General features: G+C 57.9%; 63 protein-coding genes, 1 tRNA gene and 2 pseudogenes (1 of these 66 only partly in view). 45 read left to right on the top strand and 21 right to left on the bottom strand.

The window, feature by feature from the left end:
* The 31 genes from ACIOWA_RS03830 to ACIOWA_RS03680 form a co-directional block, all read left to right on the top strand.
* Positions 1 to 187: the 3' portion of a TraR/DksA C4-type zinc finger protein gene (locus ACIOWA_RS03830; RefSeq protein WP_401158311.1), read on the top strand. 41 nt of this gene lie to the left of the window's left edge; the window shows 187 of its 228 coding nt (coding positions 42-228); the start codon falls outside the window, past its left edge; it ends in the stop codon at positions 185 to 187.
* Positions 180 to 2,399, top strand: coding sequence for a VapE domain-containing protein (locus ACIOWA_RS03825; RefSeq protein WP_401158309.1), 2,220 nt, complete (start codon positions 180 to 182; stop codon positions 2,397 to 2,399). The genes ACIOWA_RS03830 and ACIOWA_RS03825 overlap by 8 nt, the downstream gene beginning before the upstream one ends.
* Positions 2,392 to 2,751, top strand: coding sequence for a hypothetical protein (locus ACIOWA_RS03820; RefSeq protein WP_315448085.1), 360 nt, complete (start codon positions 2,392 to 2,394; stop codon positions 2,749 to 2,751). The genes ACIOWA_RS03825 and ACIOWA_RS03820 overlap by 8 nt, the downstream gene beginning before the upstream one ends.
* A gap of 528 nt (positions 2,752 to 3,279) precedes the next feature.
* Positions 3,280 to 3,624 (top strand): phage holin family protein, encoded by a 345-nt coding sequence (locus ACIOWA_RS03815; protein ID WP_401158307.1) that lies wholly within the window; start codon positions 3,280 to 3,282, stop codon positions 3,622 to 3,624.
* 146 nt (positions 3,625 to 3,770) lie between these two features.
* Complete coding sequence (locus ACIOWA_RS03810; RefSeq protein WP_401158305.1) at positions 3,771 to 4,373, top strand: terminase small subunit; 603 nt, start codon at positions 3,771 to 3,773, stop codon at positions 4,371 to 4,373.
* Positions 4,374 to 4,377: 4 nt separating this feature from the next.
* Positions 4,378 to 6,402 carry a phage terminase large subunit family protein gene (locus ACIOWA_RS03805; protein WP_401158302.1) on the top strand — a complete coding sequence of 675 codons (2,025 nt, stop codon included), beginning with the start codon at positions 4,378 to 4,380 and terminating at the stop codon, positions 6,400 to 6,402.
* A gap of 1 nt (position 6,403) precedes the next feature.
* Entirely contained in the window at positions 6,404 to 6,610 is a 207-nt protein-coding gene (locus ACIOWA_RS03800; protein ID WP_401158301.1) for a phage head-tail joining protein, read from the top strand.
* Positions 6,610 to 8,091: a phage portal protein gene (locus tag ACIOWA_RS03795; protein ID WP_401158299.1), complete on the top strand. Its 1,482-nt coding sequence runs from the start codon at positions 6,610 to 6,612 to the stop codon at positions 8,089 to 8,091. Before ACIOWA_RS03800 ends, ACIOWA_RS03795 begins: the two co-directional genes overlap by 1 nt.
* On the top strand, positions 8,088 to 9,242 hold the full coding sequence (locus ACIOWA_RS03790; RefSeq protein WP_401158297.1) for a head maturation protease, ClpP-related: 1,155 nt from the start codon (positions 8,088 to 8,090) through the stop codon (positions 9,240 to 9,242). The genes ACIOWA_RS03795 and ACIOWA_RS03790 overlap by 4 nt, the downstream gene beginning before the upstream one ends.
* Positions 9,239 to 9,583 carry a head decoration protein gene (locus ACIOWA_RS03785; protein WP_401158295.1) on the top strand — a complete coding sequence of 115 codons (345 nt, stop codon included), beginning with the start codon at positions 9,239 to 9,241 and terminating at the stop codon, positions 9,581 to 9,583. Before ACIOWA_RS03790 ends, ACIOWA_RS03785 begins: the two co-directional genes overlap by 4 nt.
* 62 nt (positions 9,584 to 9,645) lie before the next feature.
* Positions 9,646 to 10,641, top strand: coding sequence for a major capsid protein (locus ACIOWA_RS03780; protein WP_401158293.1), 996 nt, complete (start codon positions 9,646 to 9,648; stop codon positions 10,639 to 10,641).
* 2 nt (positions 10,642 to 10,643) lie between these two features.
* The gene (locus tag ACIOWA_RS03775) at positions 10,644 to 10,964 is read left to right on the top strand and encodes a hypothetical protein (protein ID WP_116254767.1); all 321 of its coding nucleotides are present in this window, start codon (positions 10,644 to 10,646) and stop codon (positions 10,962 to 10,964) included.
* Positions 10,961 to 11,626 carry a hypothetical protein gene (locus ACIOWA_RS03770; protein WP_401158291.1) on the top strand — a complete coding sequence of 222 codons (666 nt, stop codon included), beginning with the start codon at positions 10,961 to 10,963 and terminating at the stop codon, positions 11,624 to 11,626. Before ACIOWA_RS03775 ends, ACIOWA_RS03770 begins: the two co-directional genes overlap by 4 nt.
* Positions 11,619 to 12,131: a hypothetical protein gene (locus ACIOWA_RS03765; protein WP_401158289.1), complete on the top strand. Its 513-nt coding sequence runs from the start codon at positions 11,619 to 11,621 to the stop codon at positions 12,129 to 12,131. The genes ACIOWA_RS03770 and ACIOWA_RS03765 overlap by 8 nt, the downstream gene beginning before the upstream one ends.
* Positions 12,128 to 12,712, top strand: a complete 585-nt coding sequence (locus ACIOWA_RS03760) for a phage baseplate assembly protein V (RefSeq protein WP_339433073.1) — start codon at positions 12,128 to 12,130, stop codon at positions 12,710 to 12,712. Before ACIOWA_RS03765 ends, ACIOWA_RS03760 begins: the two co-directional genes overlap by 4 nt.
* Positions 12,713 to 12,768: 56 nt before the next feature.
* Positions 12,769 to 13,020, top strand: coding sequence for a hypothetical protein (locus ACIOWA_RS03755; protein WP_339433074.1), 252 nt, complete (start codon positions 12,769 to 12,771; stop codon positions 13,018 to 13,020).
* A gap of 5 nt (positions 13,021 to 13,025) precedes the next feature.
* On the top strand, positions 13,026 to 13,352 hold the full coding sequence (locus ACIOWA_RS03750; RefSeq protein WP_401158286.1) for a GPW/gp25 family protein: 327 nt from the start codon (positions 13,026 to 13,028) through the stop codon (positions 13,350 to 13,352).
* Positions 13,349 to 14,236 carry a baseplate J/gp47 family protein gene (locus ACIOWA_RS03745; RefSeq protein WP_401158284.1) on the top strand — a complete coding sequence of 296 codons (888 nt, stop codon included), beginning with the start codon at positions 13,349 to 13,351 and terminating at the stop codon, positions 14,234 to 14,236. The genes ACIOWA_RS03750 and ACIOWA_RS03745 overlap by 4 nt, the downstream gene beginning before the upstream one ends.
* 1 nt (position 14,237) lies before the next feature.
* A complete protein-coding gene (locus tag ACIOWA_RS03740) occupies positions 14,238 to 14,846 on the top strand; it encodes a phage tail protein I (protein ID WP_401158282.1) in 609 nt (202 codons plus the stop codon).
* A complete protein-coding gene (locus ACIOWA_RS03735) occupies positions 14,839 to 16,383 on the top strand; it encodes a phage tail protein (RefSeq protein WP_401158280.1) in 1,545 nt (514 codons plus the stop codon). Before ACIOWA_RS03740 ends, ACIOWA_RS03735 begins: the two co-directional genes overlap by 8 nt.
* Positions 16,384 to 16,392: 9 nt before the next feature.
* Positions 16,393 to 16,827, top strand: coding sequence for a tail fiber assembly protein (locus ACIOWA_RS03730; RefSeq protein WP_401158278.1), 435 nt, complete (start codon positions 16,393 to 16,395; stop codon positions 16,825 to 16,827).
* Between the two features lie 103 nt (positions 16,828 to 16,930).
* Positions 16,931 to 18,097 (top strand): phage tail sheath subtilisin-like domain-containing protein, encoded by a 1,167-nt coding sequence (locus tag ACIOWA_RS03725; RefSeq protein ID WP_401158276.1) that lies wholly within the window; start codon positions 16,931 to 16,933, stop codon positions 18,095 to 18,097.
* 13 nt (positions 18,098 to 18,110) lie between these two features.
* Positions 18,111 to 18,614 (top strand): phage major tail tube protein, encoded by a 504-nt coding sequence (locus ACIOWA_RS03720; RefSeq protein ID WP_339433081.1) that lies wholly within the window; start codon positions 18,111 to 18,113, stop codon positions 18,612 to 18,614.
* Between the two features lie 13 nt (positions 18,615 to 18,627).
* A complete protein-coding gene (locus ACIOWA_RS03715; protein WP_401158274.1) occupies positions 18,628 to 19,227 on the top strand; it encodes a phage tail assembly protein in 600 nt (199 codons plus the stop codon).
* A gap of 150 nt (positions 19,228 to 19,377) precedes the next feature.
* A complete protein-coding gene (locus tag ACIOWA_RS03710; RefSeq protein WP_401158271.1) occupies positions 19,378 to 22,179 on the top strand; it encodes a phage tail tape measure protein in 2,802 nt (933 codons plus the stop codon).
* A gap of 9 nt (positions 22,180 to 22,188) precedes the next feature.
* Complete coding sequence (locus ACIOWA_RS03705) at positions 22,189 to 23,034, top strand: phage tail protein (RefSeq protein WP_401158269.1); 846 nt, start codon at positions 22,189 to 22,191, stop codon at positions 23,032 to 23,034.
* The gene (locus tag ACIOWA_RS03700) at positions 23,009 to 23,215 is read left to right on the top strand and encodes a tail protein X (RefSeq protein ID WP_401158267.1); all 207 of its coding nucleotides are present in this window, start codon (positions 23,009 to 23,011) and stop codon (positions 23,213 to 23,215) included. The genes ACIOWA_RS03705 and ACIOWA_RS03700 overlap by 26 nt, the downstream gene beginning before the upstream one ends.
* A gap of 97 nt (positions 23,216 to 23,312) precedes the next feature.
* A complete protein-coding gene (locus ACIOWA_RS03695) occupies positions 23,313 to 24,365 on the top strand; it encodes a phage late control D family protein (RefSeq protein ID WP_401158265.1) in 1,053 nt (350 codons plus the stop codon).
* A 48-nt stretch (positions 24,366 to 24,413) separates the two neighbouring features.
* The gene (locus ACIOWA_RS03690; protein ID WP_401158263.1) at positions 24,414 to 24,977 is read left to right on the top strand and encodes a glycoside hydrolase family 19 protein; all 564 of its coding nucleotides are present in this window, start codon (positions 24,414 to 24,416) and stop codon (positions 24,975 to 24,977) included.
* Positions 24,959 to 25,501 carry a lysis protein gene (locus ACIOWA_RS03685; protein ID WP_401158261.1) on the top strand — a complete coding sequence of 181 codons (543 nt, stop codon included), beginning with the start codon at positions 24,959 to 24,961 and terminating at the stop codon, positions 25,499 to 25,501. Before ACIOWA_RS03690 ends, ACIOWA_RS03685 begins: the two co-directional genes overlap by 19 nt.
* 150 nt (positions 25,502 to 25,651) lie before the next feature.
* Complete coding sequence (locus ACIOWA_RS03680) at positions 25,652 to 26,446, top strand: DNA adenine methylase (RefSeq protein WP_401158259.1); 795 nt, start codon at positions 25,652 to 25,654, stop codon at positions 26,444 to 26,446.
* 101 nt (positions 26,447 to 26,547) lie between these two features.
* Here the strand turns inward: ACIOWA_RS03680 and ACIOWA_RS03675 are convergent, their stop codons facing one another.
* Both ACIOWA_RS03675 and ACIOWA_RS03670 read right to left on the bottom strand, forming a co-directional pair.
* Entirely contained in the window at positions 26,548 to 26,766 is a 219-nt protein-coding gene (locus tag ACIOWA_RS03675; protein ID WP_401158257.1) for a hypothetical protein, read from the bottom strand.
* A 276-nt stretch (positions 26,767 to 27,042) separates the two neighbouring features.
* Complete coding sequence (locus tag ACIOWA_RS03670) at positions 27,043 to 29,643, bottom strand: NB-ARC domain-containing protein (protein WP_401158256.1); 2,601 nt, start codon at positions 29,641 to 29,643, stop codon at positions 27,043 to 27,045.
* 730 nt (positions 29,644 to 30,373) lie between these two features.
* On the opposite strand from ACIOWA_RS03670, the gene ACIOWA_RS03665 reads away from it, so the two are divergent.
* Together ACIOWA_RS03665 and ACIOWA_RS03660 are read left to right on the top strand one after the other, a co-directional pair.
* Entirely contained in the window at positions 30,374 to 30,877 is a 504-nt protein-coding gene (locus ACIOWA_RS03665) for an inclusion body family protein (RefSeq protein WP_401158254.1), read from the top strand.
* Positions 30,878 to 31,000: 123 nt separating this feature from the next.
* Complete coding sequence (locus tag ACIOWA_RS03660; protein ID WP_401158252.1) at positions 31,001 to 31,540, top strand: AidA/PixA family protein; 540 nt, start codon at positions 31,001 to 31,003, stop codon at positions 31,538 to 31,540.
* A 217-nt stretch (positions 31,541 to 31,757) separates the two neighbouring features.
* On the opposite strand, the gene ACIOWA_RS03655 is transcribed toward ACIOWA_RS03660, so the two are convergent.
* The 4 genes from ACIOWA_RS03655 to ACIOWA_RS03640 all read right to left on the bottom strand — a co-directional run bounded on the left by ACIOWA_RS03655 (position 31,758) and on the right by ACIOWA_RS03640 (position 34,725).
* Positions 31,758 to 32,120 (bottom strand): hypothetical protein, encoded by a 363-nt coding sequence (locus ACIOWA_RS03655; protein ID WP_401158250.1) that lies wholly within the window; start codon positions 32,118 to 32,120, stop codon positions 31,758 to 31,760.
* On the bottom strand, positions 32,105 to 32,887 hold the full coding sequence (locus tag ACIOWA_RS03650; RefSeq protein ID WP_401158248.1) for a hypothetical protein: 783 nt from the start codon (positions 32,885 to 32,887) through the stop codon (positions 32,105 to 32,107). The genes ACIOWA_RS03655 and ACIOWA_RS03650 overlap by 16 nt, the downstream gene beginning before the upstream one ends.
* Before the next feature lie 10 nt (positions 32,888 to 32,897).
* Positions 32,898 to 33,443 (bottom strand): PAAR domain-containing protein, encoded by a 546-nt coding sequence (locus ACIOWA_RS03645; RefSeq protein ID WP_401158246.1) that lies wholly within the window; start codon positions 33,441 to 33,443, stop codon positions 32,898 to 32,900.
* A 433-nt stretch (positions 33,444 to 33,876) separates the two neighbouring features.
* The gene (locus ACIOWA_RS03640; protein WP_401158244.1) at positions 33,877 to 34,725 is read right to left on the bottom strand and encodes a hypothetical protein; all 849 of its coding nucleotides are present in this window, start codon (positions 34,723 to 34,725) and stop codon (positions 33,877 to 33,879) included.
* A gap of 470 nt (positions 34,726 to 35,195) precedes the next feature.
* On the opposite strand from ACIOWA_RS03640, the gene ACIOWA_RS03635 reads away from it, so the two are divergent.
* The 7 genes and pseudogenes from ACIOWA_RS03635 to ACIOWA_RS03605 all read left to right on the top strand — a co-directional run bounded on the left by ACIOWA_RS03635 (position 35,196) and on the right by ACIOWA_RS03605 (position 39,205).
* A complete protein-coding gene (locus ACIOWA_RS03635) occupies positions 35,196 to 35,888 on the top strand; it encodes a hypothetical protein (protein ID WP_401158242.1) in 693 nt (230 codons plus the stop codon).
* 384 nt (positions 35,889 to 36,272) lie between these two features.
* Positions 36,273 to 36,359: transfer RNA gene (locus ACIOWA_RS03630), tRNA-Leu, on the top strand.
* A gap of 404 nt (positions 36,360 to 36,763) precedes the next feature.
* Positions 36,764 to 37,003 carry a fimbrial protein gene (locus ACIOWA_RS03625; RefSeq protein WP_401158240.1) on the top strand — a complete coding sequence of 80 codons (240 nt, stop codon included), beginning with the start codon at positions 36,764 to 36,766 and terminating at the stop codon, positions 37,001 to 37,003.
* 29 nt (positions 37,004 to 37,032) lie between these two features.
* Complete coding sequence (locus tag ACIOWA_RS03620) at positions 37,033 to 37,311, top strand: fimbrial protein (protein WP_401158238.1); 279 nt, start codon at positions 37,033 to 37,035, stop codon at positions 37,309 to 37,311.
* 92 nt (positions 37,312 to 37,403) lie between these two features.
* Positions 37,404 to 38,144, top strand: a complete 741-nt coding sequence (locus tag ACIOWA_RS03615; protein WP_401158236.1) for a molecular chaperone — start codon at positions 37,404 to 37,406, stop codon at positions 38,142 to 38,144.
* 75 nt (positions 38,145 to 38,219) lie between these two features.
* A pseudogene (locus tag ACIOWA_RS03610) lies at positions 38,220 to 38,716 on the top strand (FimD/PapC N-terminal domain-containing protein); the annotation flags it as partial.
* 39 nt (positions 38,717 to 38,755) lie between these two features.
* Positions 38,756 to 39,205: a fimbria/pilus outer membrane usher protein gene (locus ACIOWA_RS03605; protein ID WP_401158395.1), complete on the top strand. Its 450-nt coding sequence runs from the start codon at positions 38,756 to 38,758 to the stop codon at positions 39,203 to 39,205.
* Positions 39,206 to 39,312: 107 nt separating this feature from the next.
* Here the strand turns inward: ACIOWA_RS03605 and ACIOWA_RS03600 are convergent, their stop codons facing one another.
* The 9 genes from ACIOWA_RS03600 to ACIOWA_RS03560 all read right to left on the bottom strand — a co-directional run bounded on the left by ACIOWA_RS03600 (position 39,313) and on the right by ACIOWA_RS03560 (position 47,156).
* Entirely contained in the window at positions 39,313 to 39,597 is a 285-nt protein-coding gene (locus ACIOWA_RS03600; protein ID WP_221729736.1) for a hypothetical protein, read from the bottom strand.
* 261 nt (positions 39,598 to 39,858) lie between these two features.
* Positions 39,859 to 40,089, bottom strand: a complete 231-nt coding sequence (locus tag ACIOWA_RS03595; protein ID WP_221729737.1) for a hypothetical protein — start codon at positions 40,087 to 40,089, stop codon at positions 39,859 to 39,861.
* Between the two features lie 121 nt (positions 40,090 to 40,210).
* Positions 40,211 to 40,441, bottom strand: coding sequence for a hypothetical protein (locus ACIOWA_RS03590; protein ID WP_339507901.1), 231 nt, complete (start codon positions 40,439 to 40,441; stop codon positions 40,211 to 40,213).
* Between the two features lie 71 nt (positions 40,442 to 40,512).
* Positions 40,513 to 42,150: an ABC-F family ATP-binding cassette domain-containing protein gene (locus tag ACIOWA_RS03585; RefSeq protein ID WP_401158234.1), complete on the bottom strand. Its 1,638-nt coding sequence runs from the start codon at positions 42,148 to 42,150 to the stop codon at positions 40,513 to 40,515.
* Positions 42,151 to 42,295: 145 nt separating this feature from the next.
* Positions 42,296 to 43,333 (bottom strand): DNA topoisomerase IB, encoded by a 1,038-nt coding sequence (locus tag ACIOWA_RS03580; protein WP_401158232.1) that lies wholly within the window; start codon positions 43,331 to 43,333, stop codon positions 42,296 to 42,298.
* Positions 43,334 to 43,404: 71 nt separating this feature from the next.
* Complete coding sequence (modC, locus tag ACIOWA_RS03575) at positions 43,405 to 44,484, bottom strand: molybdenum ABC transporter ATP-binding protein (RefSeq protein ID WP_339507899.1); 1,080 nt, start codon at positions 44,482 to 44,484, stop codon at positions 43,405 to 43,407.
* A 3-nt stretch (positions 44,485 to 44,487) separates the two neighbouring features.
* A complete protein-coding gene (gene modB / locus ACIOWA_RS03570) occupies positions 44,488 to 45,168 on the bottom strand; it encodes a molybdate ABC transporter permease subunit (protein ID WP_401158229.1) in 681 nt (226 codons plus the stop codon).
* A complete protein-coding gene (modA, locus tag ACIOWA_RS03565; RefSeq protein ID WP_401158227.1) occupies positions 45,169 to 45,936 on the bottom strand; it encodes a molybdate ABC transporter substrate-binding protein in 768 nt (255 codons plus the stop codon).
* Positions 45,937 to 46,091: 155 nt separating this feature from the next.
* Positions 46,092 to 47,156: a nitronate monooxygenase gene (locus ACIOWA_RS03560; protein WP_339465907.1), complete on the bottom strand. Its 1,065-nt coding sequence runs from the start codon at positions 47,154 to 47,156 to the stop codon at positions 46,092 to 46,094.
* Positions 47,157 to 47,373: 217 nt separating this feature from the next.
* Here ACIOWA_RS03560 and ACIOWA_RS03555 point away from each other — a divergent pair, with 217 nt between their 5' ends.
* On the top strand, positions 47,374 to 48,357 hold the full coding sequence (locus ACIOWA_RS03555) for an MDR family oxidoreductase (protein WP_339433170.1): 984 nt from the start codon (positions 47,374 to 47,376) through the stop codon (positions 48,355 to 48,357).
* On the opposite strand, the gene ada is transcribed toward ACIOWA_RS03555, so the two are convergent.
* The 4 genes from ada to ACIOWA_RS03535 all read right to left on the bottom strand — a co-directional run bounded on the left by ada (position 48,354) and on the right by ACIOWA_RS03535 (position 50,728).
* On the bottom strand, positions 48,354 to 49,421 hold the full coding sequence (gene ada, locus ACIOWA_RS03550; protein WP_339433171.1) for a bifunctional DNA-binding transcriptional regulator/O6-methylguanine-DNA methyltransferase Ada: 1,068 nt from the start codon (positions 49,419 to 49,421) through the stop codon (positions 48,354 to 48,356). The genes ACIOWA_RS03555 and ada overlap by 4 nt on opposite strands.
* Before the next feature lie 87 nt (positions 49,422 to 49,508).
* Positions 49,509 to 50,174, bottom strand: coding sequence for a DNA oxidative demethylase AlkB (alkB, locus tag ACIOWA_RS03545; RefSeq protein ID WP_401158393.1), 666 nt, complete (start codon positions 50,172 to 50,174; stop codon positions 49,509 to 49,511).
* 49 nt (positions 50,175 to 50,223) lie between these two features.
* Positions 50,224 to 50,397: a hypothetical protein gene (locus ACIOWA_RS03540; RefSeq protein WP_339433172.1), complete on the bottom strand. Its 174-nt coding sequence runs from the start codon at positions 50,395 to 50,397 to the stop codon at positions 50,224 to 50,226.
* A 28-nt stretch (positions 50,398 to 50,425) separates the two neighbouring features.
* The gene (locus tag ACIOWA_RS03535; RefSeq protein WP_007946189.1) at positions 50,426 to 50,728 is read right to left on the bottom strand and encodes a DUF1883 domain-containing protein; all 303 of its coding nucleotides are present in this window, start codon (positions 50,726 to 50,728) and stop codon (positions 50,426 to 50,428) included.
* Positions 50,729 to 50,938: 210 nt separating this feature from the next.
* Here ACIOWA_RS03535 and ACIOWA_RS03530 point away from each other — a divergent pair, with 210 nt between their 5' ends.
* Together ACIOWA_RS03530 and ACIOWA_RS03525 are read left to right on the top strand one after the other, a co-directional pair.
* Positions 50,939 to 51,295: a hypothetical protein gene (locus ACIOWA_RS03530; protein ID WP_221729749.1), complete on the top strand. Its 357-nt coding sequence runs from the start codon at positions 50,939 to 50,941 to the stop codon at positions 51,293 to 51,295.
* Positions 51,296 to 51,366: 71 nt separating this feature from the next.
* The gene (locus tag ACIOWA_RS03525) at positions 51,367 to 51,597 is read left to right on the top strand and encodes a hypothetical protein (protein ID WP_150602362.1); all 231 of its coding nucleotides are present in this window, start codon (positions 51,367 to 51,369) and stop codon (positions 51,595 to 51,597) included.
* A 3-nt stretch (positions 51,598 to 51,600) separates the two neighbouring features.
* Here the strand turns inward: ACIOWA_RS03525 and ACIOWA_RS03520 are convergent, their stop codons facing one another.
* Positions 51,601 to 51,888 carry a hypothetical protein gene (locus ACIOWA_RS03520; RefSeq protein WP_339433173.1) on the bottom strand — a complete coding sequence of 96 codons (288 nt, stop codon included), beginning with the start codon at positions 51,886 to 51,888 and terminating at the stop codon, positions 51,601 to 51,603.
* A gap of 138 nt (positions 51,889 to 52,026) precedes the next feature.
* Positions 52,027 to 52,212 carry a hypothetical protein gene (locus tag ACIOWA_RS03515; RefSeq protein WP_339433174.1) on the bottom strand — a complete coding sequence of 62 codons (186 nt, stop codon included), beginning with the start codon at positions 52,210 to 52,212 and terminating at the stop codon, positions 52,027 to 52,029.
* 257 nt (positions 52,213 to 52,469) lie between these two features.
* On the opposite strand from ACIOWA_RS03515, the gene galU reads away from it, so the two are divergent.
* Positions 52,470 to 53,309 (top strand): UTP--glucose-1-phosphate uridylyltransferase GalU, encoded by an 840-nt coding sequence (galU, locus tag ACIOWA_RS03510; protein ID WP_105345983.1) that lies wholly within the window; start codon positions 52,470 to 52,472, stop codon positions 53,307 to 53,309.
* 116 nt (positions 53,310 to 53,425) lie between these two features.
* A pseudogene (locus tag ACIOWA_RS03505) lies at positions 53,426 to 54,045 on the top strand (transposase); the annotation flags it as partial.

Below are 54,045 nucleotides of genomic sequence, written 5' to 3'. Positions count from 1 at the left end.
GCGTATTGATCAGGCGTTGGCTGCCCGTCTTCTTGCCGCCAAGCCTGCTTTGGCGGCTCATTCGTTTCTGTATTGCGAAGTGTGCGATGAGCCGATTCCGGAGGCGCGTCGTTTGGCTCAGCCCGGTTGTACGCAATGTGTGGAGTGTCTTGCACTCGAAGAAGTAAGGGGCGCGCGCCATGCTTGATGAAGTGTTGGGACAATTCGCGGATTACGGGCTGGAGCCTGCGCAGCCGCTGGTGTTTGGCAAGCTCACACGGTGCAAGACGTCGCAGGACAAGGGTAAGGAAAAGAACGGCTGGTATGTCGTTCACGAACAGCACACGGAGAAGGGCGAGACTCTGATCTTTGGTGCATTCGGTGACTGGCGGACGGGCGAGTCGCAGAAGATCAAGGTGAAGGCCGGGCGGATGTCTCCGGAAGAGCGCGAGGTTATGCGCGCTCGGCAGGAAGAGGCGAAACGTCGGGCTGCTGAGATCTCGGCCAACGCGGCACGTCGTGCAGCGAAGCGGGCGGCGGGGATGTTCAAGCGCATGCCGGAGAAGGGCCGTAGCGATTATCTGGATCGTAAGCAGATTGTCGGTATCGGCGTTCGTTATGCGCCGCGTACCGGTGCGTTTCTGATCCCGATGAGCAATGTGCGCGACGAGATTGTCGGCCTGCAGGTGGTGTTCCCGACCAAGCAAGAAGACACCGGGCGGGACAAGTCTTATTGGCCTTATGGCATGTCGAAAGAGGGCGCCTTTCACTTGATCGGGCCGCATCCGGATCCCGGTGAGCCGGTGCTGGTGTGTGAGGGGTACGCGACCGGCGCAAGTCTGCATATGGCCACATCACTGACAGTGGCCATAGCTTTTGATGCCGGTAATTTGCTGGTGGTGTGTAAGGCCATGCGCGAGCGGTTTGCCGGTTGTCCGCTGATCATCTGTCGCGACGATGATTGGAAGACCACGAAACCCAACGGCGATGCCTGGAACCCCGGTGAAGAGAAGGCCAATAACGCGGCATTGATCGTCGGTGGTCAGGTGGTCGCGCCGATCTTCTCCGGTGAGAGGGAAGGTAAGTGGACCGACTTCAACGATCTGCATATCGCGGAAGGTTTGGAGGCGGTGCGCCGGCAGGTGTTGGCGGTGGTCAAGCCGCCGGCTGCGGGCGGCTGGAAAGATATGCTGGCCCGTAGTGAAAGCGGTGCGTTGATTGCGCACATGCAGAACGTTGAGCTGATTCTGGCCAATGATGAGCGTTGGGCTGGTGTTGTCAGCTACAGCGCCTTCAGTTCGAAGATCGTGAAGCTGCGTTCGGCGCCTTATGGCGGCGGCACGGGCGATTGGGCGGACATTGATGATGTGCGGGTGATGAAGTGGCTCGCGCAGCAGTACAACTTGCGGGTCAAGGCATCGCATGTGATCGAGGCGGTGAGCGTTGTTGCGCATGACCATGCGTTTCATCCAGTGCGGCAGTACCTGCGCAAGCTTGAGTGGGATCGGGTGCCGCGTCTTGAAAGCTGGCTGACGGAGGTCATGGGCGTTAAGGCCACGGATTACTCCTCAAAAGTCGGCAAGCGTTGGATGTTGTCGGCCGTGGCGCGTGTGATGAAGCCGGGTTGCAAGGCTGACTCGGTGATGATTCTGGAAGGTGCACAGGGCGCCGGTAAGTCGACGGCGATGAGCATCCTCGGCGGCGAGTGGTTTATGGACACGCCGTTTGCGCTGGGCGACAAGGACGGCTTTCAGGCGATCAGGGGCAAGTGGATCGTCGAGCTGGGGGAGCTGGACAGCTTTAACAAGGCCGAGAGTACGAAGGCCAAGCAGTTCTTTTCGGCGTCCACCGACACTTACCGCGAGAGCTACGGCCGCAGAACGATGGACGTGCCACGTCAGTGTGTTTTCGTGGGTACGACCAACCAAGACGAGTATCTGAAGGACGCCACCGGCAACCGGCGTTACTGGCCGGTGGCGTGTACCAAGGTGGATCTGGATCTGTTGCGTTCGATGCGCGATCAGCTGTGGGCCGAGGCGGTGTTCTGCTACGACGCGGGCGATCTCTGGTGGGTGACGCTCGATGAGGCTGCAATGTTCGGCGAAGAGCAGGACGAGCGCTTCGTTGTGGATGAATGGGAAGGACCGATTTTGACCTGGCTGGAAGAGTCGCAGATAGGTGAGACCACCACCGGGAGCGAGGTGCTGGCCAATGCGCTTAAGTTGGACTTTGGGCATTGGGGCAAACCTGAGCAGATGCGCGTCGGCGCGATCATGCATCGGTTGGGTTGGCGGCGGGTGCGGTTGCCTGCATTGGTGAAGAGTGGGCAGCGGCCTTGGGCTTACAAGAAGCCGGCAGGGTGGGGCGGTGCTTCGGCGTTGCAGCGCGAAACGTTTGAGGAGCCTTGCTTCGATGATTAAGGAGATCGATTCGCTGCTTCGGTTGTGGGCGCAGGAGCTGCACTCGGAACATTCAAAAGGAGGGCTAGCTGGGGGAAATATGGTTGCCATGATGATGGAGAGCAACGGGCAACTGATCCGGGGGCGGCGTGCCTTTCGTGCGCCGCTGGAGAGTTCGCTGGATATTGAGCTGATCGTGACCAAGCATCTCGCGCCCGGGCTGGTGACGGTGGTTCGGGAGCATTACTGCACGCTCGACGTTGATATGCGCTTGCGGTACGCCCATTGCGGTTGTGGCCGCGACACGTATTACCAGCGCTTGCATGATGCGCATTTGCAAATTTTCGGCGTGATGATGGGGATGGCTGCGTGACCCCAGGCATTGCTCCCGCTGTTGTTGTCCCACTGGCCCGTCTTGTCCCGCTGCGTTTCGATGCAGTGGGACAGGTGCGGGCCTTGTCGTTGTTGGGCTGTCCCACCGTCCCGCCTGCGAGTGCCTCCCGCCCATGTGAGCGTAGCGGGCGAGCAGTACGCGCTTACGCGCGAACGCGTGTTCTTTAAATTTCTTCCTTTACACGAGAAAGAAGAAAGATAAGTAGGACAGTGGGGCGAAGCCCGGAATTTAGGCGCTCTCAGGTGTCCTACTTCGATTCTGAACAGTGGGACGTATGGGACACCGCCACAACAACAGAATGCCGTGGGGGTGTATTCGCCGACATTCGCTAGGCATTCCCCCGGTGTTACCCACTTATTCACCGGGTGGCATTAAAACAGGGTTGCTGCCACCGGAATCGACCTGTAAAAAGTAGTCATCTTCGATAGGTGCGACCGCAGAGAGCGGCAGGCACCACACCACTAAACCCGGCCATTGCGCCGGGTTTTTGCGTTCATGGGGTAGGCGATGACAAACGAGCAACAAGCACTGGCAGAGATGCCGATCTGGTTAGTGGTTGTCCTGGCGCTGGTCGGCGGGGTGTCGGGTGAGATGTGGCGGGCGGACAAGGATGGGGCGCGGGGCTGGGCATTGTTGCGCCGGCTTGCGCTTCGGTCGGGTGCCTGCATTGTCTGCGGGGTGTCGGCGATGATGTTGATGATCGCTGCCGGCATGTCGCTCTGGACGGCGGGCGCCTTGGGTTGTTTGACGGCGATGGCCGGCGCGGATGTTGCCATCGGGTTGTACGAACGCTGGGCTGCGAAGCGGCTTGGTGTGAGCGATGGCCCGCCGAATGGTGGCGGGCCAGCCTGAAACTGCCGGGGACCCTAGGGTTATTCGGAGGGTACGGGGTCGGAAACCCGCGGTAAACTGTTAGCCGCAGGCTCCCCAGCTTACTGAAATTTCAATCATTGAAATCTTGAAAGGATTCATTGAAATACGTTGAAAAAGGAGGGCTCATGACAGAACCAACCTACCTGTCGAAGAGTGCCTTCGCGGCCCGGCTCGGCAGGTCGCCGAGTTACATCACCTGGCTGAAAGACAACAACCGTTTGGTGCTTTCGCCTAACGGTAAACAGGTTGATGTACATGCCACCGAAGCGCTGATTCGCGACACCGCAGACCCGAGCAAGGTCGCCGTCGCCGAACGACACCAGCAGGACCGGATTCAGCGTGACGTTTACAGCCAACTGTCCACCCAGACCGAGCCGACTTCCACGGCTGCGCCGCCGCAGGTGCTCACCGTCGACGGCAAGCTCCCCGACTTCCAGAAGGCCCGCGCCTTGCGTGAGCACAACATGGCCAAGCTGGCCGAGATTGAGCTGGGCAAAGCTCAGGGCTCACTGGTTGCCAAGGAAGCGGTCGAAATTGGCGCCTACAACGCCGGCCGCTTGCTGCGCGATCAGCTTTTCGGTCCGCTACCGCAACTGTCCCATGACCTGGCAGCCATGACCGATCCGTGGCTGATCGAAAAACATCTGACCGCCACCTTCCGTCGAACGCTGGAGGAAGCTGAGCGGCTCTCTTCAGCAGATCTTGAGCACGCCATGACATCGGACTAAACCTATGCACACGGAATTTCCTGACGGTGCAGAGGTGTACCGTGAGGCCTATTTCCGTGGACTGCGCCCAGACCCCGATCTCTGGATCGACGAATGGGCCGATGAGTACATGCGAATTCCGCGTGACACCGGTGCCCCTGAGCCCGGCCAGTACCGCACCTCACGGACACCTTATGCCCGCGAGCCAATGCGCTGCCTGTCGCCGGCTCACCCTTGCAGACGCGTGATCACCATGGTGGCCTCGCAGTTGATGAAAACCCAGATCGCCCTGAACTGGATGGGTGGCCTGATCCACATGGCGCCTTCAAACATCCTGGCGCTGCTCCCTAGCCTTGGCCTGTCCAAGCGGGTTTCCGGGCGGATCAGCAAGACCATCAAAGCCACCCCCGTTCTGCGCGAGCGGGTCGCAGCCACCCGCTCGCGGGACGCACGCAACACGATGGACACCAAGGAATTCGAGGGTGGTTCGCTGTACGTTACCACCGCCGGTTCTGCGGCGAACCTTTCGGAGCTGTCGGCCCGCTACATCTACGGCGACGAAGTCGACCGCTGGGAGAACGACGTCGGCCAGGAGGGTGATCCCATCCGGCTGGCAGAGACGCGAGCGACCAACTTTGGCCGCAATGCGAAGATCTACTTTTCCAGCTCGCCGACGATCAAGGGCGCCTCGCGAATCGCGGATCTGTTCGAGTCCAGCGACCAGCGGCACTACTACGTGCCGTGTCCGACCTGCAGACATATGCAGGTGCTGGAATGGGAGCGGCTGCACTACAGCAAGGACCTCAGCACTGTGCATTACGAGTGCGCAGCACCTGAATGCGACGTTCTGATTGAGGAACACCACAAGAGCGACATGCTCGCCCGAGGCGAGTGGCGCGCTCATGCTGGTGGCGACGGCAAAACTGTTGGCTTCCATCTCAACGCGCTGTATTCGCCGACCGGCTGGATGGATTGGGCCGGCCTTGCCGAGGAGTTTGAAGACGCCAAAAAAGCCCAGGCCCAAGGCGACACGAGCCTGATGCAGGTGTTCTACAACACTCGTCTGGCCAAAGTATGGGACAGCGCACTCGAACAGACCAAGGCGGAAGTGCTGATCGCTCGGGCGCGACTGGAGAACTACACCCTCGGTACGATGCCGGCCGGTGTGCTGATGCTGACCGGCGCCGTCGACGTTCAGGCCAATCGTCTAGAACTGATGGTGATGGGCTTTGGCGTCGGCATGGAGCGGTGGGTTGTTGACCACCAGATCATCTGGGGCGACCCAGCAGACGAACGCACCTGGGCGGTGCTGGACGAGAAACTCAAGGCTCGTTACCGGCATCCCTGCGGTGTGGGTCTAGCGATTCTCGCCGTCGGTGTCGACTCCGGCGGTCATCACACCGATGAGGTCTACCAGTTCTGCCGCGTTCGCCGCTGGCGCAACATCTTCGCCATCAAGGGTGCGAGCAAGCCGGGCCGACCGGTGATTGCACAGCGCCCGTCCATGGTCGACGTGACGTGGAAGGGCCAGACCGAACGCAACGGTGCCGAGTTGTGGTTCGTCGGTACCGACACCGCCAAAGACTGGATCTACAACCGCTATCCATTCCCGGACGGTCCGGGATCGCTGCACTTTGCCAACGACCTGCCGGACGAGTTTTTCGCCCAGTGCGTCGCCGAACGCAAAGTCGTCCGCTACGTACGCGGACACAAGCGCATCGAATGGGTGAAGGGCAAGGCTGAGCGCAACGAAGCGCTCGACCTGATGGTGTACTGCCTCGCGATGGCGCATTACCTCGGCATCAACCGTTACCAGGAACACGATTGGGACAGGGTGCGACAAGCCCTCGCTCAGTCCGGCTTGTTCGATGACGCCTTGAGCATCAAGCCAGTTCAGGGCGAACGACTTGATGCTGAGCCAACACCGGCGCCCGCTGCTGTACGCCAAGCCCAACCCGCAACACCACGCGCTGCACCGGTTACACCATCACGACCGGCAGCCCCCCCTCAACGCCGCAGCTCTACCAGCGGCTACCTGAAGAGACGCTGATATGTCCTTTACAAAAAAGCACCTCGACGCGGTTGAGGCGGCCATTGCTCGCGGTGAAAAAACTGTGCGCTACACCGACCGTACCGTGGAATACCGCACGGTCGATGAGCTGCTCAGGGCGCGCGAGGAAATTCGCTCGTCGCTGGCCAACACCTCCGGGCCACGTTCGCGCGTGGTCCGGCTGTACCACGCAGGGAAGGGGGTGTGATGGCCCGACAGTTTCCGACGCTGACCCGAAACGGATTTGTCCTGCCGTCCAACATCAAGGCCAGTTACGAAGGCGCCGGAGAGGGACGCCGCTCTGCTGGCTGGGACGCGCCCGACAACGGGATCAACAGCATCAACACCCCAGCACTGCGCAACCTGCGGTCGCGTTCTCGGGCAGCGGTTCGCAATGACCCGTATGCCTTCAATGTCATCGACAAGCGTGTCAGCAACCTGATCGGCACGGGCATCACTCCGAGGCCAACGACCGACGACGATGCTCTGCGCAAACTACTGCAGGAGCTGTGGGGGGATTGGGTTGATGAATCTGATGCGGATGACCGCACCGACTTTTACGGCCAGCAGGCGCTGGTGGCGCGCACGGTGGAAACATCGGGTGAATGCTTTGTTCGCTTGCGTCCTCGCAGTCTGGACGAAGGCTTGGCGGTTCCGCTGCAGTTGCAGATTCTGGCGCCGGAGTTCGTGCCGCACGACAAATTCGAGAGCACCAAGAACGGCAACGTCATCCGCGCAGGCATCGAGTTCACGCCCGGCGGCAAGCGGGTAGCGTATTGGATGTACCTGTCGCACCCGCGCGATGCGGCCTCGCTGAACGCCGGTTACAACCAACTGGTGCGCGTGCCGGCCACGCAGGTGCTGCACATCTTCGAACCGGTGGAGCCTGGCCAACTGCGCGGTGTGCCGCGATTGTCGCCAGTGCTGAAGCGCCTACGCAGTCTCGACAACTACGACGACGCGGTGCTGTTCCGCCAAGAGGTGGCCAACCTGTTTGCCGGGTTCATCAAGCGTCCGGCGCAGGACTCGGGGCCAGTTCCGCGAGATCCGGTAACCGGTCAGCCGCTCAATCTGGATCGAGACGGTTTCACCCCGATGGTCGCGCTCGAACCCGGCACCATGCAGGAACTTGGGGCAGGTGAGGAGGTTGAATTCTCTAAACCACCAGACGCGGGCAACAACTACCCGGACTTCATGCGGCAGCAATTGATGGCTGCAGCAGCGGGTAGCGGTACGCCTTACGAGATCCTCACCGGCGACATGCGCGGTATCAACGACCGGGCGCTGCGGGTGGTGCTCAACGAGTTCCGGCGCCGCCTCGAACAACTGCAATTCAGCGTGTACGTGCATCAACTTTGCCGCCCAGTGCGGGCCGCGTGGATGGACATGGCGGTGCTGTCGGGTGTCCTGGTGCTGGACGACTACGCGCAGAAACGTCGGCAATACCTGCGTACCCGCTGGGTGCCGCAAGGCTGGGCCTACATCCAGCCGGTTCAGGACGTCCAGGCACGGCGGATGGAAGTGCAAGCCGGCTTTGCCTCGCGTAGCGAGATGGTCTTGCGCACCGGCTACGACGCAGAAACGGTCGATCTGGAGAACGCCGCCGATCTGGCGCGCGCCACAGCATTGGGCCTCAACTACAACACCCTTGATGCCGTCGAAGACAACGACGACAAGGAGCAAACATGAGCAAGCAAGCGCGACCGCGCATTTACAACCGCGCCGGCAAACGCGTCGAGGTTCAAGATAAGACCTGGTACGCCTTGCAGGCCAGCGGTGAAGCCACCGAACGAGTGATTGAAGTCTTCGTTTATGGCGAGATCGGAGCATGGGGCATCACCGCCAACCAGTTCGTGCAGGATCTGCGCGCCATGGATGATGGTGTGTCACCGGTGGTGGCCGCGTTCAACAGCATCGGCGGCGATCTGTTCGACGGTCTGGCCATGCACAACGCGCTGTCGCGGCTGGGCGAGCGCTGCACCGGACGGATCGATGCGCTCGCCGCCAGTGCCGCCAGTGTTGCCGTATGCGGTGCGCACCGGGTGGTGATCGCTTCCAACGCGATGTTGATGATCCACAATCCATGGACTTACGCCGCCGGTGATGCGGAAGACTTCCGCAAGGTCGCCGACGTCCTCGACCAGACCATGGAAGCGATTATCGCGGCCTATAAGGCCAAAGCGCCGGACATCGACGAGGTCGAACTGCGGCGCCTGGTGGCGGCTGAAACCTGGCTGACCGCCAACGAAGCGGTGGCATTGGGGCTGGCCGATGAAGTGGGCGACGGCGTCAAGGTTAAAGCCTGTCTCGGTCAAGGCGCGGTGCTGCAACGATTCCAGAACGCACCGGCTGATTTGCTGGCCCAGCTTGACGAGCCACCTGAAGCGGATCCGGATCTTGATCCTGTCGATCCGCCGCTGGTGCCGCCTGTAGTCGACTCGGCCAAGTTGGCATTGATGGTCACTCAGCGCTGCACGGCGGCGGGCATCAGCAACCTGATCGAGCCGCTGCTCAAGTCCACCCAGCTTGAAAGCGAAAAGATCGTTTTAGCCGGTCTGGCACGCGCCAAGGCGGTAAACGACCTCTGCGTGGCCGCGCGGTTGCCGGAATTCAGCGCCGAGTATGTCGCGGCAGGTCTGGACGAGGCGTCGGTGCGGGCGCGTCTGTTCGACAAGATTGTCACCAGCGGTAAGGGCTTCGAAATCGACAACAGTCTACCGCTGGCGGACGATCTAGCGCCCAAGGTGCTGGCCAAACAACCTGATCCCAACTCGATTTGGGCTGCTCGCCAAGCGGCCCAAACTGGAACCGCGCAAAGCGCGAAAGGAGTACGAGCATGAACATCAAACAGGAACCGATGCACGCGGGTGAATTCCTGCTGTCCGAAGGCGCCGGCACCATTTCGCGTGAAGCGATCAACGTCGCGGCCGGCCCAGCGTTGTGGCCGGGGCAAATCCTCGGGCTGGTGACCGCCTCCGGCGAATTCGCACCCTACGAACCGACTGCTGAGGACGGCACCGAAAACGCTGTCGCCATTCTCTACGGCCCCCTCGGTGAATCCGATGTGGTGCGTCGCGGTCGCGCCGTGGTGCGGTTGGCCGAGGTCAGTGAAGCGCATTTGACCGGCCTTGATCTGGCTGCCGAGAAAGCCTTGGCCGCACATTCGGTGATCGTCCGCTAAGACGGTTCCTTTTTCATATGCATCCCGCCGCGTGCGGGATTTTTCGTTTCTGGAGAGTACCCATGGCCGATATCGCCATTTTTGACGACGAAGCGTTTACCGTTACCTCGCTGACCGCTGCACTCAATGATCAACCCTACCTGCCGGGCCGCATCAGCGCCTTGGGTCTGTTCCGCGAGGAAGGCATTACCTCGCTGACCGTGCAGATTGAAAAGGACGGCGACACCCTGGCACTGGTGCCGGCCGGTGAGCGCGGTAGTTCTGGCCTGGTGGTTGCTGCGAGCAAGCGCAACCTGATCCCGTTCAACACCGTGCACCTGCCTGAGCGTTTCACCATCAAGGCGGATGAGATCCAAGGCATCCGCGCCTTCGGTACTCGCACTGAGCTGCAGGCGGTGCAGGACGTGGTCAATGCACGTCTGGCCAAGGCGCGCCGTCAGTTGGACGCGACGCATGAGTTTCAGCGCATGGGCGCACTCAACGGCCAGATCCTCGACGCTGATGGTTCGACGGTGCTGCTGGACTTGTATGAGCGCTTCGGTGTGCAGCGTCAGAAATTGTCCATGGGGCTGACTGAGGCCGGTACCGAGCTGCGGGTCAAGTGCGGTGAGGCGCTGGACATGCAGGAGGACGCGCTGGGCAGCGTGACCAGTACCGGCTCGCGCGCTTTCTGCGGCAAGAACTTCTGGAACAAGCTGATTGTTCACAAGTCGGTCAAAGAGACCTACCTCAACAGTCAGCAAGCGGCAGCGCTGCGTGGCGACGCCCGGGAAAGCTTCGAGTTCGGCGGCATCATTTGGGAGCGCTATCGTGGCAAGGTCGCCGGCGTTTCCTTTGTCCATGACGACAAGGCGCTGATGGTTCCCGAAGGTGTGCCGGACTTGTATATCTCCGTGTTTGCACCTGCCGACTACATGGAAACGGTCAACACTCAGGGCATTCCGTACTACAGCATGATTGAACCGCTGCCCTTCAACAAAGGCATGGCCGGTGAAGCACAGTCCAACCCGCTGCACCTGTGCACCCGCCCGCGTGCGCAGGTCCTGCTGGAACTCTGACCGTGGGGTTTCGCGATCTGATCGCCGAGGTCGACGCGGTGGTGTTCGAAACGCTGGGCGATACCGCGCGGATCGAGGGTCGTGACGAGCCAGTGTTCGGCATGTTTGCCGCGCCTTGGCTGCAACCCAAGTTCGGCAAGCTCAACACCGGGTTGCGCGAGCCGCGCTTCGAGATCCGTGTCAGCGATTCGCAAGGTCTGGAGCAGGGCATGCTGGTCAGCGTCGATTTGCCTGCCTTGGATGGTGGCGGTGACTACGACCTGATCCAGCTCGAGCCGAGCGGCGACGGCCTGGTCGCCCTGATTCTGAGGTTGCGGCCATGAGCGTCGGTAGCTATTTCAAACCCTCGGCCGGGGGCGGGATGATCTCTATCCAGTCCTCGGCCGCAGATTTTCAGGCGTTCCAGGACTTTGCCAAGGTGGTGCCAAAAGCGGCTGCTGCGGCGCATCGGCGCGCAATCAACAAGACGCTGGGCTGGTTGCGCACGCACATTGCCCGAGCCGTCAGCCGGTCAGAGCGCATTGCTGTTGCAGCGGTGCGTCAGCGGTTGCGCAGCTATCCGGTTTCCGGCGGTGCTGCGAGCGGCAAACTGTGGTTCGGGTTGAACGCCATCGAATCCAGCCGGATCGGCCGGGCGCGGCAAACCGGCAGCGGTGTATCAGTGGCGGGGCGGCGTTACCAAGGGGCTTTCCTCAAGAAGGTCTACGGCAACAAGCCCGACATCTGGATCCGCACAGCCAGCAAGCATTTCAACGGGGACGATTACCCGGACAGCACGGTGTCCCCCGGTCGCGGGGCGAGTTCGGGCTGGGTCGCCGAACACGGCAGTCGTTTCCCGCTGGCTAAAGCCAAAGTGTCGCTGGAGCAAGCTCGACCGCACTTCGAAAGCTGGGTCAAAAAGGCAGATCAGCGACTGCTGGAAATCCTCAAGCAGGAACTCAACTTTGAGCTGCAGAAATACCTTAAGAGGATCGGCAATGTCTGACGAACCGTTCAGCCTGGACCAACTTTATCGGGCTGTAGAACAGTATCTGCGTGCCCACTTGCCGGGCGTGCAGGCCGTCACAGCCTGGCCAGACATTAAGGATCGCGTGGTATTGCCAGCGGTGTTTCTGGAGGTGGCCGAGATCGAGCCGGGTACCGATATCGGCACCGGCGAAACCTCGCTGGTCTGCAAGTTCGAGGCGCGCATCATCGTCGACCCGATCAAGCCGCACCATCATCAACAGGCCGTGCAATTGGCGACCCAGTTGGCGGTGCTGCTGCGTGCGCAGACGTGGGGGTTGGCAGTTGAACCCGCCGAGTTTGTGCAATCGCTGCAGGACTGGACCCAGCCGCATCTGGATGGATACACGGTGTGGCTGGTGGAGTGGACTCAGCAGGTTTATCTGGGACTTGAGGAATGGCCGTGGCCAGATGAACCACCCGGCGAATTGCAATTAGGCGACTATGCCGTTGAGGTCGTCGTCGATCCGGAGCCTGCGCCATGAGTTACGCGAGCGCCCAACATGACCGCATGATCGCGGGGGCGGTCAAGGCTTGCTACGTGGTCGCGGTGGATCTGTCTGCATCGCCGCCAGTGTGTCGGGTCTCGGATGGTAGCGACTGGGTCAGCGCATGGGTGCGTTGGCACAGCATCGCCGCCGGCAAAGCCCGACATTGGCGGGCGCCGTCCTTGGGCGAGCAGGGCAGCTTGATCAGTCCCAGCGGTGACGTATCGCAAGGCACGTTCGTGCCGGGCTTGTACGGAAATGCCGGTCCACCTCCAGACAACCGCGACCACGTCGAGGTCTGGCGTTTCGATGATGGCGGCTCGCTGGTCTACGACTGGCAGGCCAAGTCTTACACCATCACCCTGCCGAGTGGCACGGTGGCGATCAAGGTCGGCAGCACGGACATTGTCGTTACGGATAACGCGGTAACGGTAAAGTCGGGAACGATCGATCTTGAGGCAACCGTAAACATCAAGGGGCCGGTCAATATCGACGGTGCGTTATCCGTAACGGGCAACATCGACGGCGCTGGCAACATCATGGCCGCCGGCAACAGCGACAACCACCACAAGCATTAACCCAAACATTCATCCAGCCCGCCGCGTGCGGGTTTTTTGTGCCTGGAGAAAAACGAATGGCCAAGATCAATGATCAGTCGGTCGAAGAGCAATTACCGTCGACGATTCGTCAGCCCGTTACCGTTCAACCGCGAACGCCCGATCTGCTGCTGAAGTTTCGCGACAAGCTCTATACCTCGCGCACCCTGTGCATCCCTGGAACGGATCGCACCTTGGCGGTGGCCAAGCACACGGTCGAGGTGTCGGCGTCCGATGAACAGGCTGTCAGCTTCCTGAAGACGCATCCCGAACTTGAACCGCTGGAGTGACTTAGATGATCGGAATGGATCGCCACACCGGCCAGCCCATTTCCGGCATCGAGCATCTGCGGCAATCCATCCCTGACATTCTGAGCACGCCGCTGGGTAGCCGGCGGCACCGGCCCGAATACGGTAGCAAGGTGCGGCGGTTTATCGACCTGCCCGTTAACAAGGGTTGGATCAGCGCCGTGCAGGCTGAAGTCGCCCGCGCGCTGGGTCGCTGGGAGCCGCGTTTGAAGCTGGATCAGGTGAGCGTCGTTTCGGTCATCGGCGGGCAAATCAATCTGAAAATCGCCGGGCGGTACCAAGGCGACAGCGTCACGCTGGAGGTGGCCGTATGAGTATCGTGGATTTGTCGTCGCTGCCGGCTCCGACTGTGCTGGAGCCGTTGGACTTCGAAGAGACTTATCAGGATGGGCTAGGGGTCTTTCGCGGTTACATGGGCGACAACTGGACGGCCGCCCTTGAAAGCGATCCAGTGGTGAAGGTGATCGAGGTCGGTGCCTATATCAAGGTCGGCAACCGCGCCCGGGTCAATGATGGCGCTAAGGCTCTGTTGCTGGCACACGCGATTGGCAGTGACCTCGATCACTTGGGGGCAAACGTCAATCTGAAACGCCTGGTTATTCAGGCGGCGGATCTGCAAGCGGTGCCGCCGGTGCCTGAGGTCAAGGAGGAAGATGATCCGTTTCGCGAGCGCATCCAGTTGGCCTATGAAGGGCTGACCACGGCCGGCCCGCGTAACAGCTACATCCTGCACGCGCGCAACGCCTCCGGGTTGGTGGCGGACGCGTCGGCCGAAAGTCCGGCGCCTTGTTACGTTACGGTAACGGTGCTGAGTTCTGAGGGGGAGGGGCGCGGCGTGGCCAGTCCTGAGTTGCTGGCGACGGTGCGGACGGCGCTGAATGATGACGATGTGCGGCCGGTTGGCGATCGCGTCACGGTAAAAAGTGCGGAAATCATTGATTACCGCATTGAAGCCATTCTGCACATGGCCGGCGCTGGCCCCGAGATGGATGCCAGTTTGGCCGAAGCCAAAGCTCGCTTGGCGGCGTGGATCAATCCACGCAAGCGGCTGGGGGTTGAGGTGGCCCGTTCGGCGATCGATGCTCAATTGCACGTTGCCGGCGTTTCCCGGGTTGAGTTGCCCGGCTGGGTCGACTTGGCCCCGACCAAGGAGCAGGCGGCGTACTGCATGGATTACACCGTGACGATGGCGGGCTGACATGAAGAGCCTACTGCCGATCAATAGCACGCAACTGGAACGGGCCATGGAGGCCGCGTTCTTCGAAAAAACAATTGTCCCGCTGCGCGATCTTTACAACGCCGATACCTGCCCGGTGCATCTGCTGCCGCATTTGGCGTGGGCGTGGTCGGTCGATCGCTGGGATTATCGGTGGTCTGAAGCGACCAAGCGCGCAGCCATCAAAGCGTCTTTCTACATCCACAAGCACAAGGGCACGATCGGCGCGCTGCGCCGGGTGGTCGAGCCGCTGGGCTATCTCATTGAGATTGTCGAGTGGTTCCAGACCGTGCCCGAAGGCGTGCCGGGCACTTTCGCGCTGAAGGTCGGCGTTCTCGACACCGGTATCACCGAGGAAATGTATCAGGAGCTAGAGCGCCTGATAGACGACGCCAAACCCGTCACGCGGCACCTGACCGGGCTGGCGATCAGCCTGGAAACGCAAGGCAATCTGAATATTGCCGTGTCCCTCTTTGAGGGCGACGAAATCGACGTTTACCCACCCGTCATGCGTGACATTGAGGTCGCCGGCAGCTTTGGCGTGGTCGGTCGCGAACACACCATAGACACCCTGGACGTTTATTATGATTGATGCGAATTCGCAGTTTTTCGCGATCCTCACGAACGTGGGGATGGCCAAGCAGGCCAACGCCGACGCGCTCGGCATTCCCTGGCTGATCACGCAAATGGGCGTAGGCGATGCCAACCCGGCCGGTGTGGAAAACCCGGCCAACCCGGTTCCGTCTCCGACGCAATCCAAGCTAATCAACGAGTGGCGGCGTAAGCCACTCAACCAACTGAAGATCGACCCGGTCAACCCGGCAGTGATCATTGCCGAGCAGATCATTCCGGCCGATGAGGGCGGTAAGTGGATCCGCGAAATCGGCCTGTACGATGCGGACGGGGATCTGGTGGCAGTGGCCAACTGCGCGCCGAGCTTCAAGCCGCTGCTGTCGCAAGGCTCGGGCCGCACACAGATTGTGCGGATGAACTTCATTGTCACCAGCACCGGCAACATTCAGCTCAAGATCGACCCGGCGATTGTTCTGGCCTCGCGAGCCTACGTCGACGCGGCCATTCTGGAAGTGCTGCCGAAGAACAAAACGCCCGGCGAATACACGCGGGTCAAGGTCAACGATCGCGGAATTGTGGTGGAGGGTGACAACCCGGACACGCTGGCCAAGATGGGCATTAAGGACAGCTACACCAAGGCCGAGGTTGAGGCGATGATTGCGCAGGCTTCAGCGCTGCCAGTGGGGGCCACGGTGGCGTTTCCGGTGGATAAGGTTGCGCCCGGGTTTCTGGAGTTGGACGGCAGTGTCAAAAGCATTGCTGTCTATCCCGATTTGGCGGCATTCCTCGGCACGGCGTTCAACAAGGGCGACGAGGGAGCGGGCAATTTCCGGTTGCCTGAGACTCGCGGCGAGTTTCTGCGTGGCTGGGATCATGGGCGCGGCGTGGATGCGGGGCGAGCGATTGGTAGCTGGCAGGCTGACGACAACAAGGCCCATGTGCACAACAACAACTCCGTGAGTGGCTCGTCTGGCCGCCAAGACACCTTGTCTGGAGGCACGGGCATTTTCGTTGGTGGCGCCACCAGCGGTAACACCAGTTCAAGCGGTGGAGCCGAGGCGCGCCCGCGAAACTTGGCAGTGATGTGGTGCATTAAAGCCTGGAACGCGCCGATCAATCAGGGAAACATCGACATTGCGGCGCTCGCCGCTTTGGCGACTCAGGCCACGGAAATCAAGCTCGGTACGGCCAAGATCGCTACGCAGGCGCTGACCGATACCGGAGTGGATGACGCCTCGATCGTGACTCCGAAAAAGCTGCGTTGGGGCTTCCAGTTCCTTAAAAGTAACTCTGGTTATGTGGTGCTTCCAAGCTGGCTGGGCGGCTTGATTCTCCAGTGGGGCACCACAACTACCTCTGCCGGCGGAACTTCAAGCGTGGCGCTGCCGATGATCTTTCCAAGTGCAGTGTTAAAGGCCTTCGTTTCCGCATCTGGAACGAACTCTGTAGCTACTGTCGGCGCTGCGGCGGTGAACTCGTTAGGCGTTAACTGCTTCGCGGGGAATACGGCGGTCGGGAAGTCGGAAAACGTACAGTACCTAGTCATTGGTTATTAAGGGGAAGGTATGTTTGCTGCAAAGAAAGACGGTGTCTTTTATGGGTTTTACAACTCGGCGGTTTACGCCTCTCTTCCTGAGGATATTGTTGAAATATCTGATAAGCGTCATCGCGAGCTGTTGGCGGGGCAGGAGGTGGGGAAGATTATTGTGTGGGGTGATGATGGCTCGCCGATGCTGGTTGACTCCTTGCCGACGAGTGACGACGAACTGGCCGCTGTCGAGCGCACTTGGCGCGATCAGCGCTTGTCTGAAACTGATGGCGTGGTGACGCGCCATCGTGACGAGGTTGAGGAGGGTGTGGCAACCACGCTAACGGCCGAGCAGTATGCCGAGCTTCAGGAGTACCGCAGAGCGCTTCGAAACTGGCCGGAAGCTGGAGAGTTTCCGTTGATTGATCACCGTCCACCAGCGCCCCTCTGGCTGGCCGGTCAACTCAAATAACGCCCCGCACTGACTGGGGCGTTTTCTTTTCCGTTACGCGTAACACCAACACCCTCACAGCCTCGCGGATGCGGGGCTTTTTCGTTTCTGGAGATTGGACTTTATGAGTTTCTTTCACGGCGTTACGACCACCGAAATCAAGACCGGGGCGCGCACCATCTCGCTGCCGTCGTCCTCGATCATTGGTCTGTGCGACACCTTCACCCCTGGCGTTCTCGGCGGCGGCACCGCCCTGGCCGGTGAGTTGAAATTGATCACCACCGAGCGCGAAGCCATTGCCGCCTTTGGCCCTGACTCCGCGATCACCAAGGCCTGTCAGGCGATCTATGTCAAAGCCAAGGCGGTGATCGTCGCCATTGGCGTGCCCAAGCTGGAAGACGCCGCGCTGCAAACCTCGGCGATCATCGGCGGCGTCCTGGCCTCGGGTCAGCGTACCGGCTTGCAGGCGTTGATTGACGGCAAAAGTTTGTTCAACGCACAGCCGCGGCTGCTGATCGCACCGGGTCATACGGCAACTCAGGCGGTGGCCACGGCCATCGACAGCGTGGCGCAGAAGCTGCGCGCGATTGGCATCATCGACGGCCCGGGTACGACCGATGAGGCCGCCATGGCCTACGCCGATAACTTCGGCAGTCGCAACCTGTACATGGTCGACCCGGGTGTGAAGTATTGGGACACCGTCACCAGCTCGACAGTCGACGCGCCCGGCTCGGCTTGGGCGGCGGGTCTGTTTGCCTGGACGGATGCCGAATACGGTTTCTGGGCCTCGCCGTCGAACAAGGAATTGACTGGCATCACCGGCACCGGCCGCGCGGTCGAGTACCTGGACGGCGACGAGACTTGCCGGGCAAACCTGCTCAATAACGCGAATATCACCACGATCATTCGCGATGACGGTTATCGCCTGTGGGGCAACCGCACGCTGTCGAGCGACCCGAAATGGGCGTTCGTCACCCGCGTGCGCACGTTGTTCATTCTCATGGATGCGGTGCAGGCCGGGCACAAGTGGGCGGTTGATCGCTCGATCACCAAGACCTACGTCAGCGACGTGACCAATGGCCTCAACGCGTTCATGGGCGACCTGAAAGCCCAGGGCGCTATCATCAACTTTGAAGTGTTCCCGGACACCGAACTGAACACGGCGAGCCAGATCGCTCAGGGCAAGGTGTTTTGGCGTATCCGTTTCACCGACGTGCCGCCGGCAGAAAACCCGAATTTCCTTTTCGAAGTCACCGATCAATGGATGACCGAAGTGCTTGAAGCAGCCTAAGGGGGCTTAGTAAATGATTCCTCAGACTTTGTTTAACACCAACCTGTTCGTTGACGGCGTGAACTTCTCCGGCGACGTGCCAAGCCTGACCCTGCCCAAGCTGACCACCAAGACGGACGAGTATCGCGGTGGTGGCATGGCCGGCCCCGTCGAGATGGATCAGGGGCTTGAAAAAATGGAAGCGTCCTTTGTCACCAAGGGTGTGCGCCGCGAGTCGCTGAAATACTTCGGCTTGTCCGATGGTACGGCGTTCAACGCCACGTTCCGAGGTGCCTTTAAAGGCTTGAAGGGCGCGACCACGGCGGTGGTGGCCACCTTGCGCGGGCGCCTCAAAGAGGTCGACCTGGGCGACTGGAAGGCCGGTGATGCGGCCGAAATCAAACACGCCATTGCGGTCACTTACTACAAGCTCGAAATCGACGGGCGCCTGATGTACGAGATCGACATGGTCGCCGGCATTCAAGTGATCGACGGCAAAGACCAACTGGCGGAAGTGCGCGCCGCACTCGGCCTCTAAAGGAATAGAACACATGACTCAAGCCACTGATAAAACCCTGCCGGTCTGGCTGTCGCTCAGCGCAACCGGTGCTGTCGTGACCCTCTCGCGCCCAAGCGCTGTCAACGGTGTCGAGGTCGAAACGCTGGCCTTGCGCGCGCCGGCCGTGCGTGAGGTGCGCGCGGCTGACCGTGCATCCAAGGGCGACGAAGAACAGCGCGAATTGATGCTGTTCGCTGGTCTTGCTGAAATCGGGATCAAGGATCTGGAGGGGCTCAAGCTGACGGACTATCGCCGCGTGCAGACGGCCTATTCGCACCTGGTACCGAAAACCGATTATTCGGACTCGATGCCGGCGTGGTTGTCGCTGACCACCGATCAGGTGCTGGTAACGCTGTCGTGTCCGAGTGAGATCAACGGCGTGACGGTCGACAAGCTGGCTTTGCGTTCGCCGACCGTGGGCGACGTGCGGGCGGCCAACCGTGAGGTGGGTGGCGACGATGAGCAGCGCGAGCTGGTGTTGTTTGCTGCGTTGTCCGGCGCGTCGGTAGCGGATCTGGAGGGGCTCAAGCTGGTGGATTTTAACCGCTTGCAGGCCGGCTATTTTCGCATGGACAACGACGACGGGCTTTAACCCCAGCGTGATCAAGTCGGCGGCGAAACGTCTGGCGGCGGAAACCGGATTTTCCGCCGCTGAGATCCAGTCGATGCCGTTCGCCGATATGGTGTGGTGGCTCACGGATTGAGCCGCCACCGGTAGTGCTGGGCACATGAGGGCCATGACATGGCAAACAAACTCGCCCTCGGGCTGGTGATCGGCGGTGCCGTAAGTTCCACGGTCGGCGCCGCGTTCAAGGACGTGACCGGGCGCATCAAGCGCCTCGAGGCAGAAGGCAACAAAGCGCGGGTGCTGCAGCGCACGATTGGCGACACCATCCGCCTGCGCGAAGAATGGAAAAAGGCTCACGACACCGGCGCGGCTGGTGCGTCCAAATTACTCAATCGTTTGAACTCGAACCTCGACAGCTTGAAAAAGCAGGGGATCGAGGTCGGCCGGCTGGAAAAAGCCTATCGCTCGATGGGGCAGACGGCCAACAAGGCCGAGCTGAAAGCCAAGGGTCATCAGCAGATTGATTCTGGCGTAAAGGGCATGAAGGGCGCGGTCGGTGCGGCGGTGGTGGGCGTGGGCGCGCTGGCAGTGCCAACGAAGGTTAGCGCCGACTTTGGCGCGATCGTGCGTGACATTGCGATCAAGGCCGGCATTGCCAACAAGCCGCAAGAGCAAGAGGTGTCGCGCAAGATCATCGACACTTCGCGCGATACCGGCATGGCGCGCAACGACGTGGCCGACATTGTGAACCAGTTGGTCGGCGCCGGTATGGATCTGAGCAAGGCGCTGGAATATGCGCCCGTCGCGGCCAAGTTTGCCGTCGGGCAGGGCTCCAGCGGTGTCGACACCGCACAGATGATCAACGCCCTGGGCCAAAACGCCAAGATCACCGATGCCAAAGAGATGCAGCAAGCGCTTGAGGCGATTGCCTATCAAGGGCAGGCGGGCAGCTTTGAGGCGTCCGATATGGCCAAGTGGTTCCCTGAACTACTGGCCAACATGGGCAAGCTGGGCATCACCGGTATGGACGCGGTGACGCAATTGGGCGCCATGTTGCAAGTGCAGATGAAACAGGCCGGCAGTTCGGACGAAGCGGCCAACAACCTGAAAAACTGGATGGGGAAAATCGGTTCAAACGACACCGTCCAGGCATACAAAAAGGCTGGTATCGACTACAAGGGGTCGATGCAGACGGGCTTGCAAAACGGCCTGTCCACGCTGGAAACCAGCATGTCATTGGCTCAGAAATACATTCAGGCCACTGACCCGAAGCGTGCAGCAGCGATGGCCGAGGCGACGGCGAAGATCAGCAAGGAATCCGATCCTGAGAAAGCCAAGGCCATGATGGCCTCGCTGGAGGAATCTTTGCGCACTGGCGACCTGTTCGCGGACATGCAAGTCAAGGCCGCACTGTCGGCCTACATGCAGAACAAGGCGCTGTATAGCCAGCTTAAAAATGATTCACGCGATGCAACGGGCATCCTCGATAAAAACCTTGCCGAGCGGCGCGAGTCGTCTTCGCAGAAGTGGGCCGAGATGGCGCAGTCGATGGATGACGCCATGCGCAGCGTGGGAGACGCGCTGCGTCCGGTGACCGACACCGTCGCCGAGACGCTGACCAAAGTCACCAAGGGCATCACCGCACTGTCTGACAGCTCGCCCGGGGTGGTGACGGGCATCGTGGCGGTCGGTGGTGGCTTGATCGCTCTGAAAGGCCTTTTCAGCTCGTTCAAGATCGGTAAAGGCCTGTTCAATCTAGCGCGTGGGACGCTGGGCGGCGGCAAGTCCGGCGAAGTGCAGAAGGTCTTTGTGACCAACGCCAAGGACGGCGCCGGCGATGGTGATGACAAGGACGATGAGCCCAAAGGCAAGGCCGGCAAGGCTTTGTCGCTGGTGGAAACCGGTCTGAAGGCGGTTGCGGCCATGAAGGGCACGCCAGTGGATGGCGAGGATGAAGGCGAGGGGGGAGAGGGTGGCGATAAAAAGCCCGGACAGTTCGACTTGGTATCGACTGGCCTCAAAGTGGTTTCGCTGGCAAAGGATGCGGCATCTGGCCTCGATGACGATGGCGCCGAAGGTGGCGGTGATGACGGCGTAAAGAAGGTTTTTGTCGTCAATGCCAGCGCCATGGGTGGTGGTGGCGGTGGTGCGGATGGCCCGGGCGAGTCGCGCCGGCGTGGACGTGGGCGTGGCTCGCGGCGCAGTGCCCCGCGTCGGGGGCGGTTGCCTCGTCCTGGGTCGTCGCTGCCGCCCTTGCGCCGTCCGCCGATCCCTCCGGTGCCACCGGTTCCGGCCGGCGCGATGGCCAAGCTGGGCAGTGTTGTGCAGGCCGTCGGCAAGGTCGGAAAAATCGCCAAGGTGATCCCGGGCGGCTCGATGCTGGAAGCCGGCGCCATGGCCTTTGATACGTTTCAGAACGCCGAGACCAAGGACGAAAAGGCCGAGGGTTACGGCGCAGCGGCTGGCAATCTGGCGGGCACCATGGCCGGTGCAGCGGCGGGGGCGGCCATCGGTTCGGTGGTGCCGGTCATTGGTACGGCGATCGGCGGTTTGATTGGTGCCTACCTCGGCAGTCAGGGTGGTGCCGCGCTGGGCGGATCCCTGGGGAAAACGCTGTTCGGTGGCGAGGATGAAAAGCCTGAGGAAAAGCCAAAGGCGCCCGTGCCGACCACGCCGCTCATGATGGCGTCAGCGGCGCAGCAAGGCCCGGTGCTGGGGGATGCCGCGCGCTCGATGGCGGTCACTGAGCCGCTCAAGTCGGCGGCGCTGGCGATTCAGCCCAAAGAGCCGGAGAAGCCTGTGCCGGCCAAGGTGGATCAGCAGTTTCAGTATTCGCTGAGTATGCCGATCACGGTGCAGGGTGACGTCAAAGACCCGCAGCGCATGGCTCAGGATCTGATGCCGCACATGCAACGAATGATGGCGGACGCGGCGAAACAGAACGCCGCCAAGCTGTACGACGAACCTCATGTGTAAGGAGGCTTTATGGCTTACATGGAGCAGATGCAATCAAGCCTTAAGTATTTGACGGAAGCGGCAGAAACGGGCCGCCGCAGTGCCGAGGGGGTGTTAACGCCGGTCAACGGCGCCATCAGTGAGCTGACCGGCGCCGCGTCGGAGCTGGAAAATATTCCGTTTGTGGGGCCAGCGATCGGCGCCAAACTTCAGCGGGTCATGCGCAGCGTCGACGCCGCGCAAGCCAAGGTCGGGCAGGTGATGGCGGTGTATGGCCGGGCGACCCGCGCGGTGGCCGAGGTGCAGGAGCGGTTAGGCACGCTCAAGGCGCAGGCGGGCAAGGTGGCGACGACGATCAACAAGCTTGCCGGCAAGGTCAGCCCGGCGTTGGCCAACATCGTGCCGACCAGTGCCTTTGCCGTGGATGCTACTCCGGCGCCTGAGGCGGTGAAGCCGTTCCCGCACTTGCTGATCATCCAGCCGCGTGATCCGAAACTTCAGCCCTACTATTTCAACCTGGACACGGCGGCATTCGATGAGCTGACCCGCTCGACCGAATTCCGCTGGGCCTCGCAGGAGCGCTTGACGCGTCGGCCGGCGCAGCAGGCCGTGGGCATGGGTGAAGAGAAATTGACACTCAAGGGCACGATCTACCCGGGCTTCAAAGGTGGACTGAAGCAACTCGACACGTTGCGCTCGATCGGGGCCAGGCTTCAGCCGCTGACCTTGACCACGGGGTATGGCGAAGTGATCGGGACGTGGTGCCTGAAGAACATCAACGAAGAGCAGGGCGCGTTGCTGCACGGCGGCATTCCCCGTAAACAAGGGTTCACGCTGGAGTTTGTGCGCTATGGCGACGACATGCAGAACGTTTGATGGGGATATGCTCGATGTCATTTGCCATAACTTCTATGGCCATCTCAATGGCAGCACCGAGGCGGTACTGGATGCCAATCAGGGGCTGGCCGACGAGCCTCAGCCCTACCGGGGCGGTGTATTGATCGTGCTGCCGGATCTTCCTAGTCCGACCGACGAAGGGATCAGCCTGTGGGCTTGATCCTGGACGAGTCCGCCGCCGGCGAGCCCTTGCGTTACGCGTAACGGTGCATTCTTCTCTGACCCGCCTTGTGCGGGCTTTTTTTTGGACAAAATCCATGACCCCGATGTTTCGAATCGTCGCCGATGGTGCCGACGTCACGGCCAAGATCAACGATCGGCTGTTGCTGCTGCGCACCTCGGACAAGCCCGGCATGGAGTCCGACGAGTTTGAGTTGCGTATTGATGACCGGGATGGACAAGTGCAGTTGCCTCGGCGGGGCAGTTCGATCGAGGTCTATTTAGGCTATGCCGAAACCGCTTTAGCCCGCATGGGACGTTACACGGTGGACACCGTCGAAGTGTCGGGGCCGCCGGATACGATCGTGATCAAAGGCAAGGCCAGCGACATGCGTGGCAGCGGCAAGACCATCCGTAGCGGAAGCTGGGAGGACGTGCCGCTGTCGAAGATCGTGGCCGACATTGCCGCGCGCAATGGCTGGCAGCCGGTGTGCCCGGTGTCGACCAAAGTGGCGCGAGTGGATCAACTCAATGAGTCCGATTTTAATTTCATCACCCGGCTGGCCAAGCAATACGACTGCACGGCCAAGGTGGCCGATGGCAAGCTGTTGGTAATGCCACGTCAAGGCGGACAATCCGCAAGCGGCAAGGCTTTCGGCGCGGTCACGCTGACGCGCAGCGACCTCAGCCGCTGGCAATTCAGTCTCGGCGATCGCTGCTCGCACAAGGCGGTTGCGACCAAGCACCAGGACAAGAAAGACGGAAAGCTGGCCATCGTCACCATCGATAACGACGACGCGCCGGATGGCCTGCCGGCGGTGCATACCGACCGGCATATCTACCCGAATAAGACCGCTGCCCAAGCGGCCGCGAAAGCGCGTCTGGCGGCGTTCAACCGCTCGACCGCCGACGTGCGGTTTGAGATGCCTGGGCGCACGGACATTTTTGCCGAGCGGTCCATTCTCGCCCAGGGCTTCAAGGTCGGGCTTGATGGCGAGTACCTCGCCGATTCGGTTGAGCAGGTGTTTACCCAATCCGGCTGGTCGACCACGGTTGAGTGCAATGCCGGCAAGCAAGGCAAATCCAAGCCCAAGGGTAAGAAAAAGACTGACAACGCACCGCTCAAGGTCGTGAGCGTCGAGAAGCTGTAGCGTATCCCAATGCTGCCTGAGTGCGGCTTTTTTATGTCTGGAGTGTTTATGACTGTCACGGAACAACAGCTACAACGCATCATGCCGAACGCCCGCCGCCAAGCGGGCGTTTTTGTATCCGCCCTAAACACAGCCATGGCGCATCGGCAGATCAACACGCCGAAACGCCAAGCCGCGTTTTTGGCTCAACTCGGTCATGAGTCGGGTCAACTGCAGTACGTGCGGGAACTGGGCGGCGATCAGTACCTCAGCAAATACGACACCGGCAATCTGGCCGCGAAACTGGGCAACACCCCGGCAGCGGATGGCGATGGCCAGCGCTATCGCGGTCGCGGGCTGATCCAGGTTACTGGCCATGACAATTACCTGCGCTGCAGCTTGGCACTGTTCGGCGACGAGCGATTGCTGCGCACCCCTGAGCTGCTGGAGTTGCCGCAGTGGGCTGCCGAGTCGGCCGCGTGGTTCTGGTCGGTGAATGGGCTGAACGCGCTGGCCGATCAAAACGAATTCAACACGATCACCCGCAGGATCAACGGTGGCCTCAATGGCCTGCAGGATCGGCTGGAGTTGTGGGGGCGGGCGAGGGCGGTGCTATGCGTTTCGGCGAACTGATTCCGGCACCGTATCGGCTACTGGCAAAAGGCGTGCTGCTGGTCGTCTTGGTCGGTGGTTCTGCCGCCATCACCTGGCGAGTGCAGGACTGGCGTTATGGCAGCCAGCTCGCCGAACAGAGTCGCTTGCACACCGAAACCTTCAATCGGTTGGCCCAAGCCACGTCCGAGCAACAGCGTGCCGAGCAGAACAAGCGCCTCGCGCTCGAGCAGCGCCTGGCAACCAGTGAACAAACCCATTACCGAGCCTTGAGTGATGCCCAACGTGATCAAGGTCGCCTGCGCGACCGTCTTGCCACTGCTGATCTGCGCCTGTCAGTCCTACTCGACGCCACCACCGACGCCGGCAACGGATCAATGTCAGCTCCCACCGCCACCGGCGGCGTGGTTCATGGCCCCACAAGAGCCGAACTTGACCCAGCGCATGCTCAACGAATTATCAGCGTCACCGATGACGGCGACCGGGGGCTGATTGCCCTCGCGGCGTGTCAGGCATACGCCAAAGAAGTCTCAACACCGAAGTGAAAAAGAGCGGCTGATCCGGATGCGTCAACATCCGGATCAACCGCTGTCCCTGCAGATGGTCCCTGCAAGTCCAGCCGAGGCTCTTGCTCCGTGCACAAAGCGCGGCGAGCCTAGCACCTGTTTATCCATACAGTAAAGGTCTTGCTATCAATGTCTACACCCATCATCCCTTGGATGGGCGGCAAACGCCGCCTGGCCGACCGCCTCATTCCGCTTTTTCCGCCACACGAATGCTACGTTGAAGTCTTTGCCGGCGGTGCCGCGCTGTACTTCATGAAGCCTCAGCCATCGCCCGTCGAAGTCCTCAACGACATCAACGGCGACCTGGTCACGCTTTACCGCGTCGTGCAGAACCACCTCGAAGAATTCGTGCGCCAGTTCAAATGGGCGCTCAGCTCCCGACAGGTGTTCGAATGGCAGAAGATGACCCGCCCCGAAACCCTCACCGACATCCAACGCGCCGCCCGATTCTTCTACCTGCAGCACCATGCCTTCGCTGGCAAGGTCTCCGGCCAGACGTTCGGTACGGCGACCACTGCCCCGGCCATCAACCTGCTGCGCATCGAAGAAAACCTCTCGGCCGCGTGGCAGCGCCTGTCCGGCACCTACGTTGAAAATCTCCCTTGGCTTGAATGCGCTGAACGTTACGACCGTGCTCACACTTTCCACTACATGGACCCGCCTTACTGGCAGACCGCCGGCTATGGCGTGGACTTCCCGTTCGAAAACTACGAGCGGATGGCCGACTTCATGCGCCGCTGCAAAGGCAAGGTGATGGTCAGCATCAATGATCACTCGGACATCCGCCGTGTGTTCGAAGGCTTTCATTTTGAAATGCTGGACATTCGCTACAGCAATACCAATCAGCGCCAAGGCAAAGCCGAGTTAAGCGGAGAGTTGGTGATCATGAACTGGGAGCCGGCTGCTTTCGGCGGGCTGTTTTAGCCCGGCTGTTTCATAGCTTGTAAGTGGGCTTGTGGCTTGAAGCCTGCTACGCAAGGCGCTTATCGGCTCTCGGGCAGATTTCGCTGGGCGCTGTATAACATCTATAACTGCCGAAGTCGCGTGATGGCGTCAGTGATGCCTCGGGCATTCGCGTCCAGCGTTTCCATGTTCGCTATTGCGTGATCAGCGACATCCCCTACTCCATTCTCAGAGAGCCACTTAGTTACCTCTTCGATGGCCGCACATATGGCGTGCTGGTTGTACAGTAGTAATGTGAGAGCATCTGCTGTGGCGATGTGCGCTTCAGAGTTATCGGGCATGGATATCGTCCTTGAGTAACTGGCACGGAAATTCTAGCTCAATGCGGCAGGTTGGAGTCGCCCATCCGATCCTTTGAAACCTAGATTGACTTGAATCGTCATTTGCACTGTGTTTTCTGATCCCCTTAGCACCCGTAATCGGTAGTGAATGCCCATCGCTGTCCTTCGCGAAAGACGGCTAACGGCCAAAAACGGTCACCCGCACCGGATTAGCTATTTGCCAGAAACAGGTTGCTGGGCAATTAACATTAATGCCCAACAATCAGTGACGGCGCTTCAGCTTGAGCCATTTAATTTTGCGGCGAGGCTCAGACAGTGAACGTTATCTGGGTCGAGTTGCAAACCTTCCTTAACCAATTCGCTAGCCTTGAGTTCTTGATCAGTGCGCAATGCCAGCCACGCCATTCTTGAGAAGTCATTAGCGCTAGCCTCTTGCTTTCTACCCTCCATAACTCGGAGTAGGCTTTGAGCGTGAAGCCTTCTTTCCTCTCTATCCATGACCGCCTGGTCGCGCAAAAGTACATTTAGCAAGTTAGCAGTACTGGAAACATCATAAAATGGGACGGAGCTTATCTGAGCTCTCTCAATAAACGCGTGAACTTCTCCAAGCTTATCTCCTGTTTTATAACAGGCGCTCCCCAACATACGCCACGCTTCTGCAGCACTCTCTTCATCCGGCTGACTTTCGAGATATCGAGTTAACTCCTGTTTGGCCCTTCCGACATCTTCCTTTCGCTCGGACTGAAGATGTAAGCGAGCCAGAATCATCCATCCAGCGCTATATGCTCTGCAAATCATCTCTATTATAGGGTAGTAGTCATCCCAGCTCTCTCCTGCCTCTACGCGACGAGCAACGTTGCTTATCAATTTTTCCAGCTTGTGAGCAAGCCCCAAATGAACGTCATCACTTCGGCTCGGACCGAGCATTTGCAAAACCTCAACGTCACTTTGAATGGACGCGCGAAGCGGACTTACACTAAACTTCCTATGCGCAAAGACTGTAGCAACAAGCGGTAGCTTAATGAAGTCCTGGTCATCTGATGGTGCTTTATGTAGTTCTGCAAGCGAGAAATCAATAATCGCCTGCACTCCATTTTCGATTTCACGCCTCTCCGCAGTAGAGCGCATCAGCACAGCTTCAAGTGCTATGCGTGGTACAGAGGAGTTCCAAGCGGACAAAGTTAAGAGGGCACGTTGCGCGCATGGTGTAAGTGAAGCATAGGTCCTTTCGAACAGAGCAGTTAATAGCTCGTCGTTGCCTGCAAGCAATTTTTCAATATTAGCTGCGCGGCCTGTCCTCCTGAACTCACCCAGCAATATTTTTATAATATATGGATGACCTTCCGAGTGCTTTATTAGCTGATCAACATAGGCGGGGGTGATGGCGTCAGCTATACCAAGCGACCTCACAGTTTTATCGATGAGACTTAAGGCCTCTTCTTCCTCCATGCCGCTGACTTCGAGCGGGTAATCTCCCTTGAAGTCACGAAGTCTTGTTGTAATCAACGCCTTATTTGGACTGCGAATATATGTGTCGATCCAATTAAATACATCTACCGGATTCTGCGTAGTTTCAAAATTATCGAATACATACAAACAGGCGCCAACATCATTTCTCTCAAGCTGGCCTTCAAAAAAAGCTCGGGTATTGAAACCCTTGGCTTTTCTATCGGAATCTGAAAGTACTAGGGTTGAGTAAAGTCTGCCCATGTCCTCTATAGAAATCACAGCCGGTTTAACTGGCTTTGGCCCGGCGAATTGTAAATCTACATCTCGAGCACTTAACCAGATAACTGCCTGATATTGCGACTCGGTATAAATCTCTTGAATTACTTTAATGGAAAGTGATGTCTTCCCTATTCCTCCTCGCCCGACCAGTGTAATAATCGGCCGCCGATCGTCTCGCAGTAAAGCTTTTAACTCATTTTCTAATGCCGGGCGAGAAACGTAATCATCGATTATGTCCGGCACATTAGAAAGGCAATTGCCTTTTACTGTTAATTCTCCTTGCCCCTCCGTCTCACTTGACGGCAGTATACCGGGCGGCGTTAAATATTGAGAAAGATCGCCTTCTATTTTATCGTCCGACAGGTATGATATTAGTTCATAACTTTTCCCACCGACTCCTCCATTGGCAAAGAAAAAATCTCTTAGCTCGGGTGCAGCCACTACGAGATTAACTTTTTTAAAACCGCCAAGGTATACATATATGCCGTTCGCATAGCTATGAGTACTTTGAGACCGTAGACAGCTAAACGGCTCGCCATCGCCGGAAATCATTGAGACTCGATATTTGCCAGAATAGTTTCGATTTATATCAGCCCAAGGGCGATTCAGAAGGGAGATATTCTTGTAAATTAGTTCTATGCTTCTATGTAGCTCGCCAGCGCCTAAACTTGCTCTCGAGGCAGATGTCGCCCCATGACCTCGGGTCTTATTTCGCATTGTTACGAAAAGACGAAACCATCGTTTCAGATCGCTCTTTACTGGAACCTCTTCACAGTCAATACCAAGCGCATCAAGAGATGCCTTAAGGCTTATTACTGCTTTGTACTGCCAATCACTAGAGACACAATGCTTTGTAAGCTCACTTTGCTCACCTCGAGCATCTGCTATAAGATATTGCGACGCAGGCCCGGTTAGCGCGTCCTCCAAGACCCTCCCCCAGTCGCCTAAACCGTCAGCACGCACTAACTTATGCTCTAGCCGGTAGCGATTTCTCTCACTGTCATCTCCAAGCGCAGCCACCATACCTAATGTAATTAGTTTGAAGAGAGCTTCACCCGCGAGCAGCAAGGAAAAGAAATACTCAAAATCTGACTCGCTTCGTGCGTTATCGACTCGATCAATGACTTGCTGAATTGCGAGGTGTGCCATTGCGTTCTTCCTTGAGCCAAACAAAACTGAGATATCAGACGATATCTCTTTGCTGCGGCATACTCCACCCCTCAATTTAGGTCTTTAGATAAAATTTTGGTTGCACATGTCGATGCGCTTTTGCCAGGTGTAGCTTTCATCATGAATGCTCGTTTCGAAGGCAAGCGACCTTACTCCGGAGGGCTACTATCGGCGAAAGCACAGCTAGACTGGTGGTCCGCTTTTGGCCGATTGATGCGTGTCAGAGGGATTAGGTTTGCCTATCTTTAGGATTTCTTATCGGGACCGTGAACCAGGGAGATAAGAGTGGTGAGGGTGTTGCAAAAATGGAGAGTATCGTAGGCATATCCATGCCAATCATGCGTTTGTGCATGCAGTGGGGGTATGCACTGGACCTCAATAGATACAAGGGGTTGGGGCTTAACAACCGGAGTACTCCTGCGCAATCGAGGAATGAAGCGGGAGTTTCTTATCGCCAAATCAGCGTAACTCATAATCGGATCGACCGTTCGTCTAGCGAACAGTAAAGCAATTTTGACAGCCTATAAATCGTATCTATAGTTCAATTCGCGGTCAGTCGGAAGGAACCCGACTTGGCAGAGAGCGAGGCTAGTTCGAGCCTTGTGCAGGATGGGTTCCGCCTGCAGTGTTTCAGCAACGGCCGTAAGGCAGCAAGCGTTGTCATGCCGAGAAGTTGCCGGACAATCACTTATGAACAAGGAGCTTTACTATGTCTCGAGTCACGGATGTGCTGGTATCTATCGACACTGAAACCATTCTGAAAAACTACCCGAACATCAGCAAAAATCCCGCTTCGCCAACAATGATCGACGTCAATCATGTGTACATGGTGACCAATCGTGACAACGTAATCAATGGACAGGCGGGTGGTGAACTCAACTTGAAAGCCCGGGTTGGCGACCTAGTTCGTTGGCGTGAAACCAGCCTATCGCAGAGCTTCGAGACCGCGGTAATTTTCTACAAATTCATCGCCAACCAAGGCAATAACTTGATCTCCACACCCACCCCTCGGGAAGCTGAAGCTTGCGTTGCTGTTCCCAATCCGGATAACCCGTCGGTGCCAAGTTGTCAGAAAGTTGCTAACCATTACTGGTCCTCAGAAACGCTGAAGACCGGCAGCGTTACTTATCACTTCCATTTCCTGATTGTTGATCGCGACTGCAAAATCGTTGGCTGCTGCTCATGGGATCCGTTCATAACCATTAGCAACTGACTCAGGCAGGCCCCTTGACGCCAAGGGGCTTTTTCCATTCGTTGCCGTTTCGTCAGGAACAGGAAGTCTTGTATGAACTGAATCGGCCGCTGTCTTGTGCCAACATCATGAAAGGAATCCATGATGACTTCCGAATCGATCCAATCGACTGCATCCAATGTCGCTACGACCAACAATGTGCTATTGGTCGTTGATGCTGAATCGTTGTTCGAAAAGTATCCAACGCCTAGCAAGGATCCCGAAAGGCCGACGTCCATTAGCGATGGTTTTGTATTTTTTGTTAGTGGGATGAACGTCGAAAAATTAGTTAAAAATGACAGTAAGTACTCGCTGAATGCGAGCAATGAGAACATTTTGCATATTCGTGGCAGGACGGTCAGCCTGATCGCCGAGCATAGTGTGGTTTTTTACGATATAACCGTGGGAGAATCCCAAGTGCTTTCGCCTCCAAAACTGCAGTTCAGCAGTGGCCTCAACGTACCGGCGCCCAACCCTGAAAAACCGGTCGAGCCAGGAAACCATCAAGCCGATGATTATTATTGGGAATGCACGTATCTGAACCCCGGCGTGGCTGCCTTGAAGTTGTGCTTCATGATAGTTAATCAGCAGTGCGATGTAGTGGGGTATTTCAGTTGGGAAATTGAGCTGACGCTTTCTGCTTGACTGATTTCAATAAGCATAGCAAAGGTAGAGTTGAAGGGGGTTAGGGCAAAATTAGGAAAAATTCAAGGCCGTCTTAGACCGCAAGGCGCCATGAACTGAGGAAGAAAACGCCGTATTATCCGGCCTTAAGCGGTACGGACTGATGTAAGAAGGGGTTCGAATCCCTATCTGCTGATCACTGTGCCGGTTGAGGGGATTCGTATGGACGCACTAATTGCTAGGCGTGATGAAACCTCAAAAGCTCCTTCCAGATGTAACCGTAGCTGAAGCGCAGCCAACTAATTTTTAACCGGTCGAAGCTACGTCGTAGCCAACTGTCTTCTCGCGCTTTAAGTTCTTTGGCTATTTCTTCTAGTAACCATTCATCCTGAAACCCACTCCAAACAGGAGGGACGGGTGCTTCTAAATTGCTGAAACACACAGGAGCTACCTCTGAATACAAGATGTCTTCAACGACCTTTGGGTCGTAGCCCTGGATTCGTTCTGCGATAGAGGCATAGTCGACAGCGCTGTCTACGAAGGTTTCTGCCAGCGCGATCTGGATACTTGCTCGTTCCGCAGGAGTCAGAATATGTCCCAATGTGCCAGCTCCTCTAGCTCTGCGTCGAACGTATCAGCCGCGACCCCGCCAGCGATGCCGCCGGCGATGCTTCCAATGAGAACAACGGCTATGGCACAGGCCGGAGCTCCAGGACCACAAAGAGCGGATATGCCCAAGCCCGCCAGAAACCCACCAGCCGCACCTCCACCGAGGATGGTGGCTTGACGGGCCGTTTCCTTGGCCTTGTCGTCTGCGTTCAGTATTTGGTATGTGGCAAGCACCGCAGTCATGATTATGCCTACCTTGCCCATAACAGACATGATTTTGGTTCCAGCAGAGAACTTGGCATTGGCACTGCCAGACCGCTCTAGTGCTTTGTACAAGACTTCTTTCTGTTGAGCCTTAGAAAGTTGTTCGTAATTTTTGTTGAACTGGGTTTGAGACTTTCCGTCAAGGATTTCGCTGTATGTTTTTCCAGTCTTTTTCTTTTTTTGCGCGATGGCCAAGCCCTGTGCAGAGGTAAACTTGCGGTGTTCGTACATGATTTTGTTGCGCATCTCGTTGCTGAACTTTGTCGCGTCTTCGACGCTGATATTGCCGGCTCTCACGTCAGCGAGTATCTGCTGTGACATTCGTCGAATATTGCCCTCGTAGCTCGCACGGACGCGTTCGTCCTTTATGGCATCGATGGAAAAACGACTCGCCGCCCCCTCCATGCCTGCAACCGCCATCTCAAGCGGAGACCGCTCGAGCGTATGTTCGCTTTTGACAACATAACTTCCGGTTACCAAGTTCGGTTCGCTCACGAGAATATCCTTATCCCAAAATGTCGTTCAGTAGTCCGTCGATACCTGCGACTGTGCAGGTGCTCTCGTCTTGGGCAAATGCCAAGGTATGGCATGTCTTTCCAGTGGGGTTGGAGAATTTGACTGAGTTGTTCGCGTCGAAGACGCCGGGCATGGAGGAGCCGTCGTCAAAGTGAGCTGTGCAGGAAAATCCTTCATAGCTTTCTTCCGCAGGAATTTTAAAGCCGATCCAGTTTCCGTGGATGACCATGGGCGTGGGCGGAATAAAGTGGGTGGGAGTATGCACGCTGCCGATGATGACTGTGCCCGAACCGCCTATCACGACATCGCCATGGGTGCCGACAGTGCCGACTAATGCGGCATTTTTTCCGTTGATAAACACGGTGCCGGACACTTCCGAGGCTAGCGCGCTGCCGCAGGTACACGTGTCATCTTTGCGGGCGGCTGCAAGACCTTCGAAGAACACATCAGGAGAGCCGGACGCGATAGCTTTGGGACCGTGCCCGGGTATGGGGCAACTGGTTGGGTCGGTGATGCGTGCAGCTGGCTTTGCCATGATTGACTCCCTGTCAAAGAATTTAACGGGAACAACTGTATCAGACCTGCTTTGAGAAATGGTTCGCGAAAATGTTCGCAAAGTCATGGCTAGGGAGTGCGATGGGAATTGATGGGCCCCAGGTGCTATTGCCAAGCTTGATCAGAGGGGAAGGTGGCGTGAAAGAGCTGTGCATCGGCTGAAGGCGTGCCGATGGGGCAAAAAAGGGGCAAACCGTACGCCAATCTATGCCATTTAATGCCAATCATGCATTTGTGCATGCAGAGGTGATATGGGCTGATCTCCAATAAATATGGAGGGTTGGGGATTAACGACCGAAATACTCCAACACAATCGGGGTGTGCGAGGCACTGTCGTGCCAAAATTTTTAAATTCGAATAAGGATTTACTAATTGAAACTAGTTATCTCGTACTGCCTCAGGATTGACACTACCTACTGGACTAGTTTTGCTGCGTCGGCTGCCTTCTTCGCTGCCACCTTTGAGGCATCCAATGCTGCTTTTGCCTGCTCTGCAGCTTCTGCTGCTGCCGCATTCTTAGCATTTGCCGCAGCTAAGTTGGCTGCGTCGAGCTTTATTATCGCTTGCTTTAACTCTTCATCTGCTTCTTTGGCGGCTAGTTCTGCAGCCTTCGCTACTTCAGTCTTCGACTTCGCAATATCAGCTGGCGCTTTGGGATATTTTATTGTGTCTACAGGTGCTTCTTGTGCAGCGCCAGTGACACCAGCGGCCTCACACATTGAGGCAAGAGTGATGCTTGCATCTACTTTCGCCTGTGCTGTTTCCGCTCTAGCTGCGGATAAAATATTGGCTTTTAGTTCGCGCGCTACTTCCCTACGTTCCTGGAAATATGCTTCGTGGCTCAAAGGGCTTTTATCGAAGTCTATCATCAGTGAGTTAGTAACGCCTGACAAACCTGACCACCCAGCGATTGCTGATTTGGCTGCTCCCCCAGCAGCCAATGATGGAGCAATTACTCCACCAGCTAGCGCACCTATACTTCCAAGTCCCAACCTGTTTTGAGCCGCTTGTCTTCCGTAATACTGACTGTTTTCCATTTTTTCATTACAGAATTTAACTGCGTCATAAAAGTCTTTAGTCGCTTCCGTCATTAGTGTGCTTTCGTCTTTCCCTGGCTTATTACGAGCTTTCAAATAATTGTCGAACTTTGGGAAAGTGACGGGCTCCTTGAAAAAGAGATTTTTAACTGCCTTTAATTGAGGTTCGAAGATGGTGCAGCCCTGCAAGAAGAGAATCATAACCAAAATTAGTAACCGACTCATTCTTAACCTCCATGTGCGAGAGTAGGCCATATGCCATCACTAAAGACCAATTTCAGCTTTCTCGCAAGAATGTCGAATTATAAGGGGGGGGTAGGAGCTGGGTGCAAAGTAGGTATTGGATTGAGGTGGGCACATCGTGCAGGTACCGATGGCCTTTTACATCACCTCTCTCATCATTTTGATCAGGCATTGAAATCGAAGCGTTTACGTAGGCGATATTCGGTACCGCGCAACCGGTAGACAGCTTTGACCAAGGCGCATAGCACCGGCAGTGTCCTGTCAGGTAGCTATTACGGCTTGCTTAGAAATTGCTACAAAGCGAAGAGGTTGTAGTAGATCAGTCAGTCTGGCTGGGGTGTTGGGGGAGGGCTAGACCCAATCCATCATCGTATCGATCAAGAGGTACGTAGCTAGAAATCAAATAGCAGTGATGGCAAAGTGCCCTATTGGCATTTTGAGAGGAAGAGGGTATGTACCAGCAGGTTCTGGCGCTATTCAGCAGTGACGGTGCAGTTGCGGCCGCCATAGGTGTGCTGGTGGCAGTGACTGTCAAATCTATATCCATGATGAATCAGATAATGGAGTTTCGTGACAAGCACTTCATCGAAAAGCGGTACAAGCTTTTAAAGGAGCTGGCTTCCGGGATTCCGGTTGAGAGCAAAGTAAAGCGTTACCTGGATGACTCCGTGGAACATGAGATTTTTCGTATCGTGTCAGGCATCAGAGGCAGTTCTTTGCAGATCGCAGCTCTGGTCAAATTGGACAGTCTAGGTTATTGGAATCGGGAGCAGATTCGGAGAGTCGCTAGGTTCCTGGTGATCAAGCCAGAGGAGCCACACCCACTGGTCAAGATCACAAAGGCTGACAAATTTGGGGCAATGTTAGGCCTGACGTTTGCCATTCTGCTTCTCCTGACTGGGGGAGTGATTTCGATCGCGCTGACCCTCAAAATTCCCCCCTTTGGATTCTTCATAGGGTTGATCGTGTTAAGCGTGATGATATGGGCGGGCGCCTTTTTTGCGGCCGACCATGGTGCCTATAAGACAGCCCTAGATATCCAGAAGTATCTCGCCGAGCATCCCAATACGTTCGCAACGCATCTGTCGGGGAGAGGTGCACCGTCAGAAAATAGAAATGAAAATGAGGTTCAAGCCACTACGTAGATTGCTATCAACCGAGCTAGCGGTCTGACTGTCTCGCGATTGGTCGGGCGTGAAAAGAGTTCCGCAACAATATTTGCCCCCCTTGATGGGACGTGACCTAGAGGGCTTTAGAAATCAGTAGCTTGCGGAACACATTGCGTGCTAACCTGTTGATCTACTTAGCTTTGTAGCGTGGATTGCAAATCCACCTACGCCGGTTCGATTCCGACCTCGGCCTCCACTATAAACAAGCTCCGTAGATCCATGATTTACGGAGCTTTTTTATTTGCAATCCGCGGCAAGATTTAGTCTTGAATTTCGTGTTTGCGAACTTGCTTCACCGGGGAGTGATGTATATATTTCCCCCTCTGCTGTACGAGCAGAGATCAGCTACACCGCGCTACCGCCCGAATGGCGAAACTGGTAGACGCATGGGACTTAAAATCCCCCGCTCGTAAGGGCGTGCCGGTTCGATTCCGGCTTCGGGCACCATGAATATCAAAGGCCTGCATGAGATTTCTCATGCAGGCCTTTATCGTTTGCGCTCCGCAATTTGAAGTCTGCTCCGCGCTGTGCCAGTTCGTGATGACTTTCGCTCTGAGCCGTTCCCCGATGTAATCATCCTTCATCGCCATGGCGATATGTCCAAGTGGTAGCTTGCGCTGCTTCCTGCTTCCTGCACAGTTCCGCATCCGAAGTCGCCTCGCAAAAACGAGGGATGACGCCGCTAGGAATATTCCTACAGGTGCACGGAAAACTCCTACATCAGCATCCTCCCCGTGTCTCGATAATTGCCGCAGACGAAACCCCTTGACCCGACGTCGGGCAGGCTCCGTCGATCCGTCTGAAGGCCGAGAGAAGGCTTGCAGACACTTCTCAATTATTTGGATGTGATCATGAAAAAGTTTGCCCTCAAAGGTTTGACTCTCGCTCTGGTTCTCGGTGCAGCCTCGCAGGCGGCAATGGCGGCTGATGGTGAAATCAACTTCATTGGCAGCGTGACTGATAACACTTGCCCGGTTGTGGTCGACGACTTGAACGGTTCGGGCGGTGCGGGGGATGTGGGACTCGGTAGCGTACCGGCGACGGCACTGGCCTCGGCTGGTCAAGTGGCAGGCGGTGGGCCTTTACGCTGACCATCGACACCACGGCACCTGGCTGCAACGTGGCTGGCAAAAAAGCTGTGGTCAGGTTCCTGTCCCTAAGCGGTAACGCTGGCGCGAGCGGGCAATGGCTCGGTCTGGTTCCGGAGGCTGGCGTTGCTACCAACGTTGCCGTGCAGATCAAGGATGCCTCCGGCAAGGACCTGCAACTGGGGCTGGAGTCTTCTCCTTATCTGGATTTGACTCAGCCACTGCGCTTCACCGCCAACTACATCGCTACCGGCGTCGCGACCTCGGGTCCGGCCAATGCCAAAGCTGCGTTTACCGTCGACTACCAGTAGGTTCCGTCGATGCACAGCCAGTGGCGCTACGCTCTGGCTGTCCTTCCCCTCGCTACGGCCGCGACGGTCGTAGCGACAAGAGGATGATCAAAATGCAAAATTTTGTTTTCCCTTTCAAGACGACTGCGATAGCGAGCCTTTTGTTAAGCAGCATGCTGCTCAGTGGCATCAGCCAGGCCGGTGTGATGCTCGGTGGCACGCGAATCGTCTTTGATGGCAACAAGCGTGATGCCTCCATCAGCGTCAGTAACACGACATCGCAACCTTACGCGGTGCAAACCTGGATCAACACCGAAGCGGACGACAACACCACGCCGACACCGTTTGTAGCGACGCCGCCACTGTTTCGTCTGGACCCTCGCAAAGAGCAAATGGTCAGGGTTCAGAAGGTCCCGGGCGACCTGCCGAAGGATCGCGAATCGGTGTTCTATTTCAATGCCCAGGAAATTCCGGTCGCCGGCAACGCTGACGAAAACACCCTGAAAATTGCTATGCGTACTCGGATCAAGTTGTTCTATCGACCAGCCGACCTCAAGGGTAATCCGCTGGACGCCCTTGACCGTCTGCGCTGGAGCCTCACGCAAGAGCAGGGAAAGCCTGTGCTGGTGGTTGAAAACCCTTCGGCGTTCCATGTCTCGTTTATCGGTGTGAAAGTCGTTGCGGGTACACATTTCGTCGAAGTCAACGAACCGAAAATGGTCGCCCCTATGAGTAGTCAGCGCTATCCGCTGCCGGGTTTCAGTGGTCGCAGCGGGGAGGTGATGTTCTCTGCGATCAACGATTACGGCGGTTACAGCCCACCTCAGACAGTGACCCTGACCAGCGCCCCATAACGCTCTCGTCCTTTTCCTTGCGAATGTCTCTGCACGCTGCCTCGGCCGCGTGGCGGCAGCGTATTGAGTATTGTCATGCGAACCCATGCCCCGAATCTTGACTGCCTGTCTGTGCCTTTTACTCCGCTGCGGTTGTCCGTCGCCATCCTGGCGGCGTTGGTGCCAGGGTGGGTGCACGCTAACGAGCCGGCGAAATTTGACTCCAGCTTCATGCAGTCATTTGGCGGCACCCATGCTGGTCCGAACCTTGATCTGGACGCCGTCGCCAACAGCGGTAGCATTGGGCCGGGCACCTATCCGGTGGTCGTTCGCTTGAATCAGAGCTTTTTCGACCGACGTGACATCACCTTCGTCAAGGATGAGCAGAGCGCTCAAGTGCGTGTCTGACGGCCGGCTTCTTGACCGAGCTTGGGGTCAAACTGGACGCGTTCCAAACGCCTGGAAAAGCACTGAGCGATTGCATCGATCTGGCTGCGCTGATTGAGGGCGCGTCAGTGAGTTTCGATGCCAACCGCTTGGCGTTGGACATCAGCGTGCCGCAGATCGCCTTGCGCCGCGATGCCGCTGGTTATGTTGCTCCTCAGGAATGGGATCGCGGGATCACTGCCGGTATGCTCAACTATCAGCTCTCGGCTGCGCAGACGCAAAGTGACGCTCGTGGCAACAGCAACCAATACAACCTCTACGGCAACGGTGGTTTTAACCTGGGGGAATGGCGCTTTCGTTCCAGCTCTTCGTTCCGTCAGGATCAGGACGGCGAGCGTGATTGGCAGCGCAGCAACACCTACGCGCAACGTGATCTGACCTGGATCAAGGGCACCTTGACGCAGGGGGAGAGTTTTACGCCCGGTGATGTGTTCGACAGCATCCCGTTTGCACAGGCCTCACTGGCTTACGGCTTGCCGTTCGATCTGACCTTATATGGTGGCCTGTTGGGCGCCGATTTCTATCGCGCCGGGGTAGCGCCGCTTAAGGCGCGATATATCCAGACCGCAGAGGGGGCTACGCCCACACCGGGCAACGCAAACGGCTATGCAAGTTTTTCGGTTACTTACCGTTAAGCCAAAGGCTATTGGTTGGCCGTGCGGCCAAAACAAAAAAAACGCTCTTCTATATAACCACCGTAAAAAACGGGCTGATATTTATCAGTCCGTTTTTTTATGCCGCTCTAAACGAATGCCTGCCCGGCAAATCCGCGAGGCAATCGCTGGAGTCCTGCTATCGCTGTCAGACGCTCAATCCATTCCGCACGCCAGTTTGCTGCGCCGTGGGAGGCTTTTGCTTGGCGTGCAGTGCGTCGAGCCGCATTGCGGTGGTCTTTTCTGGCCTGTTTGTAGGCATCGGTGTTACGGCAACTACGGCACTTCACTCGATTGAGTTCTCGACTCGCAGTGAGATGTTTACCTTTATGACCGCAGGCCAGATGCCCGTCGACGTTGAAGTGGATAACCATGAGCCGTCTCCTTCGTGACATGTACAGTTTATGACAGCCCACAGCCGGTGCCGTTCGGTGACTGCAGCAGACAAAAAAACACCCGCATGCGGGCGGGTGAGAGAGGTATGTACTAAAGGAGTGATTTCACTTTAAGCGTACTGATGTGATGGCGATGTGAAAAGTAAGCGCGAGCGCCGCAGGCCCGTAAATACCGGGCAGGCGACAATCCTGTGAGGCATGTGCCACCGCTGATAAGGCCCGAAACAATGACTGCTGGCGCTATTTGAATCGAGGCAGTGGCCGATCGATTGGCTTGAGCGCCGACAGCGTGTTGCGAATCAGCGGCGCGTCCTTTTCGATATCGTTCAGGCGATCACGGATGCGCAGCGCGGTCGGGTGTCCGCCTTGGTGATCGACCCAGTCGGCGATCTCTTTGCAAGCCGCTGCGAGGCGTGCTTGCCGGGCGTCGAGCAGGGTGAGGAGGGTGGTGATGGACTCTTTTTCGGACATGAAACACCTCCGTTCTATGAAACCGCTGAGCGGCAGCAAAAAGCCCGCGAGTTGCGAGCTTTCTGCCATTGGGGCGCTGCTCCTTCAGCAGGTTTCAGTATAGACCCGCATTTGATCAGCATCAGGCCGAAGACTGTCGGGCCGGTATGGGCGAACTGACTGCATTGAGCCGCTTGCATTCGCGCCGTGCGTCCTCCTCGGCGTCGTAGCCATCACCGATGAAGCCGCCTGTGCGCGTATCGCAGATGCGAAACCAGCCCAAGGCTTCGGCTCGATCATGCTGGCTGTCTTCGGCGCGTCGACCGTGAATGATGATCTTGTTGCAGCGCTTCACGACGAAAATGTCTTCCATGGCGTCACCGCAGCTGATTCGTGTCACATCAACTATAGAAGGCCTTGGCCATCGTGCAAAAAATACACAGTTCAGCTCGTCGGTTGCCAGCGCCAACCTGTGGGCCCCCAGGTCAGCCAATGAGTGGGGTTTAACGCTCGAAGAAACGCTTGGTCGTGGGAAATCGCGACAATTGAGCCGGGAAAGGTCTTTAAGGCTTGTTCGAAGGCTTCTACGCAGGGCAGATCGAGATGGTTGGTTGGCTCATCGAGCAGCAGCAATTGCGCGGGCGTCTGGCGCCACAGTGCCAATGCAAGGGCCGCTTTCAGGCGCTCACCGCCACTGAGTGAGGCGCAGGGCCGAGTGACACACTGCGCGTTCAATTGCAGGTGCGCCAGGTAGCTGCGCAAGGTGCCCTCGTCCAAGGGTGTTCGCTGCGCTTTGAGCTGCTCAACAATGCTCATGCGATTATCCAGCTGCCTCAGGTGTTGATCGAGGAAGGCGCTAGTCACGTGGGTGGTGCAGTCACCGAACTCAGGCGTTAACTCACCGGCGAGCATTTTCAGCAGGGTGGATTTGCCACACCCGTTTGGACCGCTGACGGCAACGCGCATCGGCCCGTGGAGGCTCAGGTTCAGCCAGGTTGAAGGCGCATCGACCGGCAGCCACGGCAAGCAGGCCTCGACGAGTGTGCAGATCTGGCGAGTACTCGGAACAGCGCTCCCCGGCAAATGGATCAGAATACCGTCGTCGGGCGCAACGTTCGTGTAGGCGTCACGCACTCTGGTATCCAGTTCGGATTTCCGTAACAGATGACCGGCCCGTACACGCCCCATGATTTCCCTCGCAGCCGCCTTCGCCGCACTTCGCTCGAAGCTCGCCATGTTGGCAGTTTGCGCATGGCGACGGCTGCAAGCGGCATGACGCTGGATCGTGTCGTGCTCATGCCGCAGCCGAGAACGCTCGCGCTGGCGTTCGTTTCGAGCTTGATCAAGCTGTGCTTGCGCGGCTGCTTGATGCACTCGACGCTGTTCGGAATACGCTGAATAGTTGCCGCTGAAGGTTGTCACACCGAGCGGTGTGACTTCGACGATTCGCCGCATCTGCTCGAGTAATTGCCGGTCATGGCTGACGACAATCAAGCCACCGCGCCAGCGTTCGAGTTCACGCATCAGCCATTGCCGGCCCGCGTGGTCGAGATGATTGGTCGGTTCGTCCAGCACCAACAATTGCGCCTGACTCAACAGCGCGCCGATCAGCGCGATTCGGGCTTGCTGGCCACCGCTGAGATTGTCAGTCAGATCGTACGTGCCGATGTTGGGCAGCCCGGCCTCATCAAGTCGCTGACGCAAGCGCTCCGGCAGATCCCACCCTTCGCCGATGAGGTCAAAATCCTCGGCACTGGCGCTGCCCTGCTCGAGTCGCACCAGTGCTGCGAGTGCTCGCGCTGTGCCCGTAGCATCGGCAATAGTCTGACCGGGCCTGGAGGTGAAGGTTTGAGGGACGTAGCGCACCGAAACTGAACGCGTCACGCTGCCGGCGGTAGGCTCTAGCTGCCCGGTAATCAGCCGCGCGAGCACGCTTTTGCCGACACCGTTGCGCCCGACGACGGCGGTCGGCAGATGATCGAATTGCAAATTCAGTGCGTTAAAAATCATCTCGCCATTGGCGAACTGAAAATTCAGTTGATTCAGGGAGACGAGTGCAGACGTACGCGAGACGTGAGCCATCGGCACCTCCAAAAAATGTCGTGAAAACTGACAAACGCCGAGAACGGCGTGCCGCGCTTACATTTTTAGAAGGCCAGGTTGTTCACGTCTGCGGTCGTCCTGAGAAATGGAAAGGTCGATAGCCTAGATGACGCTGCCCAGTCGATCAAGTTGCGTGCGTCATATCGCCCATTCGTTCGAGAAACATCGCCAACGCTACTTCCTCGGTTCGCAAGCCCTTGCGCACGCGTGGGCGCGGCAGTTCAGCGAGAGCGCCGAGCATGAATTTTTCCACCACAGCGGGATGGATGTAACACTTGCGGCACACCGCCGGGGTGTTGCCCAACTGTTTGGCGACGCCTTTCACCATCTCCACGACATGCCGTTTCGCTTCGGTTTCTGACTCCCATTGCAGCTCGCGTAACACCGCCAATGCCAAGGCACTGCCTGCCCAGGTGCGGTAGTCCTTGGCGGTGAACTCGGCGCCGGTCAGGGTTTGCAGGTACGCGTTGACGTCGGAGGAACTCACGGTGTGCCGTTCGCCCTGCTCATCCAGATACTGAAACAGGTTTTGCCCGGGAATCTCCAGGCAGCGCTTGATGACGCGTGCCAGGCGTCTGTCCTTGACGGTGATCTGGTGTTCGATGCCGCTCTTGCCGCGAAACTGGAACAGGATCGCGTTGCCGTTGACCTCGACATGGCGACTGCGCAGGGTGGTCAAACCGAAGGAGCGATTGTCCCGGGCGTACTGCGTGTTGCCGACCCGGATCAACGTTGCGTCGAGCAACGTGATCACGGTGGCCATGACCTTGTCGCGGCTGAAGCCGGGAGCGGCCAACAGCGCTTCCAGTTGTTTGCGCAGTTTTGGCAGTGCCAGGCCGAACTCGCGCAGCCGCGAGTATTTGTCGGCATCGCGCACTTCACGCCAGCGCGGGTGATAGCGGTATTGCTTGCGACCCCGGGCATCACGACCGGTAGCTTGCAAATGGCCGCGCGGGTCAGGGCAGATCCACACATCGGTATAGGCTGGCGGCACGGCGAGGGCGTTGAGGCGCTTGATCTCATCGGGATCGGTGATGCGCTGGCCCGAGGGCTCGAAATAGCTGAACCTGGCGCGCAGTTTTTTGCGGGTGATGCCGGGCTGTGTGTCGTCGACGTAATGCAGGTCGCAGGGCAGAGCGTCGGTCAACTCGGTATCGGGCATGGCAGCTTCCTTGGATGGCGCAGCGGTCGGTAAAACGATTGACCGCGCACTGAAGCCGTCGTGCCAATGATTTACGCGAGTACGGCGACCGCTTTGATCTGCGCCCAGAGCTGCTGGCCCGGATGCACGCCCAATTGATCCCGGGAAAACCGCGTAATGCGTGCCACTAACGCAGTGCCCCCAGCGTCGAGACGGATCAGCACATGGGCGGTGTTGTCTGCAGCCAGCTCGCTGACCACCGTCACCGGCAGCCGATTGAGAATGCTGCTGAACTCGCTGTTTTGCAGGGCCAGGCTGATGTCGCGCGCGTGCACCTTGCAGCGCAGGGCTTGGCCGATGGCCATTGGTGCGTGTGCTACGCGAATGCTCATATCGGTCGCCGGCAGTTGCAGGCTGAGCAACTGATATTGCGCATCGTAGGCACTGACCAGCCCTTCAATGATCACGCCTGCGTCATCGCCCATCGCCATCGGCAAGTCCAGGCGAGCGAGCGTTTCCCCGATCGGGCCGCTGGCCAATGCCTTGCCGTCGCTGAGCAATACCAAGTGATCGGCCAGGCGCGCAACCTCGTCCTGCGCATGACTGACGTACAGCACCGGAATATCCAGTTCGTCGTGCAGGCGTTGCAGGTAGGGCAGGATTTCGCTTTTGCGTTGGCTGTCGAGCGCGGCGAGTGGTTCGTCCATCAGCAGCAGTTTCGGACTGGTCAGCAGCGCACGGGCGATACCGACGCGCTGGCGTTCGCCGCCCGATAAATGCTGCGGATGACGCCCAAGCAAGTGGCCGATACCCAGCAGTTCGGTGGCTTGTGCCATGTCGACCCGGCGTGCGGATTTGGCGATGCGCTTGAGACCAAATTGCAGATTGGCCTGCACCGACAGGTGTGGAAACAGGCTGGCCTCTTGAAACACATAACCCAGTGCGCGTTTGTGCGGCGCCACGAAAATGCCGTTGTCGCTGTCGTGCCAGACTTCGTCGTTGATGCGGATGAAGCCTTGCTCTGCACGTTCCAGCCCGGCGATGCAGCGCAGGCAGGTGGTTTTGCCCGAGCCGGAATGACCGTACAGCGCGGTGACGCCGCGCCCCGGCAAATGCAGGTCGACGTCCAGATTGAAGCCGGGATAAGCGACTTTCAGGCGTGCATCAATCATCGATCAGCTCCAGCCAGCGCGGGTTTTGCGGCTGGAATAGAGCGCCAGCAACACCAGAAACGAGAACACCAGCATCGCGCCGGCCAGCCAGTGGGCCTGAGCGTATTCCATCGCTTCGACGTGGTCGTAGATTTGCACCGAGACCACGCGAGTCTTGTCGGGGATGTTGCCGCCAATCATCAGCACGACGCCGAACTCACCGACGGTATGTGCGAAGCCGAGGATCGCCGCGGTGATAAAGCCGGGGCGGGCCAGCGGCACAATCACGCTGAAAAAAGTGTCCCACGAATTGGCACGCAAGGTCGCGGCTACTTCCAGCGGGCGAGTGCCAATGGCGCAGAACGCGTTTTGCAACGGTTGCACCACGAACGGCATGGAGTAGATCACCGAACCGATCACCAGCCCCGTGAAACTGAACGTCAGCGTGCCGAGCCCTAGCCATTGGGTGAACTGGCCGACAACACCGTGCGGCCCCATCAGCAATAGCAGATAGAAGCCGATCACGGTCGGCGGCAGCACAAGGGGCAGGGCGACGATTGCTCCGATCGGGCCGCGCAGCCACGAACGGGTGCGCGACAACCACAGGGCAATCGGAGTGCCGACAACCAGCAGGATCGCGGTGGTCAGGGACGCCAGTTTCAGGGTCAGCCAGATCGCCGCGAAGTCGGCACTCGAGAGCGACATTTAGAGCTGATAACCGTACGATTTGATGATCGCGGCGGCTTTCGGGCCTTTGAGGTAGTCAACCAGGGCTTGGGCGGCAGCGTTGTTTTTGCCTTTGTTCAAGATCACTGCGTCCTGTTTGATCGGGTCGTGCATGGTGGCCGGAACAATCCACGCTGAACCGCTGCTGACTTTGCCGTCCTTGTAGATCTGTGACAGCGCAACGAAGCCCAGTTCGGCATTACCCGTGGAGACGAACTGGTAAGCCTGAGTAATGTTCTGGCCTTCAACGATCTTGGCCTGGGTGGCTTCGCCCAGTTTCAACGTTGCCAACACTTGTGTAGCGGCGAGGCCATAGGGTGCCGTTTTGGGGTTGGCGATGGACAGATGCTGGTATTCGTTGTTCTTCAGCACATCGCCTTTGGCGTCGACATATCCTTCTTTGGCCGACCACAGCGCGAGTGTGCCGATGGCATAAGTGAAGCGCGATCCCTTGACGATTTCGCCTTCGTTCTCAAGTTTTTCCGGTGTGGTGTCGTCCGCCGAGAGAAACACTTCGAAGGGAGCGCCGTTCTTGATCTGAGTGTAGAGCTGGCCTGTAGCGCCGTAGGCGGCGACCAGTTTGTGCCCGGTGTCTTTTTCGAAGTCGGCGGCAATGGCCTTGATCGGCGCGGTGAAGTTGGCGGCGACGGCAACCTGGACTTCATCAGCCTGGACTGCGCCGATGGCGAAAACCGCGAGCAAAGAGGCCAGGCAGGCAGGGACTAAACGTGAGGCACGAGTGATCATGTAACAGCTCCGTTGTAGGCGTGTGCAGAGGGTAGCTATTGCGCCGTTGCAATGAGTAGAAACGCTATATAGCGAAATATATAGCGAATTGCCGCCAAACGGAAAGTGCAGGTGAAAAACAGGGTGAGGACTTGCGTTCATCACCCTGATCTTCTTCACCGATGAGCCAGTTTGGTCAACGCCCCTTCGGCGAGTTGCCGAGTCAGTTCGGCACTGCTGACGTCCTGCCCCAGAGTAAAAGCCTGGCCAGCCCAGAGGTTGGCGAACTGCGCCTCATCTTTGGCCCGCAGTGGCATCAGTGCACCACCGGCCAACGGAAAGGCTGGCGCTGTGGGCGACATCGGCCCCAGTTCGCGCATGACGCGGTTGAGAATGCCGCGGGCCGGGCGCCCGGTAAAAATGTTGGTGACGGCGGTTTCGCTTTCTTTGGCGGTGCGCAGAGCTCTGTGATGCGCGGCGCTGACGTTAGCTTCCGGGGTAAACAGGTACGCGGTGCCCACCTGAACCGCAGATGCGCCCAGCATAAACGCCGCCGCCACGCCACGAGCGTCGGCGATCCCACCGGCGGCAATCACCGGCACCTTCACCGCGTCGACCACCTGCGGCACCAGGGCGAAGGTGCCGACCTGGGTGTTCAGATCTTCGCTGAGAAACATCCCGCGATGTCCACCGGCCTCGTAGCCCATGGCGATGATCGCGTCACAACCGTTCTGCTCCAGCCAGAGGGCTTCATCGACGGTGGTGGCCGAAGACAGGATTTTCGCCCCGGTGGCTTTCACCCGATCCAGCAAGGATTTTTCCGGCAGGCCAAAGTGGAAGCTCACCACCTCAGGCCGGAACTCCTCCAGCACTTCGCACGCTGCCGCATCGAACGGCGCCCGGTTGGACACCGGTGTTGGCGCATCGAAGTCGACGCCCAGTTCGCGGTAGTACGGCTCCAGCCGGTGCTTCCAGTCGCGCGCGCGTTGCTCATCGACGGCGGGTGGCTGATGACAGAAGAAATTCACGTTGAAAGGTTTGTCGGTGTGCTGGCGAATCGTTTTCAGCGCTTCACGCAATTGCTCAATGCTCAGCATTGCCGCTGGCATCGAGCCAAGGCCACCGGCGTTGCACACGGCGATCACCATGGATGAATTCGTGGCGCCGGCCATCGGGCCTTGGATGATCGGCCATGCAGTGCCGAGCAAATTGATAATGCGGGTATCTGGCCATTGGCTCATGGGCACGGCTCTCCGAACGATGAAACGGGGCAAGGCCGGTTTTTTAACAGCAAAACCGGACTCAGGGCCACTCTGAAATTCAGAACATCGTGCTGCGCAGTCGCTCAGCGCGGGTGGTGACCGATGCGCGAATTGGCAGAAAGTCGTGTGTGGCAACGCAGCGAGATGTGGTATTTGAAGGCTACGACAACCCGAAATCCATCCATGAGAGGCCATCATGTTCAACGGTATTCTGATCGACAAAGACGACAGCGGTTATCGCGCCAACCTGCAGCAGATCAACGAAGAGCACTTGCCCGAAGGCGATGTGACCGTAAACGTTGCGTACAGCACGCTCAATTTCAAGGACGGGCTGGCGATCACCGGCAACGGCCCGGTGGTGCGCAAGTTCCCGATGGTGCCGGGTATCGATCTGGCAGGCACGGTCGAGTTCAGTTCGCACCCGGACTATAAAGTGGGCGATCAGGTACTGCTCAATGGCTGGGGTGTGGGCGAAGGCCATTGGGGCGGACTGGCGCAGAAAGCGCGACTCAAGGGGGATTGGCTGATTCCGTTGCCCAAAGCCTTTAGCGCCGCGCAAGCCATGGCCATTGGCACGGCAGGTTACACGGCAATGTTGTGCATTATGGCGCTGGAGCGTAACGGCGTGACGCCGCAGCAGGGCGAGGTGCTGGTCACTGGCGCCAATGGTGGCGTTGGCAGTTTTGCTATCGCGTTGCTGAGCAAGCTCGGTTATCAGGTGGTGGCGTCCACGGGGCGGGTGTCTGAGCACGAATATCTGAAACAGTTAGGCGCAAGCGAAATCATCGACCGTGCAACCCTGTCCGAGCCAGGCAAACCACTGGCCAAGGAGCGTTGGGCGGGAGTGATCGACTCGGTCGGCAGCCACACATTGGCGAATGCCTGCGCCAGCACGCGCTCTGAAGGCACGGTCGCTGCGTGCGGTTTGGCCCAGGGCATGGACTTTCCGGCCTCGGTGGCACCGTTCATTTTGCGCGGTGTGACCCTGGCCGGCATCAACAGTGTGACCCAGCCCAAAGCGCGTCGACTGGAAGCATGGGATCGCCTGGCCAAGGATCTGGACTTTGCCTTGCTGCCCTTGATCAGCCATGAAATCGCCTTGAGCGAAGCCATCGATGCGGCGCCCAAATTGCTCGCCGGACAGCTTCGCGGCCGGGTTGTAGTCGACGTCAATCGCTAGGATTGCGTTTCACGCTCAAGCAATTGGCGTTTGCGCTCGACACCCCAGCGATAGCCCGAAAGATTGCCATCGCTGCGCACCACGCGGTGGCAAGGGATCGCCACGGCCAAGCGATTCGCGCCGCACGCCTGAGCGACGGCACGCATGGAGGTCGGCGCGCCGATGCGCTGGGCAATATCGGCGTAACTGGCGGTGCTGCCGACCGGAATTTCCCGCAACGCCTGCCATACACGTTCCTGAAACGCCGTGCCGCGCACGTCCAGCGGCAGATCCAGGCCAATCGCCGGGGCTTCGATAAACCCCACGACTTTGGCGATCAACTGTTCAAATCCAGCATCGGCGCCGATCAGGTTCGCCTTGCGAAACTTGTCTTGCAGATCGCACACCAGTTGGTGCGGATCATCGCCCAATAGAATGGCGCAAACTCCGCGCTCGCTTTGCGCCACCAGAATCGCCCCAAGCGAGCATTGGCCAACGGCGAAACGAATGTCGTTATTCTGCCCGGCGGCACGGTAGTCAGCCGGTTTCATTCCCAGCAATTGATCGGCGGATTCATAAAAGCGGCTGTTGGAGTTGAAGCCCGCATCGTAAAGCGCATCGGTCACCGAGCCACCATTGGACAGACGCTCACGTACTTTGCGTGAACGATGGGCGGCGGCGTAGTCCTTGGGCGTCAAACCTGTTGCAGCTTTGAATACTCGATGGAAATGAAACGGGCTCAGTCCCGCTGTCTTCGCCAGTTCGTTGAGCGCGGGCAAGGTTTCGGCGCACTCGATTTGCCGACAGGCCGCCGCGACTGTGGCGGCGTGCTGCGCACTCACTTCGCTCTGATCTTTACTTGCGCGCTTACTGGGGCGATAACCGGCGGCTTCAGCTTGCTGCGCAGTATCGAAAAACTCGACATTCTGCGGCTTGGGCAATCGCGCATGGCTGCTTGGGCGGCAATAGATGCCCGTCGTTTTCACCGCGTAGACAAATTGTCCGTCCGCTTGTGGATTGCGCGCAACGACAGCAGCCCAGCGTGGATCGTCTTCAGTGGTGGGACGGGGCGAGAGCGTTTCCATGATCGATAGTCCGTTGACCTGTTTGATTCAGATTAACCGCAGTCGCCAACCCCAACACTCCGAGCCTTGCGGTCAAATTCTCAACGATCAGCCGGCGAGTCGAAAGGTCAGATTGATGCGCTGCTCACCCAACTGTGGATGCTGGCCGTGCTTGATCGGCAATACACCGTGAAAGCGCAATCGATCAACGCCACCCCAGATCACCATATCACCGTGCAGCAGAGGGATTCGCTGGCTCCTGTCGTTACGATTGAAACCGCCGAACAGAAACATGGCCGGCAACCCTAGCGACAAAGAAACGATCGGCGCAGCGTAGGCTCTTTCGTCTTTGTCTTGATGCAATGACATCTTGGCGCCGGGGACATATTGGTTGATCAGGCAGGAGTCCGGGTAAAAGTCGGCAAATCCTGCACGCTCGGCGGCGCAGTGCGCAAGGTCGGACAATATCAAGGGCATGTCCGGCCAGGGCTGGCCGCTGAGTGGGTCGACGCTTGAATAGCGATAGCCGCTGCGATCGGTGATCCAGCCCAGGTGCCCGCAACTGCTGGTGCCCACCGACATGCTGAAACCGCCCGGTGTGACCATGTGGCGCAATGGCGCTGCCGCCAGAATCGCGGCCAATACCGGTAACAGTTGATCGACTATGGGCAGGGCAAACCCACGCAGCAACCACGATTGCTCGCCGATCTGCTCGGCGCGGGGTTGCTGCTCAGGTTCGTGATCGGCGAATAGATCAAAATGGCTCGGTTGCATGCGGGTCACAAAGTGTCGTGGACGCTAGCGGTCGAATTCTGGCGAAAGGTTACAGCGCTTTGCTGACGGCGATATCGCTGACTACGTCAGCCTGGTCGTGAATTGCACTCAGCGCTGCCTTGGCTTCTTCTTCTGTACCGTTTTCCAGTTGAGCGAACTCGAAGCGCCGCTCACCGTTGAGTTTGTACTTGATGACGTATTTGGTCGTTTGGGCCACGGTCATGTTTACCTGCCTGAAAGGGTGGGGCAGCTCAGCTGAGTTTGGTGCTGGAGCGGCGGATGATCTTGATCGAGTGAGTCAGCGTCGGCTTGCGGGTAACGCTGATTGGGCGACGGTTGACGGTGTCGATGGTGATGTTCCAGAAACCGGTGCTCGGCGCCGTAATGCGGGCCGGGAAGGTGTCGAAAGCGCCGCCGTGATAGGTGTGGCGACCACCATTTTTAAAGCTGCGAAAGTTGGCGTCGTTCATCAGACGGATGTTGCAGGTTTGCGAGCATTGGATGACGACGATGTCGTCTTCGTTGAGGTGCTCGCGCTGGTGAATAAATTTCATGGGCGCCTCCGGAAGGGCTTTTTCTACAAAATCAAAACGATAGCTTGTTAATGGGCGCAGTTTATCAGCCCGCACGGGTTATTATCTGGCCGTCGGGCGTTGGATTGACAATTTTGAACACATATTCGCGATTGGATGCGGGTTAAATGCAAGAGACCTCGGAGAAAAACGGCATTTGTGCTGTCGGACGGTCTTTAACGGAGGTTTTGTATGAAGTGGGGTGTGGTGTGTCTGCCGTTGGTTTTGGCTGTAGGTGGTTGCGCAAGTGTTTCCGAAATCAATGAAACACTGCCGACCATGAGCGTGATCTCCGGCAAGAAGCCCCATGAGTACGCTCAATGCCTGGCCGAAAAACTGGCCGATAGCCGTGGCGCGCTGCAAGTGCAGGCGCACAAGGATGGGGTTCGAGTCATCGTTCCCGGGAAATTGTCCACGGGCGCGGCGGCCGTGTTTGACATCGAAGATCGCTCCGGCGGCAGCAGCATCAAGCTGCACGAGCGCATGTCCAATGTACCCGTGCGCCCACGTGATGTGCGTAACGCTGCCAACGCGTGTATTTCCGGCTGATAGACTACGGGTCATCAGCATCAATGCCGTCACAGTCATGCTGTGACGGCATTTTCATTTCTGGAGTTGCGATGAAGCGAGAGCAAGTACGAGAACGCCACGCAGAGGGCCTGATCTCTGCCACCCATGTAATTCAGAACCCGGCGAATTCGGGCGAGTGGATCGTGTTTTTCAAGAAAAGCGCTGGGCGCAGTTATTTCCTGGTGGACGATAACGACGAAGTCGAGTCTTTCAATCGGCTCGACGATCTGATCGAAGTTGTACGCGGACTCGGGATCAAGTTCGCCGAAATCCACATGTAAGGTCTATTTGCAGACCACTACCACGCTGCGGTTTTTGTAGTTGCCGACATCGATACCCAATGTCTTGTCGCTTTCCTTCGAAGCTGGCGTGCCGTCCGTGCCGACGATGCGATACCCGGTGCCCGCACAGGAGGCATCGGCCTTTTCATAGCAAGTGGCCCAGGAATTGGCTTCGCCGGAGCACTCGATGGTCAGGCCCTGTTCGCCGTTGTTCAGGTAAGTGGTTTGGGAGGTGGCACAACCGGTCAGGGCCAGTACCGCAATCAGTGGCAAAAAACTGTTCAGGTTCATATTTGTCGTCTTTAACGAGGGGGACTAGACGCTCTGACAGCGCTGGTATGAAAAGGTTATAGCGATAGGCCACTTGTTTGCAGGCGAGCACAAAAAAGCCCTGCGCAAGGGCAGGGCTCCGGGGGAGGGCGCAGCAGATCAGTCCTGATCTTTGCCACGGCGCTTCGCCGATGCGGGAGTGTCCGTGAACACCGACGCGACATCAGTCGCCAGTTGTTCACTGTCGAAAGGCCCAGCGATGTGTTCGCCATTGGTGGTGGTCAGATTCCACTTGCCGTCTTTCTTGTCGATCACGTACCCGTTGATGATTTTTACCGCGGCCATCTATCTGTCTCGTTCGCTGGTTCAAAGGCGCCATGATACCGGCAAATGCTCGCATTGGGGGGCGATGAGCGTATGGTGATTCGGCTTGTCGGCATCTTTGAGCTACGCTGATCTGGCTACGCAAGATGCCGATGGAACTATCGGCGAGAATATTTCTCTATGATGGCATCGGTTAGCCAGTGCGGGGCATTGTAAGGTGCACGCCGCCTGATTAGACTGCGCCGAAACTCGTACACACAGCCCTTTCAAGGACTTATATGATCAAGAAATGCTTGTTCCCAGCAGCCGGTTACGGTACTCGCTTCCTGCCAGCGACTAAAGCCATGCCTAAAGAAATGCTGCCGGTGGTAAACAAGCCACTGATCCAGTACGGCGTTGAAGAGGCTCTGGACGCTGGCCTGACGGAAATTTCGATCGTTACCGGTCGTGGCAAGCGCGCTCTGGAAGACCACTTCGACATCAGTTACGAGCTGGAAAACCAGATCAAAGGCACCGACAAGGAAAAATACCTGGTCGGCATCCGCAAATTGCTGGACGAGTGCTCGTTCTCCTACACTCGTCAGACCGAAATGAAAGGTCTGGGCCACGCGATCCTCACCGGTCGCCCGCTGATTGGCGACGAACCGTTTGCCGTGGTGCTGGCGGACGACCTGTGTGTCAACCTTGAAGGCGACGGCGTACTGACCCAGATGGTCAAGCTGTACAAGCAGTTCCGCTGCTCGATCGTGGCCATCCAGGAAGTCGATCCGCAAGAAACCAACAAGTACGGCGTGATCTCCGGCGAGATGATTCGCGACGACATCTACCGCGTTCACAGCATGGTCGAGAAGCCAAAGCCGGAAGACGCTCCGTCGAACCTGGCGATCATCGGTCGTTACATCCTGACTCCGGACATCTTCGACCTGATCGAGCAAACCGAGCCAGGCAAGGGTGGCGAAATTCAGATCACCGATGCTTTGATGAAACAAGCCCAGAACGGCTGCGTAATGGCCTACAAGTTCAAAGGCAAGCGTTTCGACTGCGGTGGCGCTGAGGGCTACATCGACGCGACGAACTTCTGCTTTGAAAACTTCTACAAGACTGGCAAGGCTTACTGATAGCGTTTGATCGGTCTGTACGAAAAGCCACCTTCGCAGACTGTGTGAAAACCTAGCAATCTGCGCAGCGCTCAATGAAAATGCTCCGTATCGAAAGATACGGAGCATTTTTCGTTATGGCTTACATCCAAGGAGAGTCTCGCAGCCAGACCAGCCTGTTTCCGGTCTCGCTGGAAGAGTTGATCCCCGAAGATCACCTGGTTCGGGTTATCGACCTGTACGTCGCAAAGCTGGATCTGGTGCAACTGGGCTTTGATAAAGCGCTGCCTAAAAGCACCGGTCGCCCTTCTTATGACCCCGCCGACCAGCTCAAACTCTATCTCTACGGCTATTTTCAGCGGATTCGCTCCTCGCGGCGGCTCGAAGCTGAGTGTCAGCGCAACGTCGAAGTGATGTGGTTGATCAACCGGCTTAAACCCGACTTCAAGACCATCGCCGACTTTCGCAAAAACAACAAACCGGCCTTTGTGGCGACGTGCCGGGCCTTCGTCCAGTTCTGCCGAACCGCCGGCCTGATAGCCGGTGAGCTGGTGGCCATTGATGGCAGCAAGTTTCAGGCTGTCGCTTCCTCGCGGCGCCACACGAACCTCAAGCAGCTCAAGCGTCAGGAAGAGAAGCTGGATAAGCGCATCGCTCAGTATCCCAGGACGGCGACGACCGAAAACAACTGGAGCCAATGGCCAAGGCCGCCAAAGAACAGCTGGAACAAGAAGCCCTGAGCGTGACGGCCGATGCC

The organism is Pseudomonas sp. NPDC087614 (assembly GCF_044743485.1).
Classification (GTDB): Bacteria; Pseudomonadota; Gammaproteobacteria; order Pseudomonadales; family Pseudomonadaceae; genus Aquipseudomonas; species Aquipseudomonas baetica_A.
This window is presented reverse-complemented; position numbering and strand designations above follow the sequence as displayed.

Bases quoted from the DNA above. Each gene is read 5' to 3' on its own strand.
- ACIOWA_RS03660 (WP_401158252.1), top strand. From the start codon at position 31,001: ATGACTTCCGAATCGATCCAATCGACTGCATCCAATGTCGCTACGACC.
- ACIOWA_RS03635 (WP_401158242.1), top strand. From the start codon at position 35,196: ATGTACCAGCAGGTTCTGGCGCTATTCAGCAGTGACGGTGCAGTTGCG.
- ACIOWA_RS03625 (WP_401158240.1), top strand. From the start codon at position 36,764: ATGAAAAAGTTTGCCCTCAAAGGTTTGACTCTCGCTCTGGTTCTCGGT.
- ACIOWA_RS03535 (WP_007946189.1), bottom strand. From the start codon at position 50,728: ATGAAATTTATTCACCAGCGCGAGCACCTCAACGAAGACGACATCGTC.
- alkB (WP_401158393.1), bottom strand. From the start codon at position 50,174: ATGCAACCGAGCCATTTTGATCTATTCGCCGATCACGAACCTGAGCAG.
- ACIOWA_RS03820 (WP_315448085.1), top strand. From the start codon at position 2,392: ATGATTAAGGAGATCGATTCGCTGCTTCGGTTGTGGGCGCAGGAGCTG.
- modB (WP_401158229.1), bottom strand. From the start codon at position 45,168: ATGTCGCTCTCGAGTGCCGACTTCGCGGCGATCTGGCTGACCCTGAAA.
- ACIOWA_RS03670 (WP_401158256.1), bottom strand. From the start codon at position 29,643: ATGGCACACCTCGCAATTCAGCAAGTCATTGATCGAGTCGATAACGCA.
- ACIOWA_RS03805 (WP_401158302.1), top strand. From the start codon at position 4,378: ATGCACACGGAATTTCCTGACGGTGCAGAGGTGTACCGTGAGGCCTAT.
- ACIOWA_RS03665 (WP_401158254.1), top strand. From the start codon at position 30,374: ATGTCTCGAGTCACGGATGTGCTGGTATCTATCGACACTGAAACCATT.
- ACIOWA_RS03680 (WP_401158259.1), top strand. From the start codon at position 25,652: ATGTCTACACCCATCATCCCTTGGATGGGCGGCAAACGCCGCCTGGCC.
- modC (WP_339507899.1), bottom strand. From the start codon at position 44,484: ATGATTGATGCACGCCTGAAAGTCGCTTATCCCGGCTTCAATCTGGAC.
- ACIOWA_RS03515 (WP_339433174.1), bottom strand. From the start codon at position 52,212: ATGGCCGCGGTAAAAATCATCAACGGGTACGTGATCGACAAGAAAGAC.
- ACIOWA_RS03640 (WP_401158244.1), bottom strand. From the start codon at position 34,725: ATGAGTCGGTTACTAATTTTGGTTATGATTCTCTTCTTGCAGGGCTGC.
- ACIOWA_RS03770 (WP_401158291.1), top strand. From the start codon at position 10,961: ATGAGCGTCGGTAGCTATTTCAAACCCTCGGCCGGGGGCGGGATGATC.
- ACIOWA_RS03675 (WP_401158257.1), bottom strand. From the start codon at position 26,766: ATGCCCGATAACTCTGAAGCGCACATCGCCACAGCAGATGCTCTCACA.
- ACIOWA_RS03730 (WP_401158278.1), top strand. From the start codon at position 16,393: ATGTTTGCTGCAAAGAAAGACGGTGTCTTTTATGGGTTTTACAACTCG.
- ACIOWA_RS03810 (WP_401158305.1), top strand. From the start codon at position 3,771: ATGACAGAACCAACCTACCTGTCGAAGAGTGCCTTCGCGGCCCGGCTC.
- ACIOWA_RS03720 (WP_339433081.1), top strand. From the start codon at position 18,111: ATGATTCCTCAGACTTTGTTTAACACCAACCTGTTCGTTGACGGCGTG.
- ACIOWA_RS03685 (WP_401158261.1), top strand. From the start codon at position 24,959: ATGCGTTTCGGCGAACTGATTCCGGCACCGTATCGGCTACTGGCAAAA.
- ACIOWA_RS03555 (WP_339433170.1), top strand. From the start codon at position 47,374: ATGTTCAACGGTATTCTGATCGACAAAGACGACAGCGGTTATCGCGCC.
- ACIOWA_RS03815 (WP_401158307.1), top strand. From the start codon at position 3,280: ATGACAAACGAGCAACAAGCACTGGCAGAGATGCCGATCTGGTTAGTG.
- ACIOWA_RS03795 (WP_401158299.1), top strand. From the start codon at position 6,610: ATGGCCCGACAGTTTCCGACGCTGACCCGAAACGGATTTGTCCTGCCG.
- ACIOWA_RS03590 (WP_339507901.1), bottom strand. From the start codon at position 40,441: ATGGAAGACATTTTCGTCGTGAAGCGCTGCAACAAGATCATCATTCAC.
- ACIOWA_RS03540 (WP_339433172.1), bottom strand. From the start codon at position 50,397: ATGACCGTGGCCCAAACGACCAAATACGTCATCAAGTACAAACTCAAC.
- ACIOWA_RS03615 (WP_401158236.1), top strand. From the start codon at position 37,404: ATGCAAAATTTTGTTTTCCCTTTCAAGACGACTGCGATAGCGAGCCTT.
- ACIOWA_RS03580 (WP_401158232.1), bottom strand. From the start codon at position 43,333: ATGCCCGATACCGAGTTGACCGACGCTCTGCCCTGCGACCTGCATTAC.
- ACIOWA_RS03585 (WP_401158234.1), bottom strand. From the start codon at position 42,150: ATGGCTCACGTCTCGCGTACGTCTGCACTCGTCTCCCTGAATCAACTG.
- modA (WP_401158227.1), bottom strand. From the start codon at position 45,936: ATGATCACTCGTGCCTCACGTTTAGTCCCTGCCTGCCTGGCCTCTTTG.
- ACIOWA_RS03605 (WP_401158395.1), top strand. From the start codon at position 38,756: ATGCTCAACTATCAGCTCTCGGCTGCGCAGACGCAAAGTGACGCTCGT.
- ACIOWA_RS03560 (WP_339465907.1), bottom strand. From the start codon at position 47,156: ATGAGCCAATGGCCAGATACCCGCATTATCAATTTGCTCGGCACTGCA.
- galU (WP_105345983.1), top strand. From the start codon at position 52,470: ATGATCAAGAAATGCTTGTTCCCAGCAGCCGGTTACGGTACTCGCTTC.
- ACIOWA_RS03700 (WP_401158267.1), top strand. From the start codon at position 23,009: ATGGCGACGACATGCAGAACGTTTGATGGGGATATGCTCGATGTCATT.
- ACIOWA_RS03520 (WP_339433173.1), bottom strand. From the start codon at position 51,888: ATGAACCTGAACAGTTTTTTGCCACTGATTGCGGTACTGGCCCTGACC.
- ACIOWA_RS03530 (WP_221729749.1), top strand. From the start codon at position 50,939: ATGAAGTGGGGTGTGGTGTGTCTGCCGTTGGTTTTGGCTGTAGGTGGT.
- ACIOWA_RS03645 (WP_401158246.1), bottom strand. From the start codon at position 33,443: ATGGCAAAGCCAGCTGCACGCATCACCGACCCAACCAGTTGCCCCATA.
- ACIOWA_RS03690 (WP_401158263.1), top strand. From the start codon at position 24,414: ATGACTGTCACGGAACAACAGCTACAACGCATCATGCCGAACGCCCGC.
- ACIOWA_RS03750 (WP_401158286.1), top strand. From the start codon at position 13,026: ATGATCGGAATGGATCGCCACACCGGCCAGCCCATTTCCGGCATCGAG.
- ACIOWA_RS03800 (WP_401158301.1), top strand. From the start codon at position 6,404: ATGTCCTTTACAAAAAAGCACCTCGACGCGGTTGAGGCGGCCATTGCT.
- ACIOWA_RS03715 (WP_401158274.1), top strand. From the start codon at position 18,628: ATGACTCAAGCCACTGATAAAACCCTGCCGGTCTGGCTGTCGCTCAGC.
- ACIOWA_RS03760 (WP_339433073.1), top strand. From the start codon at position 12,128: ATGAGTTACGCGAGCGCCCAACATGACCGCATGATCGCGGGGGCGGTC.
- ACIOWA_RS03695 (WP_401158265.1), top strand. From the start codon at position 23,313: ATGACCCCGATGTTTCGAATCGTCGCCGATGGTGCCGACGTCACGGCC.
- ACIOWA_RS03710 (WP_401158271.1), top strand. From the start codon at position 19,378: ATGGCAAACAAACTCGCCCTCGGGCTGGTGATCGGCGGTGCCGTAAGT.
- ACIOWA_RS03755 (WP_339433074.1), top strand. From the start codon at position 12,769: ATGGCCAAGATCAATGATCAGTCGGTCGAAGAGCAATTACCGTCGACG.
- ACIOWA_RS03725 (WP_401158276.1), top strand. From the start codon at position 16,931: ATGAGTTTCTTTCACGGCGTTACGACCACCGAAATCAAGACCGGGGCG.
- ACIOWA_RS03600 (WP_221729736.1), bottom strand. From the start codon at position 39,597: ATGGTTATCCACTTCAACGTCGACGGGCATCTGGCCTGCGGTCATAAA.
- ACIOWA_RS03780 (WP_401158293.1), top strand. From the start codon at position 9,646: ATGGCCGATATCGCCATTTTTGACGACGAAGCGTTTACCGTTACCTCG.
- ACIOWA_RS03765 (WP_401158289.1), top strand. From the start codon at position 11,619: ATGTCTGACGAACCGTTCAGCCTGGACCAACTTTATCGGGCTGTAGAA.
- ACIOWA_RS03745 (WP_401158284.1), top strand. From the start codon at position 13,349: ATGAGTATCGTGGATTTGTCGTCGCTGCCGGCTCCGACTGTGCTGGAG.
- ada (WP_339433171.1), bottom strand. From the start codon at position 49,421: ATGGAAACGCTCTCGCCCCGTCCCACCACTGAAGACGATCCACGCTGG.
- ACIOWA_RS03785 (WP_401158295.1), top strand. From the start codon at position 9,239: ATGAACATCAAACAGGAACCGATGCACGCGGGTGAATTCCTGCTGTCC.
- ACIOWA_RS03705 (WP_401158269.1), top strand. From the start codon at position 22,189: ATGGCTTACATGGAGCAGATGCAATCAAGCCTTAAGTATTTGACGGAA.
- ACIOWA_RS03525 (WP_150602362.1), top strand. From the start codon at position 51,367: ATGAAGCGAGAGCAAGTACGAGAACGCCACGCAGAGGGCCTGATCTCT.
- ACIOWA_RS03790 (WP_401158297.1), top strand. From the start codon at position 8,088: ATGAGCAAGCAAGCGCGACCGCGCATTTACAACCGCGCCGGCAAACGC.
- ACIOWA_RS03735 (WP_401158280.1), top strand. From the start codon at position 14,839: ATGATTGATGCGAATTCGCAGTTTTTCGCGATCCTCACGAACGTGGGG.
- ACIOWA_RS03740 (WP_401158282.1), top strand. From the start codon at position 14,238: ATGAAGAGCCTACTGCCGATCAATAGCACGCAACTGGAACGGGCCATG.
- ACIOWA_RS03825 (WP_401158309.1), top strand. From the start codon at position 180: ATGCTTGATGAAGTGTTGGGACAATTCGCGGATTACGGGCTGGAGCCT.
- ACIOWA_RS03595 (WP_221729737.1), bottom strand. From the start codon at position 40,089: ATGTCCGAAAAAGAGTCCATCACCACCCTCCTCACCCTGCTCGACGCC.